Source organism: Anaeromyxobacter sp. Fw109-5 (genome assembly GCF_000017505.1).
Classification (GTDB): domain Bacteria; phylum Myxococcota; class Myxococcia; order Myxococcales; family Anaeromyxobacteraceae; genus Anaeromyxobacter.
On the sequence record NC_009675.1, the window covers coordinates 1298118 to 1353618 of the forward strand.

A 55501-nucleotide genomic window follows, 5' to 3' on the forward strand; every position below is an offset into this window, starting at 1 on the left:
AGAGGCACCTCCCGAACCCGGCGGCGGCAGCGGCGCGCGCGGGACAACGCGGCGAGGGACGCCAGCGGCGTCCCCGCCCGCAAGGAAGGTGCACATGACCCCGATCCAGAAGACCGCTCGCGTCGGCGCGCAGGAGATCCTGCTCGAGACCGGCAAGGTCGCGAAGCAGGCTCACGGCTCCGTGTGGGTGCGGATGGGCGACTCGATCGTGCTCGTCACGGTCGTCTCGGCCGCCGAGAAGAAGGAAGGCATCGACTTCTTCCCGCTCACCGTCGACTACCAGGAGAAGCTCTTCGCGGCGGGCCGCGTCCCCGGCAGCTTCTTCCGCCGCGAGGGCCGGCCGACGGAGAAGGAGACCCTGACCTCCCGCATCGTCGACCGCTCCTGCCGGCCGCTGTTCGCCGAGGGCTACCCGAACGAGACGCAGATCATCGCGACCGTCATCTCCTTCGACCAGGAGAACGACACGGACGTCCTCGCGCTCACCGGCGCGTCGGCCGCGCTGCACCTCTCGGACATCCCCTTCAACGGCCCCATCGCCGGCGTGCGCGTCGGCCGCGTGAACGGCCAGTTCGTCGCGAACCCCACGCTCGCGCAGCGCGCCGAGGCCGATCTGGACGTCATCATGGCGGCCTCGCGCGACGCCATCGTGATGGTGGAGGGCGGTGCGAAGGAGGTGTCCGAGCAGGTGATGGTGGACGCGCTCCTCTTCGGCCAGGCGGCGGTGAGGGAGCTGCTCGACGCCCAGGACGCGCTCCGCAAGGCGACCGGCGACAAGCCGCGGCGCGCCTTCGACCCGCCCAAGAACGACGTCGCGCTCCGCGAGAAGGTGAAGGCGCTCACCTGGGAGAAGGTGAAGGAGGCCTACGCCCGCAACGAGAAGCACGACCGCTACGGCCGGCTCTCCGAGATCAAGAAGGAGCTCCTCCAGGCCCTGAAGGAGGAGGCCGCCGGCGACGCCCAGAAGCTCGCCGCGATCGCGCTCCGCGAGAAGGAGATCAAGGGCTACTACGAGGACGTGAAGTACGAGTACATGCGGAAGATGATCACCGACGAGCGCCGTCGCATCGGCGGCCGCGGTGAGGCCGACATCCGCAAGATCACGAGCGAGGTGGGGCTCCTCCCGCGCGTGCACGGCTCGTCGCTCTTCACGCGCGGCGAGACGCAGGCGCTCGTCGCGACCACCCTCGGCACCGCCGAGGACGAGCAGCGCGTCGAGATGCTCACCGGCATGGTGTTCAAGCGGTTCATGCTGCACTACAACTTCCCGCCGTTCTCCGTCGGCGAGGTGAAGTTCCTCCGCTCGCCGGGCCGCCGCGAGATCGGCCACGGCGCCCTCGCCGAGCGCGCGCTGCGCCAGGTGATGCCGCCCGAGGACAAGTTCCCGTACACGGTCCGCATCGTCTCCGACATCATGGAGTCGAACGGCTCGTCCTCGATGGCGTCGGTGTGCGGCGGCTGCCTGTCGCTCATGGACGCGGGCGTGCCCATCAAGGCGCCGGTCGCCGGCATCGCGATGGGGCTCATCAAGGAGGGCGAGAAGATCGCCATCCTCTCCGACATCCTCGGCGACGAGGATCACCTCGGGGACATGGACTTCAAGGTCTGCGGCACCGCCGAGGGCATCACGTCGATCCAGATGGACATCAAGATCGGCGGCGTGACCCGCGAGATCCTCGAGCGCGCGCTGGCGCAGGCGGCCGACGGGCGCAAGCACATCCTCGGCGAGATGGCCAAGGCGATCGCGACGCCGCGCGAGTCGATCAGCGCCTACGCGCCGCGCATCACGACCATCAAGATCCGGCCGGAGCGCATCAAGGACATCATCGGCCCCGGCGGCAAGACCATCAAGGACATCACCGCCCGCACCGGCACCTCGATCAACATCGAGGACGACGGCTCGGTGTCGATCGCGAGCCCGAGCCAGGACAAGGTCGAGGCGGCGATCAAGATGATCCGCTCCCTCACGCAGGAGGCGGAGATCGGGAAGACCTACCTCGGCACGGTCCGCAAGATCGCCGAGTTCGGCGCCTTCGTGGAGCTGTTCCCCGGCACCGACGGCCTCATCCACATCTCCGAGCTCTCGGACAAGCGGGTGAAGAGCGTCTCCGACGTCCTCTCCGAGGGCGAGGAGGTGCTCGTGAAGGTCATCTCCGTCGACCGGGCGGGCAAGATCCGGCTCTCTCGCAAGGAGGCGCTCGCGGAGGCCGCCGGCAAGAAGCCGGAGGGCGCCGCCGAGACGAAGGGCGAGCCCGCGAAGTAGATCGCACCTGAGCCGCGCGCCGGGGCCCCCCGCGGCCCCGCGCCCGCGGGGGAGAAGCCGATGCCGGTGACGGTGAAGGTCCGGCGCGTGGGCCAGCGCGGCCCGCCGCTCGAGCTGCCCCGCTACGAGACCGACGGCGCGGCGGGGCTCGACCTGCGCGCCGACGAGCCGGTGACGCTCGCCCCGGGCGAGCGCCGGCTCGTCCCGACCGGCCTCGCCCTGGAGATCCCGCCCGGCCACGAGGGTCAGGTGCGCCCGCGCTCCGGCCTCGCCGTGCGACACGGGGTGGGGATGGTGAACGCGCCGGGCACGATCGACAGCGACTACCGCGGCGAGGTGGGCGTCGTGCTCGTGAACCACGGGCAGGAGCCCGTGACCTTCGCGCGCGGCGACCGCATCGCCCAGCTCGTCATCGGGCCCGTCGTGCGGGCCGAGCTCGCGCTCGTCGAGGATCTCGCGAGCAGCGGGCGCGGCGGCGGCGGGTTCGGCTCGACCGGACGTTGAACCGGAGGTGACCTCGTGATCCCGCGCTACACCCGGCCCGAGATGGGCCGCATCTGGACCCCGGAGCGGCGCTACCGCATCTGGCTCGACGTCGAGCTCGCCGCCTGCGAGGCGATGGTCCGCCTGGGGGAGGTCCCCCCGGAGGACTTCGAGACGCTCCGCCGCGCGTTCGACGGCCACGAGTTCTCGGCGGCGGACGTGGCGCGCATCGAGGAGATCGAGCGCACCGTCAAGCACGACGTCATCGCCTTCCTCACCTTCGTGGAGGAGAAGGGCGGCCCCGCCGCGCGCCACCTGCACAAGGGGATGACCTCCTCCGACGTGCTCGACACCACGCTCGCGGTGCAGCTGGCCGAGGCCACGGCGCTGCTCCTCGGCGGCGTGGACCGCGTCATGGCGGCGGTGAAGAAGCGCGCCCACGAGCACGCGCGGACGCCGATGATGGGCCGCAGCCACGGCATCCACGCGGAGCCCATCACCTTCGGGCTGAAGCTCGCCGGCTGGTACGACGCGTGGGCGCGGCGCCGCGAGGCGATCGCGCGCGCCGGGCGCACCGTGGCGGTCGGCAAGATCTCCGGGGCGGTCGGGACGTTCGCGAACGTCGATCCGCGCGTCGAGGCGTTCGTGATGGAGCGGCTCGCCCTCGCCGGCGGGGAGGGGGCGGCGACGCAGGTCGTCAACCGCGACCGCCACGCCGACTTCTTCGCCGCGCTCGCCGTCGCCGGCGGGACGCTCGAGCAGCACGCGACCGAGGTGCGCCACCTGCAGCGCACCGAGGTGCGCGAGGCGGAGGAGCCCTTCACCGCCGGCCAGAAGGGCTCGTCGGCGATGCCGCACAAGCGCAACCCCATCCTCTCCGAGAACCTCACCGGCCTCGCGCGCCTGCTCCGCTCCTACGCGCTCGCCGCGCTGGAGGACGTCGCGCTCTGGCACGAGCGCGACATCAGCCACTCCTCCGTGGAGCGGGTGATCGGCCCCGACGCCACCATCGCGCTGGACTTCGCGCTGCACCGCTTCGCCGGGATGATCGAGAACCTGCGCGTCTACCCGGAGCGGATGCTCGAGAACCTCGAGCGGACGGGCGGGCTGTACGAGGCGCAGCGCGTGCTCCTCGCGCTCGTGGGCAAGGGCGTGGCGCGGCAGGAGGGCTACGTCCACGTGCAGCGCAACGCGATGAAGGTCTGGGAGGAGAAGGTGGACTTCCGGACCGCGCTGAAGCGCGATCCCGACGTGAAGCGCGTCCTCTCCGACGAGGAGATCGACGCCTGCTTCGCGCTCGACTACCACCTGAAGCACGTGGACACGATCTTCCGCCGGGTGTTCGGCCCGGCGTAGGCCGCACGTATGGTGCGGGTCGAGCGGAGCCCCGGCGCGCTGACCCTGGTCTCGCGGCTCGCGCGGCCGCGGGCGCTCGGCGTGCTCGCGGTGGCGCTGCTCGCCGGCGCGGCCGCGCTGCGCGGCGCCGCGCCCCGCGCGGCGCTCGCCCTCTTGGCGGCGGCGCTCCTCCTGCTCGTCCTCGGCGGACGTCCCGTGCGCGCGACCTTCGCGCGGGGACGCGTCCGGATCCGGCCGGCGGTGCCCCTGGCGCGCGGCGGCGACCGGGCGCTGGCGGAGTTCGTCGCGGTCCGGCAGGAGACCATCGGCGAGGCGCGGGCCCGGCGCGCCGAGCGCCTCGCGAGCGGCTACAGCGCCCGGAGCGGCGGGGCGGCGGCCCCCAGCTGGCTCGTCCCGCGGCCGGCCCCCGGGACCAACGACCACCTCCGCCGCCTGGTCCTCGTCGCGCGCGAGGGCGAGCCCGTCGCGGTGACGGCGTGGGTGGCGCCGGAGGACGATCTCGAGCCGCTCCGCGGCGAGCTCGCCTCGCTGCTTCGTCAGGGAGGGTGAGGCCCGCGCCGGCGTCTCGACGCCGGGCTCGTGGCGCCCGCCGCCCCGCCGGTGCGCGCGACCGGGGGCCGCGCGGTCCGGGCGGCCAGCTCCTCGATGTGCGCGAGGCAGGCGTGCGGCGCCCGCTGCAGGATCATGTGCGGGGCGTCCACCCGCACGACCTCGGCGTCGGGGCGGAGCGTCAGGATCTCGTCGCCCACGTCGGCGCGGATGAGGCGATCGCGCGCGGGCGCGAGCACCAGCACCGGGACGGCGACCCGGCCCAGGTCGGCGCGCACGTCGGCGCGGAGCGCCTCGAGCGCGCGGTGCGCCATCACCTCCGGCGTGGCGGCCCCCACCGCCGCCTGGACCTCGCGCACCAGGGCGTCCGGCGCGTCCGGCCCCGCCATGAAGTGGCGCACGAGCGCGGCCGGCATCGGGAAGCCGAACAGGCGCGCGCCCACGAGGCCGCGGATCGGATGCAGGAGCGGGTGCAGCGGCCGGTGCAGGAAGGCGGCCGCGAGGACGAGCCCGGCGAGGCCGCGGGGGCGCTCCGCCGCGAGCCGGACGGCGAGCGGGCCCGAGAACGACTCCGCGACGAGGAGGAAGCGCCGGGACGGCAGCGCCGCGCGGACGTGGTCGAGCAGGGCGTCGTAGCCGAGCGGCTCTCCCGGCGGGAAGGAGACGATCTCGGGCGCGAGGTGCCGCGGCCGGGCCGCGAGGAGCGGCGCGAACAGCCGGCCGCTCCCGTCGATGCCGGGCAGCAGGATGGCCGGGGTGGGCGCGCCGCCGGGCATGCCCGCGACGGTCTAGCCGAGGTAGCCCTTCGCCGCGAGGTTGCGCCGGATCCGGTCCTCGACCGAGCCGACCTCCGACGCGAAGGTCTCGCCGGTGAGCCGCTCGAAGACCTCGATGTACTTGCGCGCGAGCATCACCCGCACGTCGTCGGAGAGGGGAGGCGGCGCGCCGTGGCCGGAGAACCCGTGCTCCTTGATGAGCCACTGCCGGATGTTCTCCTTGTCGAGCATCTCCTGCTCGGCGCCGCGCGCGAAGCGGTCCTCGTAGCCGTCCGCGACCCAGTAGCGGGAGCTGTCCGGCGTGTGGATCTCGTCGATGACCACGAGCTTCCCGTCCACCACCCCCATCTCGTACTTCGTGTCCACGAGGATGAGGCCGCGGCTGAGCGCCCACTCCTGGCCGCGGGCGAAGAGCCGCTCCGCGACCGCGGTCGCCTCCCGCCACAGCTCGGGCGCGACGAGGCCCTGGGAGAGGAGCTCCTGCTCGCTGATGGGCTCGTCGTGCTTGCCGTACTCCGCCTTGGTGGAGGGCGTGATGATGGGGCGGTCGAAGCGCTGGTCCTTGCGGAGCCCCTTCGGCCACTCGATCCCGTACGCGCCCGCCTTGCCCGCCTGGTAGTCCCGCCAGAGCGAGCCCGTGATGTAGCCCCGGATCACGATCTCGATGGGCAGCGGCTTCGCCCGCTTCACCACCATCACGCTGGGGTCCGGCAGATCCACGACGTGCGTGGGGGCGACGTCCTTCACCTTCTCGAACCAGAAGGCGGTCAGGCGGGAGAGCACCTCTCCCTTGAAGGGGATGGTGCCGAGGACGTGGTCGAAGGCCGAGACCCGATCGGTCGTCACCATCACGATCCGGTCGCCGCGGCTGTAGTTGTCGCGGACCTTGCCGCGGTACAGCTCACCGAGCGAAGGCAAGTCGAGCTGGCGGAGCGTGTGGGGGAGCTGCGCGCGGAGCTTGTCGTCCGGGATCATGGGCGGGGATGTTATACGTGCCGCCCTCACATGGAACCGGGAAAAGTACGGATCGTCCTTCACCGCCCGCAGAGCGCAGACAACGTCGGCGCGGTCGCCCGGGCCATGAAGAACTTCGGCCTGTCCCGGCTCGCCATCGTGGCGCCTCCCTCCTGGGCGGGGCCGCCCCGGAGCGGGGGGCCAGGGACCGCCCAGGAGGACGTCCTCGCGCGTGCCCGCCGGCTCGCGCGCCGGGCCTCGGACGTCCTCGAGGGGGCCGAGATCCACGCCGACCTGAGGGGCGCGCTCGGCCCCGCCGTCTGGGTCTGCGGCACGACCTCGCGGGAGGTGGAGGGGCGGCCGCGGCTCGATCCCGGGGAGCTCGCGGAGGAGGTCCTGCGGCGCAGCGCGCACGGGGAGGTGGCGGTGGTGTTCGGGCAGGAGCGGCGCGGGCTCTCCGACGCGGAGCTCGAGCTCTGCCAGGCGGTGTGCTCCATCCCCACCGCGCCCGCCTACGACTCGATGAACCTGGCGCAGTCGGTGGCGGTGCTCGCCTACGAGATCGGGCGCCCGCGGCAGGTCCGCGCGCCGGCGCCCGCGGCGGCGGAGCCCGCCCGGCACGCGACGCTGGAGGCGCTGTGGGAACGGCTGCAGGCGCTCCTCGGCGAGGCGGGCTACCTGAACCCGCAGAACCCGGAGCACATCCTCGCGGACCTGCGCCGCCTGCTCGCGCGCGCGGAGCCCACGCAGCGCGAGGTCGAGCTCGTCCTCGCCGCGGTGCGCGCGCTCGAGCGGAAGCTGCGCGAGCGCGCGGGGTGAGCGCGGCCGGCGGAGCTAGGCCGCCGACGCGGCCGCGGCCTGGTTCTTCTTGCGGCTCTTCTTCCAGGCCTCGAAGTGCTCCTGGCAGAGGCCGTGCTCGACGACCTTCTTCTTGCAGCCTTCCTTCGAGCACACGTCGTAGCGGCCCGGGCGGCCCTCGAGCTCGTCGCGGCGCCACTTCTTGAAGTGGAAGAAGCAGAGGCCCTTGGCGCGGTAGGGGCGCTTGCAGCCCTGCACGGTGCAGGTCTTGTTGCCGCCGCCCTTCGCGCGAGGGGCGGCCTTCTTCTTGGTGGTCGTCTCGGCCATGGAGCGCGCTAGATACCCGACCCGCGGTCGGATGGCAACTAGCGTCCCTCGTCCACCGCGGCGCGGGCCTGGGCCGCCCGGCGCTCCTCCTGGGCCGGGACCTCGGCGAGTGACACCCGCAGCGAGCGCTCGGGCCCTTCCCCGCGCCGGGTCTTCAGCTCGACCTCGCGCCCCACCCCCGCGGTGGAGACGTACCAGCGCAGTCGCGATGGGGTGCGGATCTCGTGGCCCTGGAACCCGGTGATCACGTCGCCGACCTTCACCCCGGCGGTCGCGGCCGGCCCCCCCGCGGCGACCTCCGTCACGACCACCCCGGCGGCCGGGGCCTCCTCGCCCCTTGTCCGCTCGCGCACCGCGACGCCGAGCCAGCTCCTCACCACGCGGCCGCGGTCGCGGAGCTGCCCCACGATCTCCTTCGCCATGTTGATCGGTACGGCGAAGCCGATGCCCTGGCCCGTCGCGTTCACCGCGGTGGCGATGCCGATGACCTCCCCGCGGAGGTTCACGACGGGCCCTCCGGAGTTGCCCGGGTTGATCGAGGCGTCGGTCTGGATGAAGTCGTACGTCCCCGGGCGACCGAGCGGGGCGATGTCGGTGCGCCCGGTGTGGCTCACGATCCCGAGCGTCACGGTGTGGTCGAGCCCGAAGGGGCTGCCCACCACGAGCACCCACTCGGCGACCACCACGCGGTCGGAGTCGCCGAGCGGCACGACCGGGAGCGGCCGCTTCACGTCCACCTTGAGGAGCGCGACGTCCGACTCCGCGTCGGCTCCGACGACGCGCGCCTTGATCCGCGGCCCGTCGTTCCCGAGGTCGACCTCGATCACCTCCGCGCCCTCGACCACGTGGGCGTTCGTGAGCACCCACCCGTCGCGGTGGATCACGAACCCCGAGCCGATCCCCTTGCGCGGACCCTCGTTCAGCTTCTCGAACAGCTCGCGGAGCTGCTCGTCGCTCGCGCCCGGGGGTGGCGCTTGCGTCGTGACCACCCCGACCACGGCGGGGATCACCGACTCCGCGAGCCTCGACAGCTCCGGCAGCCCCTGCACGCTCGGGGGCGGCGCCGGAGGGGCCTTCGCCTCCGTGTACAGCAGACGCGGCGCGTCGCCCGGTGCCGCCGCCATCCACGCCGCCGCCAAGAGCGCCGCCCACCCCGACATGTGCACCTCCGCCCCCCGACCGCGGGCTCCCCGGCACAAGGTGGGGACCGCGCTGGAGGCGGCGCAAGGAGGCGAAGCTGGGGGGCGCCCCGGCGGTCGTCGCGGGCCCGGGGGCCCGGCGCTACCGGTGCGTCGCGAGCTCGTCGGTGAGGACGCGATCGAGGGCGCGGCGGTCGGAGTCGGTGTGACCCTCGGTGGGCCGGGTGCGCGACCCTCCCGGCGCGCCGCGAGCCTGCGAGCGGGCGGTCGGCCGCCGCGGAGGCGCGTCGTCGCCGGCGAGCTCCTTCCAGCCGCGCTCCAGGAACGACGGGAGGCTGCCGGCGCGCTCCCAGCGCGCCGCCAGCGTGCGGCCGCCGACGGGGACCCACAGCCACAGCGCCGCGAGCACGGCGCCGGCGAGGACGAGCTTCGCGAGCAGGCGGAGCATGGGCACCGGGTAGCACGCTGACCGCGCGCGAGCGAGTTTTCGCCGGCGCCCGGGCGGGCCTGGCGGGGTCGCGGCGCCGCCGGCGGCTAGCGCAGGTACGCGGCGAGCTCGCCCGCGTCGTCGACGAACACGGTGGCGCCCGCCGCGGCGAGCTCCGCGCGCGAGCCGAGGCCCCAGGTCACCGCCACGAGCGCGACACCCGCGGCGCGCGCCGTCGCGGCGTCGATGCGGCTGTCCCCCACGAAGAGCGTGTCCGAGGGGGCGGCGCCCACCCGCGCCATGAGCTCGAGCGTCCCGGCGGGATCGGGCTTGCGCGGCGCCTCGTCCCCTCCGACGACCGCCGCGAACCGCCCCGCGACGCCCAGGCCGGCGAGGATCTTGCGGGCGAGCGCCCCCGGCTTGTTCGTGTGGACGGCCAGCGCGCGGCCGGCGCCGGCGAGCGCGGCCTCCACGCCGGGGAAGAGCCGCGTGCGATCCAGGCAGTGCGCGTCGTAGTGCTCGCGCCACAGCGCGAGCGCCGGCTCGAGCAGCTCGTCCCGCGGGGCGACGGCGCGGGCGAGGAGCAGGCGCGCCCCCTCTCCCACGAACCCGCGGATCTCGTCGCGGCGGCGGGGCGGGAGCCCCAGCGCGGCGAGGGCGTGGTTCACCGAGGCGGCGAGGTCGTCCACCGAGTCGACGAGCGTGCCGTCGAGATCGAAGATGGCGAGCCGGCTCACCGCGCGTCCGCGCCGTCCACGATGGTGAACTCCACGCGGCGGTTCTTGGCGCGCCCGAGCGCGCTCGTGTTCGGCGCGATCGGCCGCTCCTCGCCGTAGCCCGCCGGCACGAGCCGCCCGGGGACGATCCCCTTGCCCGCGAGGTAGCGCACGACCGTGCGGGCGCGGCGATCGGAGAGGTCCTTGTTGTAGGCGTTCGTGCCGACGTCGTCGGTGTGTCCCTCGACGCGCACGCGGCGAAGCTCGGGGTGCGCCGCGAGGATGCCGGAGATCGCGTCGAGCACCGGGAACGACTGCGAGCGCAGGGTGTCGCGGCCGGTGTCGAACTGGATCGCGTCCTTGAGCGAGAGCCGCTCCGTCTCGATCTCGACGAGCGGCTCCTCCTCGGCGACCGGGCAGCCGTCGCGCTGGGGAGGACCGGGTTCGGCCGGGCAGCGGTCCTGCGGGTCCGGGATCTCGTCGGCGTCCGAGTCGGGGCAGCCGTCGAGCTCGACCGGGCCTGGCACCTCGGGGCAGGCGTCCAGGCCGTCCGCCACGCCGTCGCGATCCCGGTCCGGCGCGCCGGACGGCTCGCCGGCGGGTCGCGCGCCGTCGAGGGCGAAGCGAACGCCACCGAAGACGCGCCACGACTCGCGGCCGAAGCCGGCCGCGCCGAGCCCCGTGCCGGCCCCGAGCTCGACCGCCAGCCGGTCGGAGAGGAACGCGCGGAGGCCGGTGCGGGCGGCGAGCGGCGCGCGGTGGCGATCGGTGGCGAGGTCGTTGCCGCGGGGCCATCCGCCGCCCACCTCGGCGATGGCGCGCCAGCGGCGCGCCGCGGCGAGCGGCGGCAGGTCCCACGATCCCCCGAGCGACCAGGTCAGCCCGTCGTTCACCACCAGCTGCGCGTACTGCCCGCGCTCGCGGAGCACGTAGCCGACCTGGGCGTCGAGCCGCGCCCGCCCGAAGGCGCGCGTCGCCACGACGCCGGGGACCGCCATCGGCCCCTCACCGGTGAACGCGGAGCGATCGCCCGTGGGCGCGCGCAGATCGAGGAGCGCGGCGAGCCCGACGCCGTAGGGCGCGCGCGCGGCCTCGAGCAGGGGGAGCTTCGCGACCAGGCGGACGTCGCCGAGCGCGGTGCGCGCCACCGGCGCGACCAGCGGCCCGACCACGCCCCGGCTCTCGAGGAGCGACAGGTCCGAGCGCTGGTAGAGCGCGACGGGCAGGTCGAGGCCGAGCTCGAGGCGCCCGAGCGAGGCCGCGGCGAGGAGGTGCGCGGAGAGCCGCGAGGCGAGGGCGTCCTCGCGCGAGTCGCCGAGGCGCAGCGAGAGCAGCCCCTCCGTCCAGTCGAGGAGGAGCGCGGCGCCGATCCGGCCGCGCGGCGCGGCGGCGGCGGTCTCGAGGGTGAACCCACCGTCGAGCGAGAGCGCGGGCCGCGTCGGGTCCGGATCGAAGCCGCGCGCGGTCGGGTCCTCCGCCGCGACGCCGACGGCGGCGACGAGCGCGGCGAGCGCCAGGGCGAGTCGGACGGTCTGCATCCCGCGAGCTTAGGCGAACGGCGGGAGGAGGCAAGCGGTCGGCCGCGCACATCGACCCACGCCCGGGCGCGGGTGAGCGTCAGGCGGCAGAGCCGGGGTGGGCGTCAGGCTGCGGAGGACTCGCCGCTCGCCGCGGCGCGCCGGCCCAGCACCGCGAGCAGCGCGTCGTGGACCGCCGGGTCGATCTGCGTCCCGCGCAGCTCGGCGAGGAGGGGCAGCGCGTCGCCCGTCGCGAGGGCCGGCTGGTACGGGCGGTTGGAGGTGCAGGCGTCCCAGGTGTCGGCGGCGTTCACGATCCGCGCGACGAGCGGGATCTCCTCGCCGCGCAGCCGGTCGGGGTATCCGTCGCCGTCCCAGCGCTCGTGGTGGCCGCGGATGGCAGGGACCGCCGCGCGCAGGAACTCCACGCCGGCGACGATCTCCGCGCCGGCCGCGGGGTGGGCGTGGACGAGCTCGCGCTCCTCCGGGGTGAGGGCGGCGCGCTTGGAGAGGATCGCGTCCGGCACGCCGATCTTGCCGATGTCGTGCAGGATCCCCCCGTACACGAGCGCGGCGATCGTCTCCCTCGGCTGCCCGAGCTCGCGCCCGATCTCGACGGCGAGCTCCGCGACGCGCTCGGAGTGGCCGCGCGTGTACGGGTCCTTGGCGTCGATGGCCGAGGCGAGGCTCCGCAGCGTGTCGAGGTAGCCCGCCTCGAGGTCGTGGATGAGGCGGCGGTTCTCGCCGTCGTAGCGCGCGAGCTCGCGCGACATGTGGTTGAAGGTGTAGGCGAGATCGCCGAGCTCGTCGCCTGCGCGGACGCGCACCTCGCTGCCGAAGCGGCCGCGGGCGATCTCGAGCGCGCCGCGGACGCACTCGCCGAGCGGGCCCGTGACGCGCCGCGCGACCAGGACGGAGAGCGCCGTCGAGACCACGAAGGAGGCGGCGGCGACGGCGACGCTCGCGGCGTCGAGGCGCGCGTGGCCGCGGGCCAGCAGCCCCACGACCAGCGCCGTCGGGCCGGCGCTGGCGCACACCACGAGGAGCAGGAGCGTCCGCTGCAGCCTCACCGCGGCTCCGAGGCGCGCGCGAGCGCCCGCGCGAGGGCCCTCCGCGAGACCGGCTTCTCGAGCACCACGGCCACCTCCTCGGCGCCCTCCAGCGCGCGCACGCTGCCGTCGGTGATGGCGGTGAGCAGCACCGCCGGCGCGGCGACGCCCGCGGCGCGCATGGCGCGCAGGGCATCGAGGCCGGAGAGGCGCGGCATGAGCAGGTCGAGCACGAGCACGTCCGGGCGCTCGCGGGCGGAGAGCGCCACGGCCTCCGCGCCGTCCTGCGCGGCGACCACGCCGTGGCCCAGCTCGGCGAGGAGGTCGGAGACGATCGCCCGGATGAGCGCGTCGTCGTCGGCGAGGAGCACCTTCACGGGCGGGGGAGGATAGCACGGGGCCGCGTCACGGCCCGAGTCCCACCCACTCCGACCCGTCCTCGAACACCTCGCGCTTCCAGATGGGCACGTCCTGCTTCAGCCGCTCGATGCACGCCTCGCAGGCGCGGAAGGCCGGCGTGCGGTGCGCGGCGGCGCAGGCGATGACCACCGCCGCCTCGCCGGGCGCGAGCACGCCCACGCGGTGGACGATCGCCACCTCCACGCCGTGCGCGCGGGCGACCTCGGCGCCGATCTCGGCGAGCTTCCGCGCCGCCATCGGGCCGTAGGCCTCGTACTCGAGCCGGAGGACCCGCTTGCCGTGCGACTCGCCGCGCACCGCGCCGGTGAAGGTGACGATCCCGCCGCGGCCCGGCGCGGACACCGCGTCCACCACCTCGGCGAGCGCGAGCGGCCGGTCCACCACCTGGAAGCGCGGGTCGCGCTCGGCGTCCGGCGCGCCGCCGGAGACGGGCGGCACGACGGCGACCTCGGCCCCGTCGCGCAGGGGCGCGTCGTCCGGGGCGAACTCCTGATCGACCGCGATGCGGCAGCGCGGCAGGATCCGGGTCAGCGCGGGGTGGGCTTCGGCGAGCGAGGCGCGCAGCTCCGCGACCGTCGCCGGGGCGCGCGCGAGCGTCTCGCGGGAGGTGCCGGCCGCCTCGCGCGCGCCGGCGAAGTAGAGGACGTGGATCGACATCGAGCGAGCTCCTGGCGCCTCACCGGCCGAAGAGCCGCGCGAGGTCGCCGAAGATGGTCACCGCGAGGATGAGGGCGACGAGCGCGACGAAGCCGGCGAGGTGGACGTAGTTCTCCACCTTCTCGTTCACCCTGCGCCGCGTGATCATCTCCCACGCGAGGAACACCAGCCGGCCGCCGTCGAGGGCCGGGATGGGCAGCAGGTTCAGGATCGCGAGGACGATGGAGATCGTCCACACGAGGGCGAGGAAGGGCTCGGCCCCCTGGCGCGCGCCGCGCACCAGCTCCTGGGCGATCCCGACCGGCCCCGAGAGCTCGGCGCGCTGCTTGCCGGAGAACATGCCGCCGAACGCCGCCAGCTGCGCCCCCGCGGCCGCGTTCGTGCGGTCGAGCCCCTCGACCAGCGCCGCGCCGGGCCCGCGGCGCACGACCTGCTGCGCCTGCGCGAACCCGACGCGCCCCACGCCGCCGTCGTCGCGGGGCGTGATGGGCAGCGAGAGCCGCTCGCCGCCGCGCTCGACCTCGAGCTGGATCCGCTCCCCCGGGTGGCGCTGCAGCTCCGCCACGAGCGCGCGGAACGAGTCCACCGGCGCGCCGGCGACGGTCAGGATCCGGTCGCCCGGCTGGAGCCCCGCCGCGGCGGCCGGCATGTCCGGGACGAGCGCGCCGACGCGCGGCGCGGGATCCGGCGCGCGCAGGCCGATGGTGGCGAGCAACGCCGCCGCGACCAGCACGGCGGTCACGTAGTTCATGGCCGGGCCGGCGAGGATGACGGCGAAGCGGCGCCAGGCGGCCTGGTTCGCGTAGGCGCGCCGGTCCGCCGGGTCCACGTCGTCGCCCGGCGACATGCCGGCGATGCGCACGTACCCTCCGAGCGGGAGGGCCGAGACGGCGAACTCCGTCTCGCCGCGCCGGAACGCCGCGACGACGGGGCCGAAGCCCACGCTGAAGCGCTCGACGCGCATGCCGAACGCGCGCGCCGCGAGGTAGTGCCCCGCCTCGTGCAGGACGATGAGGAGCGAGACCGCCAGCACCGCGGCCACGATGGCGAGGGCGGTGCTCACGGCTCTCCCCCCTCGCCGAACTCGTCGGCCTCGAACACCTCGACCTCCGTCTCCGCCTCCTGCCAGGCGCGCGCCGGCAGGCCGGCCTTGAGGCAGCAGCGCGACAGGAAGGTCTCCGCGTCCCAGCCCTGCTCGACGGCGACCTTCGGCAGGAGCGCGCCCCGGTGCCACCCGCGCCGCACGAGGATCCCGTGGGTCCCCACCTTCACGGCGCGCCGGTCGTCGAGGCGGTGCGGCGCCGCGAGGACCGAGACCGCGACGCGCAGGTCGGCGATCTCGTCGGCGCGGAGCGGCGGGAAGCGCGGGTCCTCCTTCGCGGCGCTCACCGCGATGCTCGCGACGGTGCGGGCGAGGGATCCGTCGGGCCGGAACGTGCCGACGCAGCCTCGCAGCGCGGCGCCCACGTGGAGGGTGACGAAGGCGCCCCGGGGCTCGGCGAGCGGGCCGGAGGAGGGGAGCGCCGGGGCCGGCGCGATCCCCAGGTGGCCGAGGATCGCGCCGCGCGCGATCCCGAGGAGCGCGGCGCGCTCGGTGGCGGAGAGAGTGGTCATGGGCGCCGGCGCGCTCCGGTGAGGAGGAACGTCCGCGCGTCCCTCAGGATCTCGGCGTGATCGAAGGCGAGCGGCGACGGGAGCGCGTCCCAGGTGAAGGCGCGGGCCTCGTCCGCGTCGTCCGCGCCCTGCGGCTCGCCGGAGGCTCGCCCCAGGAACACCGCGCTCGTGGTGTGGCGGCGGGGATCGCGGCGCGGGTCGGAGTAGACGTAGAGGAGGTCCTCGAGCCGGACGTCGAGGCCGGTCTCCTCGCGGGCCTCGCGGACGGCGGCCGCCTCGAGCGTCTCGCCCTCGTCGACGAAGCCGCCCGGCAGCGCCCACCCCGGCGGTGGGAACTTGCGGCGGACGAGGACGACGCGATCGCCGGGGAGGAGGACGACCACGTCCACCGTCGGCGAGGGGCTGCGGTGCTCCGGCATGGGCGAGACCTAGCGCGGCGGCGGGTGGAGGGTCAATGCGTCCCTGGGTGCCCGGTCAGCGCGGCGCGACGATGAGCGGCGGGGCGCCGGGCGGGGGCGGGCTCCCCGCGGCCGCAGCGGGCGGGGCGAGCGGGAACGCCTTCTCGACGAGGAGTCGCGCGAAGGGGATGCCGTGGGGCGCCGCTCCCGCGAGCAGGGCGCGCGCGGTCGCGGCCGCCGAGCGCGCGTGCGCGACGTCGCCGCGCGCCTCGAGGTGCTCCGCCACCGCGTGGAGCCGCGCCGCGTGGCGGCGCCGGTGCTCGTCGTCGAAGTAGCCGTCCACCGCGTCGGCCACGACGCGCGCCATCTGCTCGGCCCGCTGCCGGTCGTCGATGTACAGCGGCGACACGGAGACCTCGTCGAGCCGCGCAGCCACCGCGCGGAGGTACGCCTCGTCGGCGAGCCAGCCGCGGAAGAGCGGCAGGTCGTGGAGCTTGCCCGAGGCGGCCACCGCGTCGCGCTCCTCCTCCTCCGGCAGCGGCGCCGACCGCGCGGCGGGATCGGGGAGGGGCGCGGCGGGGCCGAGCTGCGCGAGCCAGAGGTCCGCGCCTTCGGGGACGCGCTGGCCGCTCGCGTCGTTCAGCGCTCGCGCGGCCACGACGAGCGAGCGCACCCGCTCGCGATCCACCTCCCCGACGCCCATGGCGGCCCCGCGCTCGACGAGCCCCTTCGCGAACGCCCGCCACTCCTTCCGGCCGAGCAGGCCCACCTGCAGCTCCACGAGGCCGCGCAGATCGGAGACGATCGCCTGCGCCACCTCGATCCCCTTCCCGGGCACGCTCCGCGCCAGCCACACGGCGCGCTCGCCTTGCCCGTCGATGGCCGATTCGTACGCGGGCAGCGCCGGCTCCGGGGGCGCCGCCCCCGTCGGCGCGGCGGGGCGCGGCAGGTCCGGCACCGCGACGCCGCGGGAGCGGAGGACGTGCAGGCCGCGCTTCGCCTCCTTCGCGATCTCCTTGCCGGAGTGGCCGGCGAGCGCCGCGAGCAGGTCGGTGCGCCCGGCGACGAGGGCGGCGCGGCACAGCGCCGCCGCGAGCGGGGCCGGCAGCGTCGCGACGTCCTCCGGCTTCGCGCGACCGAGGCCCAGCAGCAGCCGCGAGGCGCGCCCGGCCTCCTCGCGAGGCACGCCGGTGAGCGCCGCGATCTCCTGGCTCTCCACGTTCGGATCACGGAGCAGCTGGAGCAGCCGATCGATGTCGAGGTTCGTCATCCGGAGGCCAATCTAGCGGCCGATCGGGGCGCGATCCACCTCGCGGGCGAGCGGCCCGCGCACCGCCCCGACGAGCAGCCCCCCCGCGCCCGACCGCACGGTTGACACCACTCCCGCGCCGTCCGTACGCTGCGCGGGCCGCGGCCGTCCACGCGGTCCGCTCACCCATTGGAGGTTCACACATGATGAAGACCCTGCTCGCGGCGGTGGCCGCGCTGGCCCTCGTCGCGGCTCGCCCGGCGACCGCCTGCGACGGTGACTGCAAGAGCTGCCCGCACCACGCCCAGGCCGCGACCGGCGAGGCGAAGAAGGGCGACAAGGCCGACGCCGCCCACTCGTGCGCCTGCGCGAAGGAGGGCAAGGAGTGCAAGTGCGGCGAAAAGTGCCAGTGCCCGCACTGCGCCGCCCACAAGGGCGCCAAGAAGGCCGACGAGAAGAAGACCTAGTCGCTCGTCAGGCACCGGCGATCCGCGGCCGTCCCGGAGCCCGGGGCGGCCGTCGCGTTTCTCGGCAGGTCGAAAAGCGCCGGCCGGGATTGCCTTGCCGGGGCCGAGCCGCGTAGCTTGTTCGGCCGCCTCGCCCCGGAGCACACATGGCCCTCCTCGACGAGATCCTCGAAGCCAACCGCCGCGCCGAGAGCGACGTGCAGCCCGACCCGGGCTCGTACGTGGCCGCCCGGCACCTCTGCATCGTCACCTGCGTCGATCCGCGCCTCACGCACTTCTTCGGGAGCAAGCTCGGCGTCGAGCGCGGCCACGCGGTGGTGGTCCGGGTGCCCGGCGCGCACCTGCCGAAGGGCTCGGAGATGCTCCGCGCGCTCGCGGCCGCCATCTACGTGAACGACTGCCAGGAGGTGCTCGTCCTTCCGCACACCGACTGCGGCGTCGCCCGCGTCACCGAGGGCGAGCTGAAGCGGGTCATGAAGGCGCGCGGGGTCCTCGGCGAGGACATCCCGGAGGACGCTGCCGCGTTCTTCGGGCTCGTGAAGGACGCGCGCGAGGCCGCGCTCGAGAGCGTCGAGGCGATCCGCAGCGCGCCGTTCCTGCCCCGGCTGCCGGTTCACTGCGCGATGATGGACATCCGCAGCGGCGCGCTCTCGCTCGTCGAGCGAGGCTACGAGGCGGTGTATCGCTGACGATCGGGCTGCCGCCCTCCCTCCCGCTGCGGCCCGGTCGGGACCATGCATGGCGCGCTCGGAAAGAGAATGCTTGAGCGGTGCCGCGCGTCTCCCGCTCGCCCGCCGTCCCCGCCGCCCGCGTCCCCGGGGCTCCGGCGCCTCGCCGCCGCCCGGGCGGTGCGTCGCTGCGGCTGCTCGCCGAGCAGGCGTTCACGCGCGCGGCGGGCGCGCCGCTCGTTGGCGGGAACGCGGTGCGGCTGCTCAGGGACGCCGGGGAGAACTTCCCCGCCTGGCTCGAGGCCATCTCCGGCGCCCGGGAGAGCGTGCTCTTCGAGGCCTACATCTTCGCGGACGATCGGGTGGGCCGGGAGTTCGCCGCGCTCCTGGCCGAGAAGGCGCGCGCGGGCGTCCGCGTGCGCGTCCTCCAGGACTGGCTCGGCGGGCTGGGCGAGGCATCTCGAGGCTTCTGGCGCCGTCTCCAGGACGCGGGCGTCGAGGTGCGCACCTTCAACCCGCCGCGCGTGGACAGCCCGCTCGGATGGGTGGGCCGGGATCACCGCAAGAGCGTGGTGGTCGACGACCGGGTCGGGTTCGTGACGGGGCTCTGCGTCGCCGAGCGCTGGGCGGGGGATCCGGCGCGCGGCGTCGAGCCGTGGCGCGACACCGGGATGGAGGTGCGCGGGCCGGCGGTGGCGGACCTCGCGCGCGCGTTCGCCCAGGTCTGGGACGAGGCGGGGGCGCCGCTCCCGGAGGAGGAGCTGCCCGCTCCGGACCAGATCCCCGCGGCGGGCGAGGTCGCGCTGCGCGTGGTGGCGAGCGAGCCGGCGACGTCGGGGCTCTATCGGCTGGACCACCTCGTGGCGGCGATGGCGCGCCGCTCGCTCTGGATCACCGACGCGTACTTCGTCGGCACCGCCGCGTACGTCCAGGCGCTCCGCGCCGCCGCGCAGGACGCCGTGGACGTGCGCCTGCTCGTGCCGGGCGAGTCGGATCTGGGCCTCGTGAAGCGGCTGTCGGTCGCGGGCTACCGCCCGCTGCTCGAGGCGGGGGTCCGCATCTTCGAGTGGAACGGCGCCATGCTCCACGCGAAGACCGCGGTCGCGGACGGGCGCTGGGCGCGGGTCGGGTCGTCGAACCTGAACCTGTCCTCGTGGCTCGCCAACTGGGAGCTGGACGTCGCCATCGACGACGACGGGTTCGCGCGCCAGCTGGAGGCGGCCTACGAGGAGGACCTCGCGCGCGCGACGGAGATCGTGCTCGACGCGCGCCGGCGCGTCCAGCCCGTGCACCCCCTCCCGAAGCGGCCGCGCCCGCCGCCGCTCGCTCGCCGCCGCCGGCGGGAGGGCTCGGCCGTCGCGGCGGCCGGGGCGCTCCGCATCGGCAACGCCGTCGGCGCCGCGCTCGGTGGGTACCGCGTGCTCGGCCGCGCGGAGGCGCGCCTCCTCGCGATCGCCGCCGCGGTGCTCCTGGCGCTGGCGGTGGTCGGCGCGGCTTGGCCGCGCGTGGTGGCGATGCCGTTCGCCGTGCTCGCCGGTTGGCTCGGGATCTCCCTCGTCGCGCGGGCCTGGCGGCTGCGGCGGCAGGGCGGCGCCGGGACCGCGGTCGAGCGCTCCGGCGAGGCGGTGGCCGAGGCGCGGCGGGAGCTCGCCGGCGAGGGGGAGCCGAAGCCGCCGCGCGCCGGGCCTGGAGCGGAGCGCGGCGCGCGGGGGTAGGGTTGCCTCGTCGGTGAAGCGCGGCACGCCCTGGAGGTTCACGGCGACGCCGCCGACCACCACGAACGGGATGCCAGCCCCGGTCAGGGCCGCGAACACGTCGCGAATAGAACAGCCCGGCCACGGGCGGAGAATAGCAGCCGGCGGCCCAGCCTCGACGCCGGCCGGGGGCCTCGATCACCCGCTCGCGATCGCGTCGTAGCCTCGGCCGGTCATCTGGAGCAGGCAGAGCCCGTGCCCGAAGGGATCGGCGAGGAGCGAGAGGCGGCCCCAGGCGTGCGTCTGGACCTCGCCCTCCTGGGTCGCGCCGGCGGCGAGGGCGCGCGGGAGGGCGGCGTCGAGGTCGGGGACCACCACGTCGAGGTGGACCGGCGTCCAGTGGCGGGCGAAGTCGCGGACCTGCGCGGACCCAGGGTTCGCGCGCGTCCCCGGCTGCTTCACGAGGAGGTCCACGGGACAGGGGCCGCCCAGCAGCTCGACCCCGGCGGCCCCGAAGCGCCGTCCGGGCACGAGCCCGAGCGCGTCCGTGTAGAAGCGCACCGCGCGCTCCAGGTCGGGCACGTCGATGCAGATGCGGAGCTCGATCACCGCCACGATCTAGCGCGAGGCCACCGCGGGCTCACCGTGCCGCACGGGTCCGTCCGCCCCGCGCGAGGAGCGCCTCCATGTCGTCCATCACGCGGTTCATCTCCTCCATCGCCGCGGTGAACGGCGCGGAGGTGGTCATGTCCACGCCGGCGTCCTTCAGGAGGTCGATGGCGTAGCGCGAGCCGCCCGCGGCGAGCATCGCCAGGTAGCGGTCGCGCGCGGCGGTGCCGCCCGCCGTGGCCTCCTCGCGGAGGGTCTTCGCGAGCGACGTCGACGCGACGAGGCTGGTCGCGTACTGGAACACGTAGAAGTCGTAGTGGAAGAAGTGCGGCACCGAGGCCCACTCCACCCCGTACGCCGCGTCCACCCGGCAGATCCCCTGGTCGTGGCCGTAGTACTTGCGGACGAGGTCGAGGTAGAGCGCCGAGAGCGCCTCCCCGGAGAGCGCCTGCCCCTTCTCGGCCCGCTCGTGCGCGGCGAGCTCGAACTCCGCGAACATCGTCTGGCGGAAGAGGGTGGTGCGGAGCGTCTCCAGGTGGCGGCCGAGGAGGAACAGCCGCGTCGCGTCGTCCTTCGTCCGATCGAGGACGCGGTGGAGGAGCAGGTTCTCGTTCAGCGTGGAGGCGACCTCCGCCACGAAGGTCGGGTAGTCGTACTTCGCGAACGGCTGCGCCTTCGCCGCCAGGGCCGAGTGCATGGTGTGGCCGGCCTCGTGGGCGAGGGTCGAGACGTCCTCCCACTGGCCGTTGTAGTTGAGCAGCTGGTAGGGGTGGACCGCGTAGACGCCCATCGAGTACGCCCCGGAGCGCTTCCCGGGGCGCGGCAGGAAGTCGGTCCAGCGGTCGTCGAGCGCGGCCCGCAGGGCGTCGACGTAGGGCGCACCCAGCGGCGCGACCGCCTCCAGCGTGAGCGCGACGCCCTCGGCGGGCGTGTAGCGCTGGTCCACGTCCTTCACGAGCGGCGCGTACAGGTCCTCGTAGCGCAGCGCCTTCAGGCCGAGCATCCGCTGGCGCAGGGCGAGGTAGCGGTGGAGCGTGGGCAGGCTCCGGTTCACGTCGGCGAGGAGCTGGTGGTACACGGCCGGCGGCAGGTTGGCGCCGAAGAGCGAGGACTCGAGCGAGGACCGGAACCCGCGCACGTCCTTCTCGAAGCGGTGGGCCTTCACCTGCGCGTCGAGCGCCGCGCCGAGGGTCCGCTCGTAGGTCTTCACCGCGCCGAAGAACGCGCGGAACACCTTCTCGCGGTCGGCCGGCGACGCGGCGGTGCGTGCCCGCTGGTAGCCGGCGGGGTCGAGGCGGATCTGCTCCCCGGTCGAGAGCCTCACCGTGGGCCACGGGATGTCGGCGTTCGTGAGGACCCCGTGCACCGCCGGCGCCGCGCCGGCGAGCTCTCCCGCCTGGGCGACGATCCGCTCCTCCCGCGCCGTGAGGGTGTGCGGCTTCCAGCGGAGGAGGTCGGCGAGGAAGAAGTCGAAGGCCGCGAGGCGCGGCTCCTCCTTCTGGAAGGCCTGCACGCGCGCCCCCTCGACGGCGAGGACCTCCGGGCGGACGAACGACGTCGCCGCCTCCAGCTCGACGCCGAGCCGCTCCGCCTCCTGCCGCAGCTCGCGGGGGCGCGCGGCCTTGAGGTCGCCGTCGCTCCGCATCATGGCGTAGGCGAACAGCCGCTCGTGCTGCATGCGGAGCTCAGCGAGCTGGACGAGCGCGTCCGCCAGCGCCTTCCCGGAGGACGCCAGCTTGCCCTCGTGCCTCTCGCGGAACTCCGCCACGCGCTTCGCGAGCGCGGACTTGTGCTCGGTCCAGGCGGCGTCGGACGGGTAGAGCGGGGAGAGGTCCCAGCGGAGCGCCTCCGGATCGGCCGCGGACGGCTTCGAGGCCGGCGCGGGCTTCGACGGGCCCGTTCGAGCAGGGGCTGCCGAGGTGGAGACGGCGAAGGCGAGGCAGAGGAGGGCGACGAGGGTGCGCATTTCGCTCCTTTTGCAGCGGACGGGCCGGCAGCGCAAGGAGGCGGCGCGCCGGCGGATGTGACGGGGCAGCGCCGGCGATCTGCGGGACGTTCCCCGAGGGCCGAGGCGCGTCGAGAAGGGCGATGGGCGGTCCTTCGCCACGCGCCGTGATGCGGGGTGCGCTACCGGTTCAGGGTCACGATTCGTGATTCCCAAGCACGTCGGAGGCTCCGAGGCAGGATCCGGCCGAGGCCCACACCATGGCGGAGCCGTCCCGAGCGACCGCCGAGCTCGCCGGGTTCTGGCGCCGTGTCGCCGCGCTGTGCGCGGACGGTGGCCGGATGGCGCGCCGACACGCGCTCGTGAGGGAACCGAGGTGATCCCTCGCCGCCTGACGTGGCGCCGAGAACGTCGCGGCGAGCCCTACGCCCCCACCCGCTGCGCCCCGCGGGTCGCGCCCTGGGGCGAGGCGGCGCGCCGCGCACGCTGGCGGTGGTTCTCGAGCACCTTGGCGAGGAACTGGCCGGTGTAGCTCTCCTCCACCCGCGCCACCTCCTCGGGCGTGCCCTCGGCGATGACGAGGCCGCCGTCCGCGCCGCCCTCCGGGCCGATGTCGATGATCCAGTCGGCGCACTTGATGACGTCGAGGTTGTGCTCGATGACGACGACCGTGTTGCCGGCGTCCACCAGCCGGTCGAGCACGGCGAGCAGCTTCTTCACGTCCTCGAAGTGCAGGCCGGTGGTGGGCTCGTCGAGGATGTAGAGCGTCTTGCCGGTGCCGACGCGGGCCAGCTCGCGCGAGAGCTTGATGCGCTGCGCCTCGCCGCCGGAGAGGGTGGGGGAGGGCTGCCCGAGCTTGATGTAGCCGAGGCCCACGTCCTCGAGGGTGGTGAGGATGCGCGCGATCTCGCGGTGGTGCTCGAAGAGCCCCTTCGCCTCGGCGATGGAGAGGTCGAGCACCTCGGCGATGTTCTTGCCCTTGAAGGTCACCCGCAGCGTCGCCTCGTTGAAGCGCTTGCCGCCGCAGACCTCGCAGGGCACGAGCACGTCGGCGAGGAAGTGCATCTCGACGAGCTTCATGCCGTCGCCCTGGCACGCCTCGCAGCGGCCCCCCTTCACGTTGAAGCTGAAGCGGCCGGGCTGGTACCCGAACGCGCGCGCCTCCGGCGTCTGGGCGAACACCTCGCGGATGGCGTCGAAGACCTTGGTGTAGGTGGCGGGGTTCGACCGCGGCGTGCGGCCGATGGGCTGCTGGTTGATGTCGATGACCTTGTCGATCTTCTCCCAGCCGGTGAGCGCCTGGTGCTTCCCGGGCACCTCGCGCGTGGAGTAGAGGTGGCGCATCAGCGCGGGGCGGAGGATCGCGTTCACGAGCGTGGACTTGCCCGCCCCGGAGACGCCGGTCACCGCCGTGAAGCGGCCGAGCGGGAACGACGCGGTGAGGTCCTTGAGGTTGTTCTCGGTGGCGCCGGAGATGGTGATCGCGCCCTTGTCCTCGGTGCGGCGCCGGTCGGGGACGTAGATCTCCTTCCGCCCCGAGAGGTAGGCGCCGGTGAGCGACGCCGGATCGCGCTTCACCTCGGCCGGCGTCCCCGCGCTGACGATCTCGCCGCCGTGCGCGCCGGCCCCCGGACCGAAGTCCACGAGCCAGTCGGCCTCCTCCATCGTCTCCTCGTCGTGCTCGACGACGATGACCGAGTTGCCGACGTCGCGGAGCCGCTTGAGGGTGGCGAGGAGCTTGCCGTTGTCGCGCTGGTGGAGCCCGATCGACGGCTCGTCGAGGATGTAGATGACGCCGGTGAGCTCCGAGCCCATCTGCGAGGCGAGCCGGATGCGCTGGCTCTCGCCGCCGGAGAGCGACGGGCCGGGGCGATCGAGCGTGAGGTAGCTGAGCCCGACGTCGAGCAGGAACTTGAGCCGGTTCTTGATCTCCTTGAGGAGCTCGTCGGCGATCTTCGCCTCGCTGCCCTTGAGATCGAGCGACCCCAGCCAGGCGTGGGCGTCCTGGATGGTGAGCCGGGAGAGCTCCACGATCCCCTTGCCGCGGATGCGCACCGCGCGGCTCTCCGGCTTGAGCCGCTCGCCGCCGCACGTGTGGCAGGGCTTGTCCGAGAAGTAGCGCATGTAGTAGCGCCGCATCTGCTCGGAGCCCGTCGCCTTCAGCCGGCGGTAGAGCTGGTTCACGACGCCCTCGAACTCGATGCGCCAGGAGCGCCCGCCGTTCGCGACCGCGTCGGTGCCGAGGAGGATCGCGTCGCGGTGCGCCTTCGGGAGCTTCGCCCAGGGCAGGTCGAGGTCGATCTTGAGCGAGCGGGCGAGGTGCTCCACGAACTCGAAGGTCCAGCCCTCGCCCCGCTCCATCCCGCTCGCCCACGGCTCGACCGCGCCCTGGCGGATGGTGAGCGACGGATCGGGGATGATGAGGTCCGGATCCATCTCCGCGCGCGTCCCGAGCCCCTGGCAGTCGGGGCAGGAGCCGAGCGGGGAGTTGAAGGAGAAGCTCTGCGGCGCGAGCTCGCCGAAGCTGAGCCCGCAGGCGTGGCAGGCGTTCAGCTCGGAGAAGAAGCGGTCGTGCGTCTTGTACTCCTCCGGATCGATGCCGGGGCCGACCTTCTGCTCCTTGTCGGCGTCGGCGACGACGAGCGTCCCCTTGCCCTCGCGCAGCGCCGTCTCGACGGAGTCGGTGAGCCGGGAGCGGATCCCCTCCTTCACGACGAGGCGATCGACCACGAGCTCGATGTCGTGCTTCAGCTTCTTGTCGAGGACGAGCCGCTCGGTGAGCTGGTGGATCATCCCGTCCACGCGCACGCGCGCGAAGCCGCGCTTGCCGAGGTCGACGAGGAGGTCCTTGTACTCACCCTTGCGGTTCTGCACGAGGGGGGCGAGCACGAGGATGCGCGCGCCCTCCGGGTACTGGAGGATGGCCTCGACGATCTGCTGGGCCGTCTGCTTCCCGACCGGCCGCCCGCACGAGGGGCAGTGCTGGAGGCCGATCGAGGCGTACAGGACGCGCAGGTAGTCGTGGACCTCGGTGATGGTCCCCACCGTCGAGCGCGGGTTGTTCGACGCCGCCTTCTGCTCGATGGAGATCGTCGGCGACAGCCCGCGGATGGTGTCGTACCTGGGCTTCTCCATCTGCCCGAGGAACTGGCGCGCGTAGGACGAGAGGGACTCGACGTAGCGGCGCTGCCCCTCGGCGTAGAGGGTGTCGAACGCGAGCGAGGACTTCCCCGACCCGGAGACGCCGGTGAACACCACCAGCTTCTTCTTCGGGATCTCGAGGGTGACCGACTTGAGGTTGTGCTCGCGCGCGCCCTTGACGGTGATGGAATCGGGCTCGCTCATGTGGCGCGTTGTCTAACGGAACAGGGCCCCTTTGGCCAGCCGCGTCGCCCCCGGCGAGGCGTCGTGGACCGGAGCCGGCGCCCGGCGGGCCTCCGGCCCGGCGCGGCGGCTTCCCCCTCGCGGGGAGTGGTGGTAGACGCGGGAATCCATGGCCGTTTCCCCCCCGCCGCCCGCCGTCGCCGGTCCCGCCGCCCCCCGCGGCGCCGAGGTGGCGCCCGCGCCGCCGTCCGCCCACCTGGCGAGCGAGCGGGCGTCCGCGCGCGCACGGCTGCTGCTGTTCGGCGCCGGGGTGCTCTTCGGGCTCTCCGCCGTGCTGGCGCGCCTCGCGACGCAGGCGGGGATGAGCGGCGGCCAGGTGACCTTCGCGCGCTTCGTGCTCGGCGTCGGCTTCGTGGGCGGGCTCTTCGTCGCGCGGCCGGGGACGTTCCGTCCGCGGCGCAAGGCGCTGCTCGTCTCGCGCGGCTTCTTCGGCGGCATCGCCGCGCTGCTCTACTTCCTCTCCATCGAGCGCATCCCGGCGGGCGAGGCGACGCTCCTCAACAACACCTTCCCGATCTGGGCGGTGCTCCTCTCGCTGTTCATCCTGAACGAGCGGCCCACCATCCACCTCGGCGTGGGGCTGGCGCTCGCGAGCGCCGGCGTCTTCCTCGTGCTCGGCGGCGGGGGCGTGTCGCTCGGGCTGGGGGTGGGGGAGATCCTCGGCGTCGTCTCGGCCATGTGCGGCGGCGCGGCGGTCACCTCCATCCGCGCGCTGCGGGCGACGGACAACGCCCCGACCATCTTCTTCGCCTTCGCGGTGGGCGGCGTCGCCGCCTCGCTCCCGTATGCCTTCGCGCCGTGGCCGTCCGCCCCGCTCGCCTGGATCGCCGCCCTCGGGGTCGGGGTCGTGGCCTTCCTCGCGCAGCTCCTCATGACCGAGGCGTACGGCGCCCTCTCCGTCCCCGAGGCGGCCCTCTGGCAGCAGCTCACGCCGATCGCGAGCTACCTGTGGGCGCTCACCATCGGCGAGCGGATCGGCGGCTGGACCCTCGTCGGAGTGCTGCTCGGCGTGGCCGGGATCGTGTACGGGTCGGTGCTCGGTCACCGTCCGCGCGAGGCCCGCTCGCCGGAGGCGCGCATCGCCGCCGGGCTCCCGGCGGAGGAGCCGTGAGCGACGTCGCCCGCTCGGCCAAGCTCCGCGCCCGCCTGCTGCTCGTCGCCTCCGCCGCCTCCTTCGGCCTCATGGCCGTGCTGGCGCGGCTCCTCTCGACGCACGGTGGCCCCCGCTTCAGCGCGGGGCAGCTCACCGTGATCCGCTTCGTGGTGGGCGCGGCGGTCTCGCTCGTCGCCTTCCGGCTGCGCCCCGGCCTCTACCGGCCGATGAACCGGCGCCTGCTCTGGACGCGGGGCGTGTCGGGCGGGATCGTGGTCGTGCTGTATTTCCTCGCCCTCGAGCGGATCCCCGCCGGCGAGGCGGGCATGCTCTACAACCTGTTCCCCGTCATCGCGACGGCGCTCTCCATCCGCGCCTTCGGCGAGCGGCCGACGATCCACCTCGCCCTCGCGCTCGTGCTGGCGACGGCGGGGGTGGTGCTGGTGCTCGGCGACGGCTCGCTCGCGCTCGGGGTGGGGACGGGCGAGGCGCTCGCGGTGGGTGCGGCGGTGTTCGCGGCGCTCTCCGCGGTGGTGATCCGCGCCATGCGCGCGACCGACAACGCCGCGACCATCTTCTTCTACTTCAGCCTCGGGGGCCTCCCGGTCGCGCTGCCCTTCGCGCTCGGCCCCTGGCCGGGCTCCCCGGCGCTGTGGGGGATCGCCGTCGTCATGGGCCTCGCCGCCTACGCGGCGCAGGTCCTCATGACCGAGGCGTACGGGGCGCTCAACGTCGGCGAGGCCGCGGTCTGGCTGCAGCTCACCCCGCTCGCGCAGTACCTCCTCGCCGCGCTGCTGCTCGGCGAGCGCGTGAGCGCCGCGGGCGCGGCGGGGATCCTGGTCGGCGTGGCCGGGGTCGCCTACGGGACGGTGCTCGGGCATCGCCCGCGCGCAGCGCCCGCGCCGTCGGGGCCGCCGGATCCCGCATGAGTAGGGCCCGACCGGGAACGCACCCGGTGTGATGCGCCTTGCGAGACTCCGTGGGTCCGCCCGAACTCCGGAGGTCCCCACGATGCGCCCTCGCCTCGCCGTCGCTCTCGTCCTCGCGTCCGCGCTCCTCGCGCCCGGCGCGGCCACCGCCCAGCGCGGCAAGCCCGTGAAGCTCGGCTTCGCGTACATCTTCTCCGGCACGAACGCGATCTACGGCCAGTTCGCCCGGCAGGGCGCGGAGCTCGCCATCGAGGAGGTGAACCGGCAGGGCGGCATCCTCGGGCGACAGGTGGAGGCCCGCTTCGAGGACGAGGCCGGCAAGCCGGACGTGGGCATCCGCGTGGTGCGGAAGCTGGTCTTCGACGACGGCGTCGACGCGGTGATCGGGCTCGACTCCTCCGGGACCGCCGAGGGCGTCGCGCCGGTGATGCCCGAGCTGGAGACGCCGCTCATCATCACCCACGCCGCCACCCCGCACGTCACCGGCGCGCGCTGCAACGCGTGGACCTTCAGGATCTCGCTGTCGCTCCCGCAGAACATCGCCATCGCCTCCACCATCGCCGCGGAGGGCAAGGCGAGACGCTGGACGACGGTGGGCCCGGACTACGCGTTCGGCCACGAGTCGTGGGAGTACTTCAAGAAGGACCTCGCCCGGAAGAAGCCCGGCGTGACGTTCGTCGCGGACGGCGAGGCGGCCTTCCCGCCGTCGAAGACCACGGACTTCTCCCCGTACATCACGAAGGTCATGGCCTCCGACGCGGACGGCGTGCTGGTGTCGCTGTGGGGCGGCAACCTCATCGACTTCGTGAAGCAGGCGAACGAGCTCGGCTTCTTCAAGGGGAAGCGCGAGATCCTCATGACGCTCGGCGCGGCCACCGAGGTGCTCACCGCGCTCGGGGACCGGATGCCGGCGGGCCTGTGGGTCGGGACGCGCTACTGGTTCCAGGGGAGCGCCTCGCCGATGAACAAGGCGTTCGTGGAGGGCTACCGCAAGAAGTTCGGCGTGTACCCGTCGTACAACGCGCACGGCGCCTACGCCGCCGTGCTCGCCTACAAGGCGGCGGCGGAGAAGGCGAAGAGCACCGACAAGGCGGCGGTGGCGAAGGCGCTGGAGGGGCTCGCGGTGGAGGTGCCGCTCGGCAAGATCGTCATCCGCGCCGAGGACCACCAGGCGGTCCAGGACGGCGTGTGGGGGCGGACCGCGGCGGGGAAGGGCTTCGACATCCGCATCCTCGAGCCGATGCGCCGCTTCCCCGGGGACGCGATCACGCCGCCGGTCGCCGAGACCGGTTGCAAGATGACGCGCTGACGGCGGCGGCCGCGACGCTTGGACCTCGCCCTCGTCAACGCGCTGAACGGCCTCTCGTGGGGGATGCTGCTCTTCCTCATCGCGATGGGGCTCACGACGATCTTCGGCGTGGCCGGGGTGCTGAACTTCGCCCACGGCGCCCTCTTCATGCTCGGCGCCTACGCGTGCATGCAGCTCGCGCGCTGGACCGGGTCGTTCTGGGTCGGGCTCGCGACGGCGCCCATCGCCGTCGCGGTGCTCGGCGGCGCGATCGAGGCGGGCCTCCTCCGCCCGGTGTACGGGCGAGACGCGTCCCACCAGCTGCTCCTCACCTTCGCCGTCCTCCTCGTGCTGGAGGACGGCATCCGGCTGCTGTGGGGACCCGGGTACCACGTGGTCGAGCCCCCGGCCCTCCTCGCGGGGACGGTGCCGATCGCGGGCTACTCGTTCCCGGTGTACCGCCTGTTCCTGGTGGCGCTCGGGCCGCTCGTGGGCGCCGGCCTGTGGTCGCTCTTCCGCTTCACGCGCTTCGGCAAGATCGTCCGCGCCGCGGCCTCGGACCGGGAGATGGCGGCCGGGGTGGGGATCCGCGTCCCGCGCCTCTTCACGGGCGTGTTCGTGTTCGGCACCGCGCTCGCCGCCCTGGGCGGCGCGCTGGCGGCGCCGCACCAGAGCGTGGGCCCGGCCATGGGCGAGCGGATCATCATCGAGAGCTTCATCGTGGTGGTGGTCGGCGGGCTCGGCAGCTTCCCGGGGGCGTTCGTGGGCGCGCTCCTGCTCGGGCTCCTCGAGGCGTTCGGGACGCAGGTCCTGCCGCGCGCGCAGATGGCGATCCCGTACCTGCTGCTCACCGCGGTCCTCGTGGTGCGCCCGCGTGGCCTGTTCGGGCAGCCGGAGTGACGGTGCCGGCGCGACTCGGCCCCCGCTCCTCCGGCGCCGCCGCCGCGGCGGCGCTCGCCGCGCTCGCCGCCCTCGCGTTCCTCCTCCCGAGCTACCCGCTCGTCGTCCTCACCGAGATCCTCATCCTCGGCACGTTCGCGCTCGGCTTCAACGTGCTCTTCGGCTACGCGGGGCTCCTCTCCTTCGGGCAGGCCGCGTTCTTCGGCACCGGCGCCTACGCGGCCGGGCTCGTGCTGCTGCACGGCCCGAGGAGCCTGTGGCTCGCGCTGCTCGCCGCGGTGGCCGCGGCGGCGCTCCTGGCGCTGCCGCTCGGCGCGCTGGCGGTGCGGCGGGACGAGATCTTCTTCTCCATCCTCACCCTCGGCCTCGGGATGATGATCCACAGCGCCGCCTTCGGCTGGCGCGAGGTCACCGGCGGCTCCGACGGGCTCACCGGGTTCACCGTCCCGAAGCTCGACCTCCTCGTCACGGCCGTGCCGCTCGTCCGCCCGCGCAACATGTACCTCCTCGCGCTCGCCGCGACCGCGCTCGTCACCCTCGTGCTGCGCCTCGTGGTGCGCTCGCCGTTCGGGCTCCTCCTGCAGGCCTCGCGCGAGAACCGGCAGCGGCTCGCCTTCGCCGGCGGGAACGTCCCCCGGCTGCGGCTCGCGGCCTTCGTGCTGTCGGCCGCGGTCTGCGGCCTCGCGGGCGCGCTCTTCGCGCTGTTCAACCGGATCGCGGCGCCGGACATGCTCCACTGGTCCTTCTCGGCGCGCCCCGTGCTGATGACCATCCTCGGTGGCGCGGGCACGTTCCTCGGGCCGATCGTCGGCGCGGCGGCGTTCTTCGGGCTCGAGCAGCTCGTCACGCGGTGGACGCAGGACTGGATGATCGTGCTCGGCGCGCTGCTCGTGCCCATCGTCATCCTGTTCCCGCGCGGGCTCGTCGGCACCGCCGCGGCCCGGCTCGCGGCGCGGCGGGCCCGCGCGGCGGGGGAGGGCGGGCGGTGAGCCCGGCGCCGCTGCTCAGGGTCGAGCACCTGTCCCGGAGCTTCGGGCGCTTCGCGGCGCTCACCGACGTGTCGCTCACCGTGGAGCGCGGCGTCCTCTCCGCCCTCATCGGCCCGAACGGCGCCGGCAAGACGACCTTCTACAACGTGGTCTCCGGGAGGTTCCCGCCCACCCGCGGCCGAGTCCTCCTCGACGGCGAGGACGTGACCGGGCTCGCGGCGCACCGGCTCGCCGGACGCGGCGTCGCGCGCTCGTTCCAGATCACGAACGTGTTCCCGAACCTGAGCGTGCTCGAGAACGTGGTCGTGCCGCTCGTCCTCCACCGCGGGCGGGCGCGCCGCCTGCTCCGGCCGCTCGCCCGCGAGCGCGACCTGCGCGCGCGCGCCGAGGAGGTGCTCGAGTCGGTCGGCCTGCTCGGGCAGGCGCACCGCCCCGCCGGGACGCTCTCCTACGGGGACAAGCGGCTCGTCGAGCTGGCGATCGTGCTGGCGCGGAGCCCGCGGCTGGTCCTCCTCGACGAGCCGACCGCCGGGATGAACCCCGAGGAGACGGACCGGACGATCGCGCTGGTGCGGCGGCTCGCCGAGCAGCTCGGGACCACGTTCTTCGTGACCGAGCACGACATGCGCGTCGTCTTCGGCCTGGCCCGCCGCATCTTCGTGCTGCACCAGGGGACGCTGCTCGCGGAGGGCTCGCCGGGCGAGATCCGCGCCGACGTCCGCGTGCGCGAGGCGTACCTGGGGGTGGTCGAGTGAGCGCGCCGCCCGCCCTCGAGGTGCGCGACCTGCACGTGTACTACGGCGAGAGCCACGTGCTGCAGGGCGTGTCGCTCACCGTCCGCGAGGGCGAGGTGGTGGCGCTCCTCGGGCGCAACGGCGCCGGGAAGACCACCACCCTGCGCGGCGCGCTCGGGCTCGCCCCGCCGCGGGCGGGCCGCGTCCTGCTCGGCGGCCACGACGTCACCGGGCGGCCGGTGCACGAGAACGTGCGCGCCGGCCTGGCCTGGGTGCCCGAGGATCGCCGGATCTTCCCCGGGCTGACGGTCGAGGAGAACCTGGAGGTGGCGATGCTCCCGCCGCGGGGCGGGCGGCCTTGGACGCCGGAGCGCGTGTTCGCCGAGTTCCCGCTGCTCGCGCCGCTGCGGCGCCGCCGGGGCGGCGCGCTGTCGGGGGGGCAGCAGCAGCTGCTCGCGATCGCGCGCGCCCTCTGCGGGAACCCGCGCGTGCTGCTCCTCGACGAGCCGAGCGAGGGGCTCGCGCCGCTCATCGTCCGCGAGCTCGGCGAGGTGGTGCAGCGCCTGAAGGGCACGCTCCCGGTGCTGCTCGCCGAGCAGAACGCGCGCTTCGCGGTCCGGCTGTGCGACCGCGGCGTCGTGCTGGAGAAGGGGCAGGTCCGGTTCGAGGGCACGCGCGCCGAGCTGGAGGCCGACCCGGAGATCCAGGGGCGGTACCTCTCGGTGTGAGACGCCCCGCGAGGCGCGCTCGGGCTGGCGGGCTCGCCCCTTGCGGGGCCGGGGATCGAGCGGACGGCCCGGGTACAACACGGGTTCACCTCCTCGACACGGAGAGTCAACCATGAAGAAGCTCGTCGCCGCCGCCCTCGCGCTCGCCGTCGCGCTCCCCGCCCACGCGAAGAAGGTCGCCGGAGTGGACTTCCCCGACGCCGTCGAGGTCGGAGGCCAGCAGCTCAAGCTGAACGGCGCCGGGCTGCGGAAGAAGTTCGTGGTCAAGGTGTACGCGGGCGGCCTCTACCTCGCGGCGCCGTCGCGCGACGCCGAGGCGATCGTCGCGGCGGACGCGCCGAAGCGCGTGAGGATGGTGTTCCTTCGCGACGTGAAGAAGGGCCAGATCATGGACGCCTACCGCGACGGCTTCCGCGCGAACTCGCGGGGGCCGAAGCTCGACGCGCTGCTCGAGCAGCTGAAGTCGATCGAGCCGGCCGTCCCGAACATGCGCGAGGGGGCCGAGATGTTCGTGACCTACGTGCCGGGGCAGGGGACCACGGTCAGCGCGGCGGGCGGCGGCCCGCCGGTGACGGTGCCGGGCAAGGACTTCGCAGACGCCATGTTCCGCAACTGGCTCGGCCGCGAGCCGGCGGACGGCGATCTGAAGAAGGCGCTCCTCGGGCGATAGACCGGCGCCGCAGCGGGCCCCCTCGGCGCGCTGGCGGGGCGCCGCCGGTCCGGGTATGCGAGAGCGCATGCCCGGCCTCGACCCGTTCACCGAAGACCACCAGGCCTTCCGGCGCACCGTCCGCGACTTCTGCGAGAAGGAGCTCGCGCCGCACGCGCGCGCCTGGGACGCCGCGGCCACCTTCCCGCGCGAGCTGTTCCGCACCTTCGGCGAGCTCGGCTTCTTCGGCATCCGCCACCCGCCGGAGTGGGGTGGCTCCGGGCTCGACTGGTGGTACGTCGTCGCCTACGCCGAGGAGCTGGTCCGCTGCCGCAACGCCGGGCTCGCCATGGCCATGCTCGTGCACGGGGAGATGGCCATCCCCGTCATCGCCGACCTCGGCACCGAGGAGCAGAAGCGCGAGTTCCTCGCCCCGGCGATCCGCGGCGAGAAGGTCGCCGCGCTCGCCATCTCCGAGCCGGACGCGGGCTCCGACGTGGCGGCGATCCGCACCACCGCCCGCCGCGACGGCGACGCTCTCGTCGTGAACGGCGCCAAGATGTGGATCACGAACGGCGCGCGGGCGGACTTCCTCACCATGGCGGTGCGCACCGGCGGCGAGGGGCACGAGGGGATCTCGCTCCTGCTCTTCCCCACCGACACGCCCGGCTTCCAGGTGTCGCGGACGCTCGAGAAGGTGGGGAACCCCTCGTCCGACACCGCGCTCCTCTTCTTCGAGGACTGCCGGGTCCCGGCGCGCTGGCTCCTCGGCGAGGAGAACCAGGGCTTCTACCACGTGATGGCGAACTTCCAGGGCGAGCGGCTCGTCGCGGCGGTGCAGGCGGTGGCCGGCATGCAGCTCATGGTGGAGGACGCGATGCGCTACGCCGGCGAGCGCAGCGCCTTCGGCCGGCCGCTCGCGCGCATGCAGGTGTGGCGGCACAAGCTCGCCGAGCACCTCACCGCCATCGAGGCGGCGCGCTGGCTCACGTACCGCGCCTGCGATCTGCTCCAGCGCGGGGAGCCGGCCGTGAAGGAGATCTCGATGGCGAAGCTCTTCGCCTGCGAGCTCGCGCAGCGGGTGGCGTACGACTGCATGCAGCTCCACGGCGGCATGGGGTACGTCCTCGAGACCGACGTCGCGCGCGCCTGGCGCGACGTGCGCGTCATGACCATCGCGGGCGGCACGTCGGAGATCATGAAGGAGATCATCTCCCGCGCCGCGGGCCTCTAGCCGGAGCTGCCATGGAAGACGCCCTCGTCGTCCTCGTCACCGCGCCGTCGCCCGAGCAGGCGGCGGAGCTCGCGCGCGCGCTCGTCGAGGAGCGCCTCGCCGCCTGCGGCAACGTCGTCCCCGCCGTGCGCTCGATCTACCGCTGGGAGGGGAAGGTCCACGACGACGCGGAGGCGCTGCTCGTGCTCAAGACGACGCGCGGCCGGTTCGAGGCGCTGCGCGAGCGCGTCCTGGCGCTCCACCCGTACGACGTGCCGGAGGTGCTCGCGCTGCCCGTCGAGGCGGGGAGCGCGCCCTACCTGGCGTGGCTCGCGGACGAGACGCGCTGACCGGCGCCTCGCGGTGACCACGTTAACGCCGGCCCCTTAACGCCGGCGTGAACGTCGCCGTTTACGCTCCGGCGGGCTGGATCGATCTCTCGAGCGCGCGGATTCTGCGTGAGGGCGTACCGACCGTCGCGCTCCGCGCGAGGTCTGCGCGGCATGGGAGTTGCTCGAGGGGGCGCCGCTCGCGTCACTCCGTGCGCGGGTCCAACCAGCTCCGGTTCGTCACGACCAAGGAGACACACTTTGAACGGCAACAAGTCCCTCGCCGCCGTCGCGCTCGGCGCGCTCCTCGCGCTCGCGGGCTGCAGCGACTCCGACGACGACGTCACCCCCAAGCTCACCTGCGCCGACAAGACCTGCGGTCCGTGCGAGACGTGCGACGACTCGAGCGGCACGCCCGTGTGCGAGAGCGCCTGCACCGACGCCCAGATCTGCTTCGAGAACGCCTGCACGACCGGGGCGGCGGTCCACGAGGCGCGCCTCACCGGCCCGTTCGCCGACGGCCCCGCCGTCACGGCCGCCTGCATCGGGTGCCACGAGGCGGAGGCCCAGGCCATGGTGGGGAGCGCCCACTTCAAGTGGTCCGGCCCCACGCCCAACCTCGCCGGCTACGAGGACCAGGCCGGCTTCGGCAAGAAGAACGTCATCAACAACTTCTGCGTGTCGACCCCCTCCAACGAGAAGCGCTGCACGCAGTGCCACGCCGGCTACGGCTCGGACGTCCAGAAGGACGCGAACGGGAACGTCACCGCTCCCGCCGTCATCGCGTACCAGACGAGCGAGCCGGGCCGCGTGGACTGCCTCATCTGCCACGCCGACCTCTCGAAGGGCTACACCAAGGCGCCCGCCGCGTTCGGCGCCGCGGCGAAGGCCGGGTCGGTCCCCGCCGAGACCTCGCTCTCCGACGTGCTCGTCGCCTCCGCGAAGAGCGTCGGCACCCCGAGGCGTGACAACTGCGGCTTCTGCCACTTCAACGCCGGCGGCGGCGACAACGTGAAGATGGGCGATCTCGGCTCGCCGCTGAAGAACCCGTCGCGGGACGCCGACGTCCACATGGGCGGCGCGGAGGCGATGGTCTGCGCCGACTGCCACGCGGCGGAGAACCACCTCATCGGCGGCTCCGGCGTGTCCATCCCGGTGCTCGAGGCGGCGGCGAAGACCTGCACCGACTGCCACCCGCCCGCGCCCCACGCGAACTCCACGTACAACACCCACGCGAAGGCGATCGCCTGCCAGACCTGCCACATCCCCGAGTTCAGCCGGCAGATGGAGACGAAGGTCACCTGGAACTGGGATCTCGCGGGCTACAAGGACTGCAAGTACCCCGGCGCGCCGGCGGAGCTCGTCGCGGCGTGCGTGGGCGGCGCCGCGTCCATCCAGGTTCCCGAGGGACATCTCGAGTACAACTGGATGAAGGGCACGTTCCTGAAGCAGCAGAACGTGAAGCCGGTCTACCGCTGGTACGACGGGAAGGCGTACCACGTGACGCTGAAGGACGCGGTCGACCCGGCCGCCGGAACGCCGGGCAATGAGCCGCTCGTCCTCGCCGAGCCGACCGCCGCTGCCACGGCGGGCGCGAAGATCTACCCCTTCAAGGAGATGAAGGGACACCAGCCGGTGATGGCGGACGGCTCCTTCGTCATCGCCCCGCACGTGTTCGGCCCCGGCGGCTTCTGGGACGGGCCGACGATCCCGAACCCGGTCACCGCGGAGCAGCTCCAGGCCATCTGGAATGACGTGCTCACCGACGGCGCGATCGCCGCGGGCCAGCTCCAGGCGGGCGCGTCGCTCACCGACGCGGACTGGAAGTTTGCCGCCACCCGCATGTACATGAACATCAACCACGAGGTCGCGCCCAAGGCCGAGGCGCTCGTGTGCGCCGACTGCCACTTCGGGGGCACGCGGCTCGACGTCGCGGCGCTCGGCTACGCCTGCGCCGATCCGATGGACTGCGCGAAGCGCCCGAACCCGTAGCGCGCCGCTCCTCGCCCGCCGGGCGAGACGGGGCCGCGGTCCGGACGAGCTCCGGGCCGCGGCCTCTCCCGTTGGCGCGGCGGCTCGCCCGCGCCGCGCCCTCACTTCTTGCGGAACAGCGCCTCCAGCGCGTCGCGCGGGTCGTCGTCCGCCGGCGCGGGTCCCTCGCCGAAGAGGGCCCCGAGCTGGTCGCGCGCCGCCCGCGAGCTCTTGCGCCGCCGCGAGGCGCCGTCCCCGAGCTGGAACAGGTCGCAGGCGTTCGAGGCGATCTTGTCGACGATGTGCTCCGCGTGCGGCTCGCGGCACTCGTGCGCGGAGGACTCGTCGTAGTGCCGGCAGTTGATGCAGGCGTGCAGGTCGGAGTCGCACTCGGGACAGGTGGTCCGGCGTCCCACCGGCCCGTCGATGCGGACTGCCGCCCCGCAGGCGTGGCAGCTCGTGGGCATGCCGCTATGATAGCCCCCGGCGGGGACGAGCGCCCGATTGCGAAAGCCCATCCCATACGGCCGCTACCTGCTGCTCGACCGCATCGCGATCGGCGGCATGGCGGAGGTGTACGTGGCGGCCCGGCGCGACGACGCCTCCGGGCGGCTGTTCGCGCTCAAGCGGATCCTCCCCACCCTCGCGGAGGACGGTGAGTTCATCCAGATGTTCCTCGACGAGGCGCGGCTGGTCGTGCAGCTCGACCACCCCGGCCTCGTCTCCATCCACGAGCTCGGCAAGCACGGGGAGGGGTACTACATCGCGATGGACTACGTGCCCGGGCGCGACCTGCGCGCGCTCGTGGCGCGCGCCCGCGGACGCGGCGAGCGCCTGCCCCTGCCGCTGGCCGCCTACGTCGGCTGGCGCGTGGCGGACGCGCTCGATCACGCCCATCGCAAGCGCGACGCGCGCGGCACTCCGCTCCAGGTGGTGCACCGCGACGTCTCGCCGGCGAACGTGCTGCTCGGCTTCGACGGCTCGGTGCGCGTCATCGACTTCGGCATCGCGCAGGCCGCGCTCCGCACGCGCCGCGACGCCGCCCTCCGCGGGAAGTTCGGCTACATGAGCCCGGAGATGGCCGCGGGCGGGCCGGTGGACCGGCGCTCCGACGTGTTCGCGCTCGGCGTGGTGCTGCACGAGCTGCTCACCGGCCTGCGGCTCTTCTCCGGCCCCTCCGAGCTCGCGGTGCTGGAGCAGGTCCGCCGCGCGGAGGTGGCGCCGCCCTCCCTGGTGAACCCGGCGGTGCCTCGGGGCCTCGACGCCATCGTCCTCAAGGCGCTCGCGCGCGATCCGGCCGATCGCTTCGCCTGGGCGAGCGAGCTGCGCGACGCGCTCGTCCCCTGGACGCACGCGGGCTCGCCGGCCGGCGATCCCCCCGCGCTCGCCCGCTTCATGGCACGCGCGTTCCCCGACGAGCTCCGGGCCGAGCTCGACCGGCTCGAGCGGCTGCGCCACGAGGAGCGGGCGCCCGCCGATCCCTCGCCGCCCGAGGAGACGCAGGTGATCGCGCTGCGGCTCGACGACCTCCCCGCCGCGCCGGCCCCGGCCCCCCTCGGCGCGGTGCGGGCCCTCCGGCGCCGCGGCGGGCGGGCGGCGCTCGCGGGCGGGGTGGTCGCGTCCCTCGCGCTCGCCGCGTCGCTCGTGTTCGCGGCGACCTCGCCCGGTGCGGACGGTCCTGCGGCCCCCGCGCCGCTCGCCGTCCCCGGCGCGACGGGCAGGCTGGTGGTGCAGCCGCGCGCGGCGGCGACGCTGGTCGTGGACGGGGAGCCGCGGCTGCCACCGCTCGCGCCGGACGAGGTGCGGGGGGTCCAGCTCGCGCCGGGGCGGCACCGGATCGAGCTGCGGACGCAGGACGGGCGCGCCGCGGGCGCGACGATCGAGCTCGCGGCCGGCCAGACGGCCGCGCTGCTCGGGATCGAGCTGCGCTAAAAGCGGAGCCCGCTTGGTCTGAGTCGCGTAGCGAGGCGCACGATGGCGTCGGCGAGCCGGGCACACGAGGGCCGAGCAGCGGAGGCGTGCCTGAAAGGCACGTCGAGCAGCGCAGGGCCGAGTCTGCCCGGCGCAGCCAGCCAGCGCGCGCCGCAGTAGCGAATCAGGCCAAGTGGTCTCCGCCCTAGCCCCGCAGCGCGTCGAGGGCCGCGGCGAGCTCCTCGGGCGCGGGCGGGCTCTCGGCGAGGTCCGCGGAGAGCACCGCCACCGTCTCGACGTCGAGCCGGATCCGCTCCCACTCCTCGGGCGGCACCGCCAGGAACGCCTCGACGATGGCCGGGTCGAACTGGGTGCCGTTGCAGCGGGTGATCTCGGCGCGCGCGTGCTCGAACGGCCGGGCGCGCCGGTAGGGCCGGTCGCTCGTGATCGCGTCGAGCGTGTCGACCACGTGGAAGATGCGCGCCCCGATGACGATCTCCTCGGCGCGCAGGCCGGCCGGGTACCCCGTGCCGTCCCACTTCTCCTGGTGCTGGAGGACGATCGAGGACGCCGGCCGCAGGTAGTCCACCCGCTGGAGCAGGGCCCAGCCGAGCTCGGGGTGGCGCTTCATCTCGCTCCACTCGTCGGTCGTGAGCGGCCCGGGCTTCAGCAGCACCCGGTCGCGCACGCCGATCTTGCCGATGTCGTGCAGGAGCGCGCCGTGCTCGATGGTGGTGAGCTCGGGCTCCGCGAGCCCGAGCTGCTGGGCCAGGCGACGCGCGAAGAGCGACACGCGCCGCGAGTGCCACTGCGTCTCGGCGTCGCGGTAGTCGAGCGCGGCGATGAGCCCCTCGAGCAGCGCCTGGGTGCGGACGCGGACCATCTCCTCGAGGCGCGCGTTCATCTCGCGGAGCTGTCCGTTGTGGCGCTGGACCTCCCCGGTGAGCCGCTCGTTCTCGCGCCGCAGCCGGCCCGCCTCGGCCGCCTGGGTGACCGTCGTGACGAGCTCGGCCTGGTGCCAGGGCTTCGAGACGATCCGGTAGACCTCCCCCGAGTTCACCGCCTCGAGGGCGACGCGGAAGTCGTCCGCCGCCGTGCACAGGATGCGGATCGCCCCCGGGTAGCGCGCCCGTGCCTGGTTCAGGAAGGAGACGCCGTCCATCCCCGGCATCATGTAGTCGGAGATGATCACCGCCGGCCGCTCCGCCTCGAGGGCCTCGAGGGCGGCGGCGGGGGAGGAGTAGCAGCGGGGCGCGAACCCCGAGCTCTCCAGGATGCGCGCGAGCGCCTTCAGGATGAGCTCGTCGTCGTCCACGACGAGCACCGCCTCGGGCGCGGGCGGCGGGGCGCAGGTCGGAGCGGGGCGGGGGGGCGCGGCGCGCGAGTCCATCGGGCGCGAATGATAGCGGCTCGCGCGCGGATACGCACGGGCCGCGCCTCCGCTCGCGGAGGGCGGCCCGGCCACGCGCTCAGAAGCTCTGGAGGAACTCGTCGTTCGTCTCGAACTCGGAGAGCTTCTTGAGGAGCCGCTCCATCGCCTCCACCGGCTTCAGGGAGGCGAGGGCGCCGCGCAGGCGGCGGACCTTCTCGATCTCCTTCGGCGAGAAGAGCTTCTCCTCCTTGCGCGTGCCGGAGGCGCCGATGTCGATCGCCGGGAAGATGCGGCGCTCGGCGAGCTGCCGCGAGAGCACGACCTCCATGTTGCCGGTGCCCTTGAACTCCTCGAAGATCACCTCGTCCATGCGCGACCCGGTGTCGATGAGGGCCGTCGCGATGATGGTGAGCGACCCGCCCTCCTCGGCCTTGCGGGCCGAGCCGAACAGCCGCTTGGGCCGCTCGAGCGCGCGGGAGTCGACGCCGCCGGTCAGCGTCCGTCCGGAGGACTCGACCTCCTTGTTGTAGGCGCGCGACAGGCGCGTGATCGAGTCGAGCAGGATGACGACGTCCTTGCCGCCCTCGACCAGCCGCTTGGCGCGCTCGAGCACCATCTCGGCGACGTGGATGTGCTCCTCCGTCGGGCGGTCGTTCGAGGAGCCGACCACCTCGCCCTTGATGTTCCGCTTCATGTCGGTGACCTCCTCGGGCCGCTCGTCCACGAGCAGGACCGTGAGGTGCACGTCCGGGCGGTTGGCGGTGATCGCCTGGGCGATCCGCTGCAGCATGATCGTCTTGCCGGCCTTCGGCGGCGAGGTGATGAGGCCGCGCGCCCCGAGGCCGATGGGCGAGACGAGGTCGAGCACGCGGCCGATCATCTCGTCCGCGCGCGTCTCCATGACGAGCCGCTCGGTCGGATCGGTCGCGGTGAGGTTGTGGAAGTGCGTCCGGCGGGCGACCGCCATCGGGTCGGTGCCCTCGAGCTGGTCGACGCGCGCGAGCACCCGCTTCATGTTTCGGGCGGTGGCCTGCCCCTTCACGAGCAGGCCGGCCTGCAGGTGCATGCGGTCGATGAGCCAGCGCGGCACCTCGACGTCGAACGGCTGCGGCAGGTAGCTGCGCTTCGGATCGCGCAGGTAGCCGTTGCCCTTGCCCTCGAACTGGAGGACGCCCTCGACCTCCTCGGTCACCTCCGGCGCCGCCTGTCCGCCGGGCTGGGCCTGAGGGGCGGGTGCTCCCCCGTTCGGCGCCTGCGCCGTGGCCGGCTGGCCGTTCGGCCCCGCGACCGTCGGGCCACCCTGGCCCGGAGGACCGCCGCGACCGCGGCGGCCGCGACGGCGCCGGCGGCGCCGCCCGCTCTGGCCGGGGGCTCCCCCGGGGCCGGTGGGCTGCGCGCCGCCCTCGGGTTCGGGTGCGGTGCTGGACTGCGGGTTCTGAGGGGCCCCGCTCGCGACCGGAGTCGGGGTCTGCTCGTTGTCACTCATGCTGTCGTCTGCTCCGGCAGCGGGGCGAAGGAATCGCCCTCGCGGCACGACCGTCATGCGTCTGGATCTGGCGCCGTCCGCGGCTCGTTGGCGTTCGGTGGTCCGCGAACCGCCGCCCCCGTCGCGTCGCTCGCAGCGCGCCGCGCGTCACGCGGCACGAACTCGCCAGCAACCTGCCGACCAGGGGCTCGTCTCCCCGCCGCCGAGAAACGTACGGCGCTGGCGGAAGAGAGACAAGTGATCACATAGCAAAAAAGATCCCGAAGCGAAAGCTTCCGTATGGCCCCGTGGGGTCTGTCCCCCCGGCGCGTCCCCGCGCCCGCCCGCTCCCACGTCTACGGCGCCGGTGGCTCGGCCACCCACTCGACCGGCAACGCGAGCACGGTCCCCATCTCCGAGACGAGCGCGAGCGCGCGGAGCTCCGGCACCGCGCCGAGCGCGCGGACGAGCGGGTCGCCCCGCGCGCCCAGGATGCCTGCGGTGAACGGATCCTGGCCGTCTTCCCCTCCCTTCGCCGTCCGGACGAGCACGACGTCGCGCGGCCGGAGCCCTGCGCGCTCGCGGGCGAGCTGGAGGGCGTCTTCCAGGGAGCCGAGCCGATCCACGAGGTGCCGCTCCTGCGCCTGCCGCCCGGTCCAGACTCGCCCGGCGGCGACGGTCTCGACCACCGCGGGGTCGAGCTTGCGTCCCTCCGCGACGCGCGCGACGAAGTGCGCGTAGAACCGGTCGATCTCCCGCTCGACCGCGGCGCGCTCCGGCCCGGCCCACGGCTTGGCGACGCTGGTGAGCTGGGCGTTCTCGCCGCGGGCCGTGGCGTCGCGGCCGACGCCGAGCTTGGAGAGGAGCCCGGAGAGATCCGGCTTGAGCGCGAACACGCCGATCGAGCCGGTGAGGGTGGAGGGCTCGGCGAGGATCTCGTCCGCGCCCACCGCGGCGAGGTAGCCGCCGCTCGCCGCCAGGTCGCCCATGGAGGCGATGACCGGCTTGCGCCGCCGGGCGCGCTGCACCTCGCGCCAGATCCGGTCCGAGGCCACGCCGTCGCCGCCGGGCGAGTCGACGCGGAGCACGATCGCCTTCACGGCCGAGTCGTCGGCGGCGCGGCGGAGCTGGGCCGAGATGGTCTCCGCGCCCGCGATGGCGGGCATCCCGAGCCGATCGCCGCGGCTCTTGCCGCCCGCGATGGCGCCCTCCACGCGGACGATCTCCACGACCGCCGCCGGGCCCCAGCGCTGCGCCTGACGCTCCTCGTCCGGCGCGTAGCCGCTGCTGAGCTGCACGCGCCGGCCGGTCACGCGCCGCGCCCAGCCCTCGAGCTCGTCGGGCCACAGCACCGCGTCGAGGAGGCCCTCCCGCTGCGCATCCTCGGCGCCGAACAGGCCGCGGTCCACGAGGGCGCGGACGCGCTCCTCGGGGAGCCGCCGCGCCGCGGCGACGTCCGCGACGATCCGGGCGTAGAGGTCGTCGAGGACCGAGGCGGTCACCTCTCGCGCCTCGGGCGACGCGTCGCTCCGGACGAGCGGCTCGGGGGCCGTCTTGTACGCGCCGCGCTTCACCACCTCGAACGCCACCCCGAGGCGGGCGAGCGTGTCCTTCACGAACAGCGTCGAGGTGGAGAGCCCGTTCACGAAGAGCGTCGATCCCGGCTGGGCCGCGAGCGCGGTGGCGGCGCTCGCGATCCAGTACTCGGTCGTGCCGCCGCCGGCGAGGTACGCGAGCACCGGCTTCCGCTCGCGGATGCGGGCGAGCGCGCCGCGCAGCTCCTCGGCGCGCCCTGCGCCGAGCCCCAGGCCCTCGATGCGCACGGCGATCGCCGCCACCTCCGGATCGTCGCGCGCCTCTCCGAGGCGCCGGAGGAGCCGGCCGTAGGGATCCGGCTCGCCGAAGGTGAAGAACAGGAAGCGGCGGGGGGGCTCCAGGGCGCGCTCGACGTCGACGGCGGGGACCTCGTGCGCGCTCGCCGCCGAGCGGTAGCGCTCGGACGAGAGCCGCACCCCGGTCATCCAGCCGGTCTGTTCGCTCACGGGGACGGCGCCGCCGATCCAGCCGCCGTGCGGGCCGTTCCAGGAGAGCGCCACGACCCCGGCCGGGCTTTCGCCGGTGGGGAGGTCGCGCAGCGGGACCTGCAACTGGGCGGACAGGGCGAGGCCGCTGCGGAGCTCGATCCCGAGGCCCCCCGCGACGTGCGTGGCCCTCAGCGAGTCGCGCCGGTCGTCGTCGCCGAGCAGATCGAGCGACAGGGTCAGCCCGTCGCGCCACAGCCGCGTGGCGACGCCGACGTCGTAGTGGACCGGGAGCCGCTCGCCGGCGAGCCGCGCGTCGCGATCGCGCATCGCCGCCGCGACGCTCAGCCAGCGCGCCGGGCGCAGCGTGAGCCCCACGTCCCAGCTCGCCAGCTCCTCGAGGGCGTCGTGGTGGGAGCTCCAGCGGTTCCAGGCGAACGCGACGGAGTAGGTGCGCGCGTTCGTGATCGCGAGGGCGAGGGTCGTCTTCCGGTAGCGCGCGCCGTCGCCGTCCCCGGGGTGGACCCACTGCATGCCGAACCCCACGCCGAGCGGCCCGAACCCGTCGGCGGCGTAGAACGCCTCGGCGCGCGACTCGGGGGTGACCTCCCGCTCGTAGAAGCCGTGCACCGCCAGCCGCGGCACGAACCCCACGCCCGCCGGATTCACCGTCAGCGCGGTGGGCTCCTCCGCCGCCGCCGCGCCCAGGACGGGGAGCGAGAGCCCCGCGGGGAGACCTTGCTCGCGGTCGAGCGCGTTCTGGACCTGGGCGTGCGCGGACTGCGCGACGGCGAGCGCCGCGGCGAGCGCGACCTTCACGGCTGGTTTCATGGGAGCTCCGGCCGCGGATTGTACCGGACCGCCACGCCAGCGGCCGGGACCGCCCGGGGCGCAGGCCGCCGAGGCGCGGGCCACCGGGCGGGGCGCTGCACGAGATCTCACGGGGCCTGCCGCCCCCGGCGAGCGCTACTCCTCGTTCCCGGCGTCCTCGACCGTCCGCAGATGCTCCTCGGCGAGTGGGACGAGGTTGCCGGCGCGGTACTCGCGGAACACGTCCAGGAGCTGCTCCTTGTGCGGCCGCACCTTCCCGAGCGGGCACTTCTCCCACTCCTTGCGCGGCTCGTCGCAGTACCCCATCCGCTTGTCGCCGCACTTCGGCTGCAGGTACCCGCCGATCTCCGGGATCGCCTTCATGACCTCGCGCCGCATCAGCGCGACCATGTGGCGGATCTCCCACTGGGCGCGCCAGCACAGCCGGAGGTCGGCGATGTGCAGCAGCTCGGTGAAGTTCACCATCACCTGGAAGTTCGTGGGCGTGGCGTTCGGGAGGACGAAGCGCGCGTCCTCGGCCGGGATCCCCTTGGCGAGGGCGAGCTCGTAGACCCGCGTGATCTCGCGCATGAGCCGGTCGTACTCGTCGGCCATCCCGTGCGCCTCACGCCAGGTCTTCGGCATGACGTAGTCGAGCCGCTCCTCCTTGTAGCGGACGTACCGCTGCGACTGCTGCTCGAAGGAGATGCCGATGCGGTGGCGGACGAACTGGTGCGAGAGCGCCCGCGAGACACCGGAGATCCCGAACCAGAACACCACCTGCTCGAGCGGGGAGGCGTGGCCCGTCTTCAGCCGCTCCTGGATGAACTCGCGGATCGTCTCCGGCGCGATGCGCCCGTCGCGGATCTCGCCCCAGACCTCCCCCGGCGTCTTGGGGGTGTAGCAGGTGCGGTACGCGCCGTAGAGCTTCGTCAGCGGGTCGCGGGCGTGGTCGATGAGGGTCACTTCGAGCGGCATGGGCGGGCTCCGGAGCGGGGGCGGATTCTATAGCGGCCGTCCGACCGTCGGGAAAGGGGGGCGGGCGCTCGCGCCGTCGCGTATAGAGGTCGCCCATGGAGCCCAAGCCCGCCTCCGCCTCGCGCGTCGAGGTCACGCACCTCGTCATGCCGGGGGACGCCAACTCCCTCGGCACCGCCTTCGGCGGCATGGTGATGCAGTGGACCGACCTCGCCGCCGGCATGGCGGCGATGCGCCACGCGCGCCTGCCGGTCGTGACCGCGTCGCTCGACCAGCTCTCCTTCCTCGCCCCGGTGCGCATCGGGCACATGGCGATCCTGGTCGCGCACGTGACCGCGGTCTTCGCGACCTCCATGGAGGTGAACGTCGAGGTGTCCACCGAGGACCCCCGCACGGGCGAGCGGCGCCGCTGCTGCGACGCGTACCTCACCTTCGTCGCCCTCGACGACGCGGGCCGCCCGACGCGCGCTCCGCCGCTCCTGACGGAGAGCGAGGACGAGCGGCGGCGCGAGCGCGAGGCGCGGGTGAGGCGGGCGTCGCGGCTCGCGCTGAGGACCGCGCTGACGGGCGCCTAGAGGTCGCCTCGGACGTCGCCGAGAGATCAGGCCGCGCCGCGCAGGCGAAGGTACAGCGTCGAGGCGTCGTAGAAGGTGAACCTCACCGCGCCGGCCTCGATGCGCGCGCCCGGCTCGAGCCGGACCGGGGCCCGGCCCAGCCGCAGGCCGTTCACCCGGCTGCCATTCGACGACCCGGCGTCCTCGATGGTCCACCCGCCGTCACCGGCACGGCGCAGCACGAGGTGGTTGCGCGAGAGGGTGCCGTCGTCCACGACGACGTCGTTCTGGGGCGCCCGCCCGAGCCGCACCGTCGGTCCGCCGTCCCTCGCGCTCAGCGCGATGGCGAGCGACTCGCCCACCGACGCCTGCCGCGCCACCGGGGCGGCGAGCATGGTGTCCCGGCCGGCCGACGGCGGTCGCCACGGTCCGGCCTCCCACACGAGCCAGTCCTCGGGCTGATCGCGCTCGAACCCGGCGAGATCGGCCCCCGAGTACTTCCTCGCGAGCCACGAGAGGAGAAAGCTCTTCACCATGACGCCCCCCGCCGCGCGGTCGCGCGAACGGGGTGAGCACATCACGGGCCGTTCGAGGAGTCGAGCCGCAGGGCCACGGGACGCGCCGGGCGCGTCGCCGATCTCACGGACACGCGCCGCTCAGCCGCGGAGGCCCGCCGCGACCACGGCCGGCAGCGCGGTGAGGCCGCGCGCCTCGAGCCGCGTGAGCCCGCGCCCCAGCGCCTGCGCGGTGCGGTGGCTCGGGAAGTAGGGCGGCTTCGGGAACGTCACCGCCGGATGGCGGACGACGCTCTTCTCCACGCGCTCCAGCATGAGCGCGTTGTGCACGAACCCGCGGCCGCTCTGGATGTCCGTGAGCGTCGCGCCGGGGTAGGCGCCCCACGGCGTCGTGCCGAACGCGAAGCCGTACCCCGCCCAGCAGTTCACCGAGACGGACCCGTAGCGCAGGGCGCGGATGGCGCGCTCGAGCGCGGGCCGCACCGCGGGGTCGGAGGCGGTGCGCGGATGGACGACGATGTGCGCCGCGAGCGTGCCCCACAGCGTCTCGTTGGCGAGGGTCACCGCCGCGTCGAGGTACTCGAGCGGATCGGCGCTGCCGGCAGAGGTCTCCCAGAGCACCGCGCAGAACGGCTCCTGCCGGAACGCCGCGTCGTCGGGGTCCGGCTCCACGCCGGGCACCAGCGCCCAGGGGAGCTCGTCGGGGCGGGCCTCGCCGACCCGCCGGACGCCGGCGCGGCCGTCGAGGAGCCGGTGGTAGCTCGAGGCCGACCCGGGGTACCACGCGCGGCGAGGGGGCACGAGCGCGACGAAGCGCTCGACCGCCGCGAGCAGCTCGTCCCGCTGGCGCCACCCGCGGGCCGTGACGAGCATCTTGCCGGCGATGCAGTTGTAGGACGCGTTGTGCGTGACCATGCCGGCGATGCTCTCCGCCTGGGCCGCCAGCGTCCGCGCGTCCCAGGGGCCGGGCACCACCAGCACCGGCGTGATGTTGCCGAGCTCGCTCGTGATCTCCTTGCGCAGCAGCGGATCGCCCCGCGCCATCCGCGCGGCGCGCTCCGGGCCCGGCGGTCCCCACACGATGAGGTCGTGCGTGCGGTCGGAGCCGGTGATGTGCACCTCGTCCACGCCGGGGTGGTGCGCGAGGTGCCAGCCCTCCTCCGCGCCGCCGTACACGACGGCGAGGAAGCCGCGCGCGATCGCCTCCGCGAACGCCTCCTCCAGGATCGGCCCGAGGTAGGCGTTCACCGGGTTCATCTTGAGGATGCAGACCTTCCCCTCGTTGAAGAGCTTGGTGACGACGTCCGCGGGCGGGATGGCGTTGACGTTCCCGGCGCCGAGCACGAGGCAGACCTGCCCGTCGTGGTCCGGCGCCTTGTGGAAGCGCGCCCTCGTCTCGTGGAGCTCGCGCTCGCCGACGCCCTCCTCGAAGTGCACCTCGGCGTGGACGCCCAGGAACAGCGCGCGATCGGTGGGCGACGCGGGGAACACCCCCACCGTCAGCCGGCCGTCCTCCGTCTCGCCCGTCGCGCCGACGGGCGTGTTCCCGTGGCGCGCGAGCGCCTGCAGCGAGCGGGTGACGAGCCGGAGCTGCCGCAGGACGACGTAGGGCCCGCTCAGCCACTCCTCGCCCGCGAGCGGCGACCCGGGCGCGATCCCCTTGGCCGCGCACGCCGCCGCGACCGCGCGCTCGGCCGTCCGCGCCGTGCCGCGGGCCATCGAGCGTGCCAGCGCGATGCGCTCCGGGAGCGAGGCGCGCGCCCAGATCGGCGCGCCGTCGCGGAGGCGCGCGATGGCCTCGTCGAGGCGGCGCGGATCGGTCGCGGAGGGGGCGGTCGCGGGTCGGCTCATGCGGATCTCCGCGCAGAGCGTAAGGGATCTCTCGCATCCCCGCGCGGTCTTCCGGGTGGCGGGCGCGCTAGGCGGGCTCGGCACGCTGGAGCGTCGCCAGCGTCACCTCGGCGGGGGAGTTCACCCGGACGCGGATGCCGGACATGCCGATGCCGCGGTTCACGTACAGCTGCACGCCGCCGTCGAGCGCGTAGCGGCCGCGCAGGTAAGGCTCGCGGATCACGGTGGCGAGCAGCAGGGGCGTGAAGATGGGGATGTTGATCTGCCCGCCGTGGGTGTGGCCGGAGAGGCACAGGCTCGGGCGCCCGAGCCGCTCGAGGGCCCGCGCCGTCCTGGGCCCATGGGCCAGCACGAGGGGAGTGGGGCCGCCGGTGAGCCCCCGCACCGCGCGGCGGACGTCGTCGCGGTCCGTGAGGTGATCGCCGACGCCGACGACCTGGAACGGGGCACCCCGCAGACGGATCGACGTCCAGGCGTTCTCGAGGACCTCGTAGCCGTGGCCGCGCAGCGCCGCGGCGGCGCCCCTCGGATCCACCCACACGTCGTGGTTCCCGAGCACCGCGATGGTCGGGGCGGTGAGGCCGCCGAGGAGCGCGCGCATGGCCTCGAGCTCGCGCTTGGAGTGGGAAAGGTAATCGCCGGTGAGCACGACGAGATCCGGCGAAAAGGCGTTCGCCTCGTCGATGGCGGCGCGGACCACGTGATCGGGCGTGCGCGGGCCGACGTGCAGGTCCGAGAGCTGCGCCACGCGCAGGCCGTGATGGGCAGGGTCGAGCCCCGGCACCTGGAAGGTCACCCGCTCGGCGGTGGGAGCGGCCTGCCGGGCGGCGGCGCCGGACGGGAACGCGCCGACCGCACCCGCCGCGCTCACCAGCGCCGCGCCCTTCAGGAACCCTCTCCGGCCGAATCTCCGCTCCATCCGCGCTCTGCCCCCGGACCGCAGATATTGTCGGTCCAACCCCGGCGCCCGGGAGAATGGAACTCCCGGGCGCGCGCGGCGATTCCTTGGGCGGGGCGGGTCGGGCGTACGGGCGGACGGCTCACCGCTTCGCGCGCGCCACGCGCAGCAGGTGGTCCAGCACGAGCGCGTCGACGGTGCCGTCCCGGCGGATGCGTCCCTCGAGGTTCTCCCACCCCATGAAGTCCTCGAGCGCGCGCTGGCTCGCCTCGTCCCAGGCGCCGGACGGCTTCGACTTCAGGAACCCGGTCCTGGCGAGGGCGGCCTGCACCCTGCGGGCGCGGCCGGCGTCGAGCGGCAGCGCCTGCCGCGTCTCGCCGAAGTAGTACTGGTGCACGTCCTCGTAGAGCCGGCGCAGCTCGGCGATCGGGCGCGCGTGATCGTCCACCCGCAGATCCACCCACACGTCGCCGGCGCCGCCGTAGCCGCCGCCGGGCTTCACGACGAGGAGCGCGGCGCTCTCCTGCCCGCGTCGATCGCCGCCGGCGCGCTGGCCCGCCTCGAGCGCGAGCAGCAGCCGCTCCGCGAGCGGCTTGCGCGCGTCGCGGGCCGCCTCGTACGCCCGGGCCATCGCCTCCACCACCGCCCGTCCCGCGAGCACGTTCCCCTGCACGGCGAAGCCGTCGCCGGAGAGGCCGCTCGCGTGCGCGAAGCAGCGCGAGCCGGTGAAGGTGGCCGCGCGGCCCTTCGCGTCCACGACGCCGAGCTGCCGGTCCTGCGCGTCCGGATCCGCCTCGACCAGCCGCCGCACGATCTCCTCGGGCGCCACGCCGTCGCCGAGCAACCGGAGGCCCTCCGCCTTCCAGGCGCCGTTGGCGAGCGACTGCGTGGCGATCGCGCCCGCGCCGGCCCGGGCCGCCGGGACGATCGCGCCGACGGCCGGGAACTTCGACTGCACCGCCACGCCGATCTGGCCGGTCGCGGGGTCCGCCGCGACGATGCTGAAGGTCCCCAGGGCGAGCGCGAGCAGGGCAGGCGTCATGCGTGCCGTCATACCGCAGTCGCGCGGCCGGGCGCGCACCGGCGGCGGGCGGGCACGCCGATCCCACGCCCGGCCGGCAGCCCGCTACTCACTCATTGTGAAGGAGACGCGCCGCCGGGCTCGCGCCGCGGGGACCGCCGGGCGGTCACCGCGGGTCGAGGCGCTCCGTCGCGCGGCTCACTTGCCGAGCAGGTTGGCGGGCGGGACGCCCAGCGCCTTGGCCATCTTCTCGATGGTCTCGAGCGGCGGCGAGCGCTGCCCGCGCTCGAGCATGGAGACGTACGAAACGGAGATCCCGACCTTGTCGGCCAGCGCCTTCTGCGAAAGCTTCTTCTTCGCCCGGAGGCGCCGCACGTTACCGGCGAACCGCGTCAGGAGATCCATGAGGAACCCTTAGCAAAGCGACCGATCACACTCATTGTCCTTTTCGGGGTGCCCCCCGGGCGTTCTCGACGCACAGTGACGTACTGATTAACTCGTGTCCTGTCCACGACGAAAGGAGCCACTCGATGGCAGCAAAGCCGAAGCCCGTCTGGCGGCTGGAGGTCGGCGACGAGGCGCCGGACTTCGAGCTGATGGCCACCGGCAACACCGCCGGTAAAGGGGACGCCCGGCGGAAGATCCGCCTGTCGGACTACCGCGGCAAGAAGAACGTGGTGCTGGCGTTCTACCCCGCCGCCTACACCCCCGTCTGAACCGTCCAGATGCCCTCGTACGAGGAGGATCTCTCCGAGTTCGAGCGGCGCAATGCCCAGGTCCTGGGCATCAGCACGGATCAGGTCCACACGAACGAGGCGTGGGCGAAGTCGATGGGCGGGCTGTCGTTCCCGCTCCTGTCCGATCACTGGCCGCACGGCTACGTGGCCGCCCTCTACGGCGTCCTGCGCGGCGAGAGCGGCATCTGCGAGCGCGCCATCTTCGTGGTCGACAAGCAGGGGAAGATCGCCTACGTCGACATCCACGACATCGCCGAGCAGCCGCCCACCGACAAGATCATGGCGGCGCTCGACAAGCTGAAGTGACGGAGGCGAGATGGCCACCGCCGAGCCCAAGCCGCTCGAGCTCTCCCGCTACTGCGTGCCGTTCACGCCCTTCCAGGGAAAGCTCGAGGAGACCTCCATCTGCCTGGTCTCGACGGCGGGGGTGCGGCACCGCGACGACGCGCCGTTCAACACCGAGGGCGACGCCACCTGGCGCGTCATCGGGAGCGACGTCGCGGCGAAGGACCTCCGCTACGACGACACGCACTACGATCACGCCTGCGTGGATCGCGACCTGAACTGCGTGTTCCCGATCGATCGGCTCCACGAGCTCGCGCGCGAGGGGCGCGTGCGCGGGCTCACCGAGCGCCACTTCTCGCTCGGCTTCAGCCAGGCGCTGCGCGAGCTGCGGGAGAAGACCATCCCCGCCCTCGTGCGCGAGGTGGACCGCGAGCGCCCGGGCGCGGTGCTCCTCACCGGCGGCTGACGCCTGTGCCACCGCACGGTGGTCACCGTGCAGCGGGCGATCGAGATGGTGGGCATCCCCACCGTCGTGGTGACCGTCGAGCCCGAGGAGACCCGCCAGGCACGCCCGCCGCGGGCGCTCTGCCCGCGCGGCTTCGTCGTCGGCCACTCCCTCGGGCGGCCCGACGACGCGGCGCTGCAGAAGTGGATCCTGATGGACGCGCTCGGCCTCCTCCTCGCCGATCCGCGGCCGGGCGAGGTCATCGAGCGCGACTACACCAGCGGGGAGTGAAGCCGGCCGCCCTCGCCCGAGGGAGGGCGGCGGCGGCCGGCGCGCGTCACGGACCGTCGTACGCGGTCACGCCCCCCGGCCCGAACTTCGACGCGAGGTGCGCCAGGTAGACGATGCGCGGGCTCGCCCATCGATCGATCTGGATGGAGCGCACCGGCCCCCGCGCCGAGGCGGGCAGCGCGTCCCAGGCGATGTCCCGGATCCACCGGCCGCCCCGGTACCGCGCGAAGCCGCCCCAGGAGAGCCCCACCCACACCCCGCGGTCCAGCGGATCGCACGCGACGGCGAGCACGCCGCCGCCGTCCGGCGGGCTGCCGACCTTGGTGAACGTCGCGTCGCGGCTTCCCCGGAAGGCGAGCCCGTGCGACTCCGAGCCGACCCACATCGTGCCGTCGTCGCAGAAGGCGATCGACTGCACGCCGTCCCGCTTCGAGGCGTCGACCGGATCCGCGTCCTCCTCCCAGATCCACAGGTGCGGCAGGGGCGGCTCCTGGTTCCCCCACCACAGCCCGTGGAGCGCCGTCACCGACGGCCGCGCCATCGACGCGTAGCCGGGGAGGCTCGCCATGCGGAACTGGTTGGCGTACCAGGGGACGTTCGACGTGGGGTCGAACGCGAGCGCCCACGCCTCGCCGGTGAGGAACTGATCGTGGGCGTAGATGGCGGGGTGCTCGTGCTCGAACACGCTCCGCGCGTCCGCCCAGGCGGGATCGCCGCCCGTGAGGTCCTGCCAGCCGCGGTCCTCCGGGTTGGCGACCAGGATCGCGATGGAGGCGTGCGTCCCGCCCAGGAGCGCGTCGCCGTACGAGCGCGGGCGGCGCGCGTCGTGGTTCACCACGATGCGCTGCACCTGCCGCATCTTTCGCCGCCCGCCGACCATGAACGGATCCCAGCCGAAGCACTGCTCGTCGCCCGTGCCCGGGACGAAGAACTCGCAGACGTAGCCGGGCGGCGTGGCGACGCGGACGTGGCGCTCGCGCGCGAGCGTCGTGCCGTCGAAGGTCACGACGTCCGCGCCGCCGGAGTCGACCGCCCAGTCGGCGTCCGTGTCGCCGTCGGTGCCGACGCCCCTGAAGCCGACGATGGCGCGGTTGGGCGTGGCCCCCGCGACCGAGATGACGGGGCACATCACCGCCGGGTCCGCGGGCGCCGGGGTCGCGATCCCCGCCGCGTCGTGGCAGTTCTTCGTGAGCCCCGCGTCGTCCGCGTCGAAGCGCCGGAACTCCTGCGCCGCGCGCGTCTTCGCGTACACCGCCTCGCCCGCCGCCACGTAGACGTTCCCGGCCTCGTCCGCGGAGACGTCGCTCACCTCCCCGACGAGCCCCTGCCCGGCGCTCCAGAAGCGGAACTGGCCGACGACGACGGGCGGGTCGACGGTCGGCGCGACGCCGCCTCCCGCGCCTCCGCCGCCGCCCCCGCCTCCGTCGCCGCCTCCGCCGGTGCCGCCTCCGCCGCCGGTACCGCCCGTTCCGTCGCCGCCGGAGTCATCCGGCGTCTTCGTGCCCCCGCCGCCGCACGCGGCGACGAGGAGCGCGGCGAGCGCAGCCGTCCAGCGCATCCGCCCCATCCCCGTTCTCCTGCGCGCTTGCACGGACGGTGGGCCAGCGGGCCCGAAGCACGCGCCGAAAAGCTGGCCCGGCGGCGCCGGTTCGCCAAGCCGGGGAGCGGGGCGGAACTCCCCGTGGGAGCGGCGATCCGAGCGCGTTCTGGCGCGCGCGGACGCCTCCGGTCACAATCGGGCGATGCTCCAGGCCGATCTCGCGACCTTCCCGCTCGCCGAGCTCTTCCAGTGGCTCGATCAGAGCCGCCGGTCGGGGGTGGTGGAGCTCGACGTCGGGGAGGGGGCGCCCTTCTGGCTGCACGTCGTCGATCGGCGCATCGTGGCGGCCGCACGGCCGCCCGCCGAGCCCGGGGGACTCGGGGCGCTCGCCCGCTGGTCGCACGGCGAGCCCCAGGAGACGCTGTGGCCCGAGGCGTGCGCCGACCGGATCGTCGATCTGTTCCTGACGCCTTCGTCGGGCCGCCTCACCCTCGTCGCGGACGCGGCGGGGTTCGAGGGCGGCGTGCGGATCGATCTCGGGCTCGGGCAGATGGCGCTCGAGGGGCTGCGCCGGCTCGACGAGTGGCCGGAGCTCGAGCGGCGCTACCCGAGCGACTCCGCGGCCCTCGCGGCCGAGCCGGGCGGCTCGCGGCCGCGCACCCCCGGGCAGCGCGCGCTGCTCGAGGCCGCTCGCCAGCGGGCCTCCATCGCGGAGGCGCGCCTCGCGCTCGGCCTCTCCCGCCCGGCGGTGCTCCGGCGGATCGAGGCGCTCCGCGAGCTCGGGCTCGCGCGGGTCGAGGGCGTCTCCTCGCACGCGGATCCGGTGGCGTCGCTCGCGGCGAAGGCGCGGCTGCTCGTGCAGGCGCGGCAGTTCGACGAGGCCGCGATCGTCCTCCACGGTCTCCTGGCGGCCGATCCATCCGACCGCCGCGTGCGCGACCTGCTCCGCGAGGCGGAGCGCGAGCACGTGGCGGCGCTGTACGGAGAGCTCTCGCCGGTCGCGATCCCGGGGCTCGTCTCCGGGCCGGCCTCGCTCGACCTGCCGGCGGCGCGGCGGCTCAGCTCGACCGAGCGGGAGGTCGCGGTTCGCCTGAACGGCGTCTGGGACGTGGCCGGCGTGGCGCTCGCGAGCCCGCTGCGCGAGGTGGAGACGCTGAAGGCGCTCCGGAAGCTCGTGCGGCTGGGGCTGGTGACGCTCCGCGAACGCGGCTGCTAGCGCCGCCCTCGCATCCGCGCCCCGCCGCGCACCGGCCGCGCGCGCTGCCGTGACACGGGGGTGACCTCGCGGCGACAGGATCACCCCGAACCCGGGAGCATCATGATCGACTCCACCGTCTCGACCCCCGCGAAGCCGCTCCTGCGTGGGGTCTCCCACGAGGTCGCGGCCGGGGTGGCGCTCGCCGCCTGGATCGCGCTCGCGCTCGTGGCGCCGTCCGCCCGCGCCCGCGTCGCCGCGAACGTGTACGGCGCCAGCCTCTTCTCGCTCTTCGCGGTGAGCGCGCTCTACCACCGGCCGACCTGGCCGGCGCGCGCGCGGCTCTGGATGCGGCGGCTCGACCACTCGGCGATCTTCCTCCTCGTCGCCGGAACCTACACGCCCTTCTGCCTGGTGCTCGGCGGTGCGCGGGGCGAGGCGCTCCTCGCCGTGGTCTGGGGTGGCGCGGCGATCGGCGTCCTGCAGTCGGTGCTCTGGGTGCGCGCGCCCAAGGCGCTCGTGGCGGCCGTGTACGTCCTGCTCGGCTGGGCGATCCTCCCGGTGCTGCCCGCCCTGAGCGCGCGCCTCGGCCCGGCCGCGGTGGCGCTCCTCGCGGCGGGAGGGATCGCCTACAGCCTCGGCGCGGTCGTCTACGCGCTCCGGCGGCCCGACCCGTTCCCGCGGGTGTTCGGGTACCACGAGGTCTTCCACGCCCTGGTGGTGGTGGCCGCCGGCCTGCACCTCGCCGTGGCGGCGCGCGCGATCCTGGCGCTGTAGCGCGGGCGCTGGCCCGCGCTCAGCTGCGCTCGGCCTTCACCTTCGCCGCGACGAGCAGGTACAGGGCGAAGAGCGCGTCACGCTCCGTGACTGCGGCGTCCGGCTTCGCCGCGATGCGCGAGAGCCGCAAGATCTCGCTCGACGCGAGCCCGAGCCCGGCGGCCGCCGCGCGCCCCTCCTCCGCCGGCACCCGCGCCAGCACGGCGGCGACCCCCTCGGCGGCGAGGCGCGCGGCTTCGCCGTAGGTGCGCTCGCGCAGCGCGTGCTCGGTCGCGGAGATGGCGTCGCCGTCCCCGGGGAAGAGCCGGGCGAACGACAGCGGGACCAGGGCCCCCGGATCCCGGGGCGCGCCGGACGCCTCGGCGGCGGCGGAGAGCTGGGAGGCGAGCTCCGAGCCGCCGCCGGAGAGCTCGAGCGGTCGCGGCGCGGCGCGGGGGGCCGGCTGCCGCGCCCGCAGATCCCTCACGACGAGGCGGGTGATCTCCCTCAGCGCGGCGAGCACGCCCACCCCGCGGCTGGCGATCGACTCGACCTCCGGGACCCGGTGCGGGTT

At 74.3% G+C, this 55501-nt stretch carries 54 protein-coding genes (1 of these 54 running past the window's edge); 25 read left to right on the forward strand and 29 right to left on the reverse strand.

Translation table 11 applies throughout. From position 1 onward, the window contains the following. The first annotated feature begins 94 nt into the window (after positions 1-94). From pnp to ANAE109_RS26055, 4 genes are read left to right on the forward strand one after another with little or no spacing between them, the layout of a single operon-like run. Positions 95-2263: a polyribonucleotide nucleotidyltransferase gene (gene pnp, locus ANAE109_RS05825; protein ID WP_011985460.1), complete on the forward strand. Its 2169-nt coding sequence runs from the start codon at positions 95-97 to the stop codon at positions 2261-2263. 60 nt (positions 2264-2323) lie between these two features. Continuing rightward, complete coding sequence (gene dut / locus ANAE109_RS05830; protein ID WP_011985461.1) at positions 2324-2767, forward strand: dUTP diphosphatase; 444 nt, start codon at positions 2324-2326, stop codon at positions 2765-2767. 15 nt (positions 2768-2782) lie between these two features. Continuing rightward, entirely contained in the window at positions 2783-4102 is a 1320-nt protein-coding gene (gene purB / locus ANAE109_RS05835; protein ID WP_011985462.1) for an adenylosuccinate lyase, read from the forward strand. Between the two features lie 9 nt (positions 4103-4111). After that, positions 4112-4651, forward strand: coding sequence for a hypothetical protein (locus tag ANAE109_RS26055; RefSeq protein WP_011985463.1), 540 nt, complete (start codon positions 4112-4114; stop codon positions 4649-4651). On the opposite strand, the gene ANAE109_RS05845 is transcribed toward ANAE109_RS26055, so the two are convergent. Together ANAE109_RS05845 and ANAE109_RS05850 are read right to left on the reverse strand one after the other, a co-directional pair. After that, positions 4639-5427: an alpha/beta fold hydrolase gene (locus ANAE109_RS05845; protein ID WP_011985464.1), complete on the reverse strand. Its 789-nt coding sequence runs from the start codon at positions 5425-5427 to the stop codon at positions 4639-4641. The genes ANAE109_RS26055 and ANAE109_RS05845 overlap by 13 nt on opposite strands. 12 nt (positions 5428-5439) lie before the next feature. Further along, the gene (locus ANAE109_RS05850) at positions 5440-6402 is read right to left on the reverse strand and encodes a phosphoribosylaminoimidazolesuccinocarboxamide synthase (RefSeq protein ID WP_011985465.1); all 963 of its coding nucleotides are present in this window, start codon (positions 6400-6402) and stop codon (positions 5440-5442) included. A 30-nt stretch (positions 6403-6432) separates the two neighbouring features. Between ANAE109_RS05850 and ANAE109_RS05855 the strand changes: the two genes are divergently transcribed. Continuing rightward, on the forward strand, positions 6433-7200 hold the full coding sequence (locus tag ANAE109_RS05855; protein WP_041448148.1) for an RNA methyltransferase: 768 nt from the start codon (positions 6433-6435) through the stop codon (positions 7198-7200). 15 nt (positions 7201-7215) lie between these two features. Here the strand turns inward: ANAE109_RS05855 and ANAE109_RS05860 are convergent, their stop codons facing one another. The 12 genes from ANAE109_RS05860 to ANAE109_RS05915 form a co-directional block, all read right to left on the reverse strand. After that, positions 7216-7506, reverse strand: coding sequence for a hypothetical protein (locus ANAE109_RS05860; protein WP_011985467.1), 291 nt, complete (start codon positions 7504-7506; stop codon positions 7216-7218). A 38-nt stretch (positions 7507-7544) separates the two neighbouring features. Further along, positions 7545-8666, reverse strand: coding sequence for a trypsin-like peptidase domain-containing protein (locus ANAE109_RS05865; RefSeq protein WP_011985468.1), 1122 nt, complete (start codon positions 8664-8666; stop codon positions 7545-7547). 121 nt (positions 8667-8787) lie between these two features. Next, complete coding sequence (locus ANAE109_RS05870) at positions 8788-9093, reverse strand: hypothetical protein (RefSeq protein WP_011985469.1); 306 nt, start codon at positions 9091-9093, stop codon at positions 8788-8790. An 86-nt stretch (positions 9094-9179) separates the two neighbouring features. Then, complete coding sequence (locus ANAE109_RS05875) at positions 9180-9809, reverse strand: HAD family hydrolase (RefSeq protein ID WP_011985470.1); 630 nt, start codon at positions 9807-9809, stop codon at positions 9180-9182. Continuing rightward, positions 9806-11326, reverse strand: coding sequence for an OmpA family protein (locus ANAE109_RS05880; protein ID WP_011985471.1), 1521 nt, complete (start codon positions 11324-11326; stop codon positions 9806-9808). Before ANAE109_RS05880 ends, ANAE109_RS05875 begins: the two co-directional genes overlap by 4 nt. A gap of 104 nt (positions 11327-11430) precedes the next feature. After that, complete coding sequence (locus ANAE109_RS05885) at positions 11431-12375, reverse strand: HD-GYP domain-containing protein (RefSeq protein WP_011985472.1); 945 nt, start codon at positions 12373-12375, stop codon at positions 11431-11433. Then, on the reverse strand, positions 12372-12731 hold the full coding sequence (locus ANAE109_RS05890) for a response regulator transcription factor (RefSeq protein WP_011985473.1): 360 nt from the start codon (positions 12729-12731) through the stop codon (positions 12372-12374). Before ANAE109_RS05890 ends, ANAE109_RS05885 begins: the two co-directional genes overlap by 4 nt. A 28-nt stretch (positions 12732-12759) precedes the next feature. Further along, positions 12760-13431 (reverse strand): molybdopterin converting factor subunit 1, encoded by a 672-nt coding sequence (gene moaD / locus ANAE109_RS05895; protein WP_011985474.1) that lies wholly within the window; start codon positions 13429-13431, stop codon positions 12760-12762. 19 nt (positions 13432-13450) lie between these two features. Next, entirely contained in the window at positions 13451-14494 is a 1044-nt protein-coding gene (gene rseP, locus ANAE109_RS05900; protein ID WP_011985475.1) for an RIP metalloprotease RseP, read from the reverse strand. Further along, positions 14491-15045, reverse strand: a complete 555-nt coding sequence (amrA, locus tag ANAE109_RS05905; RefSeq protein ID WP_011985476.1) for an AmmeMemoRadiSam system protein A — start codon at positions 15043-15045, stop codon at positions 14491-14493. The genes rseP and amrA overlap by 4 nt, the downstream gene beginning before the upstream one ends. Then, positions 15042-15464 carry an NUDIX hydrolase gene (locus ANAE109_RS05910; RefSeq protein WP_011985477.1) on the reverse strand — a complete coding sequence of 141 codons (423 nt, stop codon included), beginning with the start codon at positions 15462-15464 and terminating at the stop codon, positions 15042-15044. The genes amrA and ANAE109_RS05910 overlap by 4 nt, the downstream gene beginning before the upstream one ends. 55 nt (positions 15465-15519) lie before the next feature. Further along, the gene (locus tag ANAE109_RS05915; RefSeq protein ID WP_011985478.1) at positions 15520-16713 is read right to left on the reverse strand and encodes a hypothetical protein; all 1194 of its coding nucleotides are present in this window, start codon (positions 16711-16713) and stop codon (positions 15520-15522) included. A gap of 182 nt (positions 16714-16895) precedes the next feature. Between ANAE109_RS05915 and ANAE109_RS05920 the strand changes: the two genes are divergently transcribed. From ANAE109_RS05920 to ANAE109_RS05930, 3 genes are all read left to right on the forward strand, one after another. Further along, positions 16896-17159: a hypothetical protein gene (locus tag ANAE109_RS05920; RefSeq protein ID WP_011985479.1), complete on the forward strand. Its 264-nt coding sequence runs from the start codon at positions 16896-16898 to the stop codon at positions 17157-17159. Positions 17160-17305: 146 nt separating this feature from the next. Continuing rightward, positions 17306-17848: a carbonic anhydrase gene (locus ANAE109_RS05925; RefSeq protein WP_011985480.1), complete on the forward strand. Its 543-nt coding sequence runs from the start codon at positions 17306-17308 to the stop codon at positions 17846-17848. Positions 17849-17928: 80 nt separating this feature from the next. Next, positions 17929-19542, forward strand: a complete 1614-nt coding sequence (locus tag ANAE109_RS05930) for a phosphatidylserine/phosphatidylglycerophosphate/cardiolipin synthase family protein (RefSeq protein ID WP_011985481.1) — start codon at positions 17929-17931, stop codon at positions 19540-19542. Between the two features lie 177 nt (positions 19543-19719). On the opposite strand, the gene ANAE109_RS05935 is transcribed toward ANAE109_RS05930, so the two are convergent. From ANAE109_RS05935 to uvrA, 3 genes are all read right to left on the reverse strand, one after another. Then, positions 19720-20130 (reverse strand): VOC family protein, encoded by a 411-nt coding sequence (locus tag ANAE109_RS05935; RefSeq protein WP_041448898.1) that lies wholly within the window; start codon positions 20128-20130, stop codon positions 19720-19722. A gap of 31 nt (positions 20131-20161) precedes the next feature. After that, positions 20162-22096, reverse strand: coding sequence for a M3 family oligoendopeptidase (locus tag ANAE109_RS05940; protein WP_011985483.1), 1935 nt, complete (start codon positions 22094-22096; stop codon positions 20162-20164). A gap of 402 nt (positions 22097-22498) precedes the next feature. After that, positions 22499-25420, reverse strand: coding sequence for an excinuclease ABC subunit UvrA (gene uvrA, locus ANAE109_RS05945; RefSeq protein WP_011985484.1), 2922 nt, complete (start codon positions 25418-25420; stop codon positions 22499-22501). 148 nt (positions 25421-25568) lie between these two features. On the opposite strand from uvrA, the gene ANAE109_RS05950 reads away from it, so the two are divergent. The 11 genes from ANAE109_RS05950 to ANAE109_RS06000 all read left to right on the forward strand — a co-directional run bounded on the left by ANAE109_RS05950 (position 25569) and on the right by ANAE109_RS06000 (position 36303). Then, on the forward strand, positions 25569-26570 hold the full coding sequence (locus ANAE109_RS05950; protein WP_011985485.1) for a DMT family transporter: 1002 nt from the start codon (positions 25569-25571) through the stop codon (positions 26568-26570). Further along, positions 26567-27481 carry a DMT family transporter gene (locus ANAE109_RS05955; RefSeq protein ID WP_011985486.1) on the forward strand — a complete coding sequence of 305 codons (915 nt, stop codon included), beginning with the start codon at positions 26567-26569 and terminating at the stop codon, positions 27479-27481. The genes ANAE109_RS05950 and ANAE109_RS05955 overlap by 4 nt, the downstream gene beginning before the upstream one ends. 82 nt (positions 27482-27563) lie before the next feature. After that, positions 27564-28790, forward strand: a complete 1227-nt coding sequence (locus ANAE109_RS05960) for an ABC transporter substrate-binding protein (protein ID WP_011985487.1) — start codon at positions 27564-27566, stop codon at positions 28788-28790. 18 nt (positions 28791-28808) lie between these two features. Beyond that, positions 28809-29669, forward strand: coding sequence for a branched-chain amino acid ABC transporter permease (locus ANAE109_RS05965; RefSeq protein WP_011985488.1), 861 nt, complete (start codon positions 28809-28811; stop codon positions 29667-29669). 2 nt (positions 29670-29671) lie between these two features. Next, the gene (locus tag ANAE109_RS05970) at positions 29672-30658 is read left to right on the forward strand and encodes a branched-chain amino acid ABC transporter permease (protein WP_011985489.1); all 987 of its coding nucleotides are present in this window, start codon (positions 29672-29674) and stop codon (positions 30656-30658) included. Further along, positions 30655-31413 carry an ABC transporter ATP-binding protein gene (locus ANAE109_RS05975; protein WP_011985490.1) on the forward strand — a complete coding sequence of 253 codons (759 nt, stop codon included), beginning with the start codon at positions 30655-30657 and terminating at the stop codon, positions 31411-31413. The genes ANAE109_RS05970 and ANAE109_RS05975 overlap by 4 nt, the downstream gene beginning before the upstream one ends. Further along, positions 31410-32120: an ABC transporter ATP-binding protein gene (locus ANAE109_RS05980; protein ID WP_011985491.1), complete on the forward strand. Its 711-nt coding sequence runs from the start codon at positions 31410-31412 to the stop codon at positions 32118-32120. Before ANAE109_RS05975 ends, ANAE109_RS05980 begins: the two co-directional genes overlap by 4 nt. Positions 32121-32232: 112 nt before the next feature. Beyond that, entirely contained in the window at positions 32233-32790 is a 558-nt protein-coding gene (locus ANAE109_RS05985; RefSeq protein ID WP_011985492.1) for a chalcone isomerase family protein, read from the forward strand. A 67-nt stretch (positions 32791-32857) separates the two neighbouring features. Continuing rightward, on the forward strand, positions 32858-34003 hold the full coding sequence (locus ANAE109_RS05990; RefSeq protein WP_011985493.1) for an acyl-CoA dehydrogenase family protein: 1146 nt from the start codon (positions 32858-32860) through the stop codon (positions 34001-34003). An 11-nt stretch (positions 34004-34014) separates the two neighbouring features. Next, positions 34015-34332 (forward strand): divalent-cation tolerance protein CutA, encoded by a 318-nt coding sequence (cutA, locus tag ANAE109_RS05995; protein ID WP_011985494.1) that lies wholly within the window; start codon positions 34015-34017, stop codon positions 34330-34332. Positions 34333-34572: 240 nt separating this feature from the next. Beyond that, positions 34573-36303, forward strand: a complete 1731-nt coding sequence (locus ANAE109_RS06000) for a tetrathionate reductase family octaheme c-type cytochrome (RefSeq protein WP_011985495.1) — start codon at positions 34573-34575, stop codon at positions 36301-36303. Positions 36304-36404: 101 nt separating this feature from the next. Here ANAE109_RS06000 and ANAE109_RS06005 read toward each other — a convergent pair whose 3' ends face one another. Next, a complete protein-coding gene (locus ANAE109_RS06005) occupies positions 36405-36749 on the reverse strand; it encodes a hypothetical protein (RefSeq protein ID WP_011985496.1) in 345 nt (114 codons plus the stop codon). Positions 36750-36786: 37 nt separating this feature from the next. Here ANAE109_RS06005 and ANAE109_RS06010 point away from each other — a divergent pair, with 37 nt between their 5' ends. Beyond that, complete coding sequence (locus ANAE109_RS06010) at positions 36787-38214, forward strand: serine/threonine-protein kinase (RefSeq protein ID WP_011985497.1); 1428 nt, start codon at positions 36787-36789, stop codon at positions 38212-38214. Between the two features lie 184 nt (positions 38215-38398). On the opposite strand, the gene ANAE109_RS06015 is transcribed toward ANAE109_RS06010, so the two are convergent. From ANAE109_RS06015 to thyX, 4 genes are all read right to left on the reverse strand, one after another. Next, entirely contained in the window at positions 38399-39583 is a 1185-nt protein-coding gene (locus tag ANAE109_RS06015) for an HD domain-containing phosphohydrolase (RefSeq protein ID WP_011985498.1), read from the reverse strand. Between the two features lie 79 nt (positions 39584-39662). Beyond that, positions 39663-40757 carry a transcription termination factor Rho gene (gene rho, locus ANAE109_RS06020; RefSeq protein WP_011985499.1) on the reverse strand — a complete coding sequence of 365 codons (1095 nt, stop codon included), beginning with the start codon at positions 40755-40757 and terminating at the stop codon, positions 39663-39665. Positions 40758-41386: 629 nt separating this feature from the next. Then, entirely contained in the window at positions 41387-43882 is a 2496-nt protein-coding gene (gene sppA, locus ANAE109_RS06025) for a signal peptide peptidase SppA (RefSeq protein WP_011985500.1), read from the reverse strand. Positions 43883-44017: 135 nt separating this feature from the next. Next, positions 44018-44839 carry an FAD-dependent thymidylate synthase gene (gene thyX, locus ANAE109_RS06030; protein WP_011985501.1) on the reverse strand — a complete coding sequence of 274 codons (822 nt, stop codon included), beginning with the start codon at positions 44837-44839 and terminating at the stop codon, positions 44018-44020. Positions 44840-44934: 95 nt separating this feature from the next. Here thyX and ANAE109_RS06035 point away from each other — a divergent pair, with 95 nt between their 5' ends. Further along, positions 44935-45414 carry an acyl-CoA thioesterase gene (locus ANAE109_RS06035; RefSeq protein WP_011985502.1) on the forward strand — a complete coding sequence of 160 codons (480 nt, stop codon included), beginning with the start codon at positions 44935-44937 and terminating at the stop codon, positions 45412-45414. 26 nt (positions 45415-45440) lie between these two features. Here the strand turns inward: ANAE109_RS06035 and ANAE109_RS06040 are convergent, their stop codons facing one another. From ANAE109_RS06040 to ANAE109_RS06060, 5 genes are all read right to left on the reverse strand, one after another. After that, the gene (locus tag ANAE109_RS06040; protein ID WP_011985503.1) at positions 45441-45929 is read right to left on the reverse strand and encodes an FHA domain-containing protein; all 489 of its coding nucleotides are present in this window, start codon (positions 45927-45929) and stop codon (positions 45441-45443) included. Between the two features lie 120 nt (positions 45930-46049). Next, positions 46050-47759, reverse strand: a complete 1710-nt coding sequence (locus tag ANAE109_RS06045) for an aldehyde dehydrogenase family protein (RefSeq protein WP_011985504.1) — start codon at positions 47757-47759, stop codon at positions 46050-46052. A 67-nt stretch (positions 47760-47826) separates the two neighbouring features. Further along, positions 47827-48678 (reverse strand): metallophosphoesterase, encoded by an 852-nt coding sequence (locus ANAE109_RS06050; protein ID WP_011985505.1) that lies wholly within the window; start codon positions 48676-48678, stop codon positions 47827-47829. Positions 48679-48799: 121 nt separating this feature from the next. After that, entirely contained in the window at positions 48800-49699 is a 900-nt protein-coding gene (locus ANAE109_RS06055; RefSeq protein ID WP_041448902.1) for a DUF1028 domain-containing protein, read from the reverse strand. 177 nt (positions 49700-49876) lie between these two features. Beyond that, on the reverse strand, positions 49877-50083 hold the full coding sequence (locus ANAE109_RS06060; RefSeq protein WP_011985507.1) for a helix-turn-helix domain-containing protein: 207 nt from the start codon (positions 50081-50083) through the stop codon (positions 49877-49879). A 125-nt stretch (positions 50084-50208) separates the two neighbouring features. Here ANAE109_RS06060 and ANAE109_RS25715 point away from each other — a divergent pair, with 125 nt between their 5' ends. After that, positions 50209-50721: a peroxiredoxin gene (locus ANAE109_RS25715; protein WP_234945252.1), complete on the forward strand. Its 513-nt coding sequence runs from the start codon at positions 50209-50211 to the stop codon at positions 50719-50721. Between the two features lie 10 nt (positions 50722-50731). Further along, complete coding sequence (locus ANAE109_RS25985; protein ID WP_240679522.1) at positions 50732-51436, forward strand: PrdB family protein; 705 nt, start codon at positions 50732-50734, stop codon at positions 51434-51436. A 46-nt stretch (positions 51437-51482) separates the two neighbouring features. Here the strand turns inward: ANAE109_RS25985 and ANAE109_RS25480 are convergent, their stop codons facing one another. Further along, the gene (locus tag ANAE109_RS25480; protein WP_200860885.1) at positions 51483-52994 is read right to left on the reverse strand and encodes a hypothetical protein; all 1512 of its coding nucleotides are present in this window, start codon (positions 52992-52994) and stop codon (positions 51483-51485) included. A 184-nt stretch (positions 52995-53178) separates the two neighbouring features. Here ANAE109_RS25480 and ANAE109_RS06090 point away from each other — a divergent pair, with 184 nt between their 5' ends. Continuing rightward, the gene (locus ANAE109_RS06090; RefSeq protein ID WP_011985513.1) at positions 53179-54192 is read left to right on the forward strand and encodes a DUF4388 domain-containing protein; all 1014 of its coding nucleotides are present in this window, start codon (positions 53179-53181) and stop codon (positions 54190-54192) included. A 102-nt stretch (positions 54193-54294) separates the two neighbouring features. Beyond that, positions 54295-54948 carry a hemolysin III family protein gene (locus ANAE109_RS06095; RefSeq protein WP_011985514.1) on the forward strand — a complete coding sequence of 218 codons (654 nt, stop codon included), beginning with the start codon at positions 54295-54297 and terminating at the stop codon, positions 54946-54948. 19 nt (positions 54949-54967) lie between these two features. Here the strand turns inward: ANAE109_RS06095 and ANAE109_RS06100 are convergent, their stop codons facing one another. Then, a protein-coding gene (locus ANAE109_RS06100) for an ATP/GTP-binding protein (RefSeq protein ID WP_011985515.1) crosses the window boundary here: on the reverse strand, positions 54968-55501 show its 3' portion. 474 nt of this gene lie beyond the right edge of the window; 534 of the gene's 1008 nt are visible here — the last part of the coding sequence; its start codon lies off the right edge, out of view; it ends in the stop codon at positions 54968-54970.

Excerpts from the sequence above, each read along its gene's own strand:
- pnp (WP_011985460.1), top strand. The coding sequence starts at position 95 with ATGACCCCGATCCAGAAGACCGCTCGCGTCGGCGCGCAGGAGATCCTG.
- dut (WP_011985461.1), top strand. The coding sequence starts at position 2,324 with ATGCCGGTGACGGTGAAGGTCCGGCGCGTGGGCCAGCGCGGCCCGCCG.
- ANAE109_RS26055 (WP_011985463.1), top strand. The coding sequence starts at position 4,112 with ATGGTGCGGGTCGAGCGGAGCCCCGGCGCGCTGACCCTGGTCTCGCGG.
- ANAE109_RS05845 (WP_011985464.1), bottom strand. The coding sequence starts at position 5,427 with ATGCCCGGCGGCGCGCCCACCCCGGCCATCCTGCTGCCCGGCATCGAC.
- ANAE109_RS05850 (WP_011985465.1), bottom strand. The coding sequence starts at position 6,402 with ATGATCCCGGACGACAAGCTCCGCGCGCAGCTCCCCCACACGCTCCGC.
- ANAE109_RS05855 (WP_041448148.1), top strand. The coding sequence starts at position 6,433 with ATGGAACCGGGAAAAGTACGGATCGTCCTTCACCGCCCGCAGAGCGCA.
- ANAE109_RS05860 (WP_011985467.1), bottom strand. The coding sequence starts at position 7,506 with ATGGCCGAGACGACCACCAAGAAGAAGGCCGCCCCTCGCGCGAAGGGC.
- ANAE109_RS05865 (WP_011985468.1), bottom strand. The coding sequence starts at position 8,666 with ATGTCGGGGTGGGCGGCGCTCTTGGCGGCGGCGTGGATGGCGGCGGCA.
- ANAE109_RS05870 (WP_011985469.1), bottom strand. The coding sequence starts at position 9,093 with ATGCTCCGCCTGCTCGCGAAGCTCGTCCTCGCCGGCGCCGTGCTCGCG.
- ANAE109_RS05880 (WP_011985471.1), bottom strand. The coding sequence starts at position 11,326 with ATGCAGACCGTCCGACTCGCCCTGGCGCTCGCCGCGCTCGTCGCCGCC.
- moaD (WP_011985474.1), bottom strand. The coding sequence starts at position 13,431 with ATGTCGATCCACGTCCTCTACTTCGCCGGCGCGCGCGAGGCGGCCGGC.
- amrA (WP_011985476.1), bottom strand. The coding sequence starts at position 15,045 with ATGACCACTCTCTCCGCCACCGAGCGCGCCGCGCTCCTCGGGATCGCG.
- ANAE109_RS05910 (WP_011985477.1), bottom strand. The coding sequence starts at position 15,464 with ATGCCGGAGCACCGCAGCCCCTCGCCGACGGTGGACGTGGTCGTCCTC.
- ANAE109_RS05915 (WP_011985478.1), bottom strand. The coding sequence starts at position 16,713 with ATGACGAACCTCGACATCGATCGGCTGCTCCAGCTGCTCCGTGATCCG.
- ANAE109_RS05920 (WP_011985479.1), top strand. The coding sequence starts at position 16,896 with ATGATGAAGACCCTGCTCGCGGCGGTGGCCGCGCTGGCCCTCGTCGCG.
- ANAE109_RS05925 (WP_011985480.1), top strand. The coding sequence starts at position 17,306 with ATGGCCCTCCTCGACGAGATCCTCGAAGCCAACCGCCGCGCCGAGAGC.
- ANAE109_RS05940 (WP_011985483.1), bottom strand. The coding sequence starts at position 22,096 with ATGCGCACCCTCGTCGCCCTCCTCTGCCTCGCCTTCGCCGTCTCCACC.
- uvrA (WP_011985484.1), bottom strand. The coding sequence starts at position 25,420 with ATGAGCGAGCCCGATTCCATCACCGTCAAGGGCGCGCGCGAGCACAAC.
- ANAE109_RS05950 (WP_011985485.1), top strand. The coding sequence starts at position 25,569 with ATGGCCGTTTCCCCCCCGCCGCCCGCCGTCGCCGGTCCCGCCGCCCCC.
- ANAE109_RS05960 (WP_011985487.1), top strand. The coding sequence starts at position 27,564 with ATGCGCCCTCGCCTCGCCGTCGCTCTCGTCCTCGCGTCCGCGCTCCTC.
- ANAE109_RS05985 (WP_011985492.1), top strand. The coding sequence starts at position 32,233 with ATGAAGAAGCTCGTCGCCGCCGCCCTCGCGCTCGCCGTCGCGCTCCCC.
- ANAE109_RS05990 (WP_011985493.1), top strand. The coding sequence starts at position 32,858 with ATGCCCGGCCTCGACCCGTTCACCGAAGACCACCAGGCCTTCCGGCGC.
- cutA (WP_011985494.1), top strand. The coding sequence starts at position 34,015 with ATGGAAGACGCCCTCGTCGTCCTCGTCACCGCGCCGTCGCCCGAGCAG.
- ANAE109_RS06005 (WP_011985496.1), bottom strand. The coding sequence starts at position 36,749 with ATGCCCACGAGCTGCCACGCCTGCGGGGCGGCAGTCCGCATCGACGGG.
- ANAE109_RS06015 (WP_011985498.1), bottom strand. The coding sequence starts at position 39,583 with ATGGACTCGCGCGCCGCGCCCCCCCGCCCCGCTCCGACCTGCGCCCCG.
- sppA (WP_011985500.1), bottom strand. The coding sequence starts at position 43,882 with ATGAAACCAGCCGTGAAGGTCGCGCTCGCCGCGGCGCTCGCCGTCGCG.
- thyX (WP_011985501.1), bottom strand. The coding sequence starts at position 44,839 with ATGCCGCTCGAAGTGACCCTCATCGACCACGCCCGCGACCCGCTGACG.
- ANAE109_RS06035 (WP_011985502.1), top strand. The coding sequence starts at position 44,935 with ATGGAGCCCAAGCCCGCCTCCGCCTCGCGCGTCGAGGTCACGCACCTC.
- ANAE109_RS06040 (WP_011985503.1), bottom strand. The coding sequence starts at position 45,929 with ATGGTGAAGAGCTTTCTCCTCTCGTGGCTCGCGAGGAAGTACTCGGGG.
- ANAE109_RS06045 (WP_011985504.1), bottom strand. The coding sequence starts at position 47,759 with ATGAGCCGACCCGCGACCGCCCCCTCCGCGACCGATCCGCGCCGCCTC.
- ANAE109_RS06050 (WP_011985505.1), bottom strand. The coding sequence starts at position 48,678 with ATGGAGCGGAGATTCGGCCGGAGAGGGTTCCTGAAGGGCGCGGCGCTG.
- ANAE109_RS06055 (WP_041448902.1), bottom strand. The coding sequence starts at position 49,699 with ATGACGCCTGCCCTGCTCGCGCTCGCCCTGGGGACCTTCAGCATCGTC.
- ANAE109_RS06060 (WP_011985507.1), bottom strand. The coding sequence starts at position 50,083 with ATGGATCTCCTGACGCGGTTCGCCGGTAACGTGCGGCGCCTCCGGGCG.
- ANAE109_RS25480 (WP_200860885.1), bottom strand. The coding sequence starts at position 52,994 with ATGCGCTGGACGGCTGCGCTCGCCGCGCTCCTCGTCGCCGCGTGCGGC.
- ANAE109_RS06090 (WP_011985513.1), top strand. The coding sequence starts at position 53,179 with ATGCTCCAGGCCGATCTCGCGACCTTCCCGCTCGCCGAGCTCTTCCAG.
- ANAE109_RS06095 (WP_011985514.1), top strand. The coding sequence starts at position 54,295 with ATGATCGACTCCACCGTCTCGACCCCCGCGAAGCCGCTCCTGCGTGGG.